At 63.6% G+C, this 57,671-nt stretch carries 54 protein-coding genes (1 of these 54 only partly in view); 29 read left to right on the plus strand and 25 right to left on the minus strand.

Annotation, left to right across the window (positions count from 1 at the left end):
* The 7 genes in view from AC56PL_RS23835 to AC56PL_RS23865 are tightly spaced (at most 10 nt apart) and all read right to left on the minus strand, a layout consistent with a single transcriptional unit that may run on beyond the window.
* Positions 1–641 carry the 5' portion of an MCE family protein gene (locus tag AC56PL_RS23835; protein ID WP_497155354.1) on the minus strand. Its footprint begins 481 nt before the window's first position, so 641 of the gene's 1,122 nt are visible here — the first part of the coding sequence; its start codon is at positions 639–641; its stop codon lies off the left edge, out of view.
* On the minus strand, positions 638–1,882 hold the full coding sequence (locus tag AC56PL_RS23840; protein ID WP_497155355.1) for an MCE family protein: 1,245 nt from the start codon (positions 1,880–1,882) through the stop codon (positions 638–640). The genes AC56PL_RS23835 and AC56PL_RS23840 overlap by 4 nt, the downstream gene beginning before the upstream one ends.
* Complete coding sequence (locus AC56PL_RS23845) at positions 1,879–2,949, minus strand: MCE family protein (protein ID WP_497155356.1); 1,071 nt, start codon at positions 2,947–2,949, stop codon at positions 1,879–1,881. Before AC56PL_RS23845 ends, AC56PL_RS23840 begins: the two co-directional genes overlap by 4 nt.
* A 1-nt stretch (position 2,950) precedes the next feature.
* Positions 2,951–3,976: an MCE family protein gene (locus tag AC56PL_RS23850; RefSeq protein WP_497155357.1), complete on the minus strand. Its 1,026-nt coding sequence runs from the start codon at positions 3,974–3,976 to the stop codon at positions 2,951–2,953.
* On the minus strand, positions 3,973–5,133 hold the full coding sequence (locus AC56PL_RS23855) for an MCE family protein (protein WP_495517605.1): 1,161 nt from the start codon (positions 5,131–5,133) through the stop codon (positions 3,973–3,975). The genes AC56PL_RS23850 and AC56PL_RS23855 overlap by 4 nt, the downstream gene beginning before the upstream one ends.
* A gap of 10 nt (positions 5,134–5,143) precedes the next feature.
* Positions 5,144–5,989 (minus strand): ABC transporter permease, encoded by an 846-nt coding sequence (locus AC56PL_RS23860; protein WP_495517604.1) that lies wholly within the window; start codon positions 5,987–5,989, stop codon positions 5,144–5,146.
* 10 nt (positions 5,990–5,999) lie between these two features.
* Complete coding sequence (locus AC56PL_RS23865; protein ID WP_482140059.1) at positions 6,000–6,809, minus strand: MlaE family ABC transporter permease; 810 nt, start codon at positions 6,807–6,809, stop codon at positions 6,000–6,002.
* 813 nt (positions 6,810–7,622) lie between these two features.
* Between AC56PL_RS23865 and AC56PL_RS23870 the strand changes: the two genes are divergently transcribed.
* The gene (locus tag AC56PL_RS23870; protein ID WP_495517693.1) at positions 7,623–8,993 is read left to right on the plus strand and encodes an ABC transporter substrate-binding protein; all 1,371 of its coding nucleotides are present in this window, start codon (positions 7,623–7,625) and stop codon (positions 8,991–8,993) included.
* A gap of 91 nt (positions 8,994–9,084) precedes the next feature.
* On the opposite strand, the gene AC56PL_RS23875 is transcribed toward AC56PL_RS23870, so the two are convergent.
* The 4 genes from AC56PL_RS23875 to AC56PL_RS23890 form a co-directional block, all read right to left on the minus strand.
* Positions 9,085–9,738 carry an NAD(P)H-binding protein gene (locus tag AC56PL_RS23875; RefSeq protein WP_495517602.1) on the minus strand — a complete coding sequence of 218 codons (654 nt, stop codon included), beginning with the start codon at positions 9,736–9,738 and terminating at the stop codon, positions 9,085–9,087.
* Between the two features lie 118 nt (positions 9,739–9,856).
* A complete protein-coding gene (locus AC56PL_RS23880; RefSeq protein ID WP_497155358.1) occupies positions 9,857–10,510 on the minus strand; it encodes a PadR family transcriptional regulator in 654 nt (217 codons plus the stop codon).
* 116 nt (positions 10,511–10,626) lie between these two features.
* Positions 10,627–11,988, minus strand: coding sequence for a serine hydrolase domain-containing protein (locus tag AC56PL_RS23885; protein ID WP_497155359.1), 1,362 nt, complete (start codon positions 11,986–11,988; stop codon positions 10,627–10,629).
* 65 nt (positions 11,989–12,053) lie between these two features.
* Positions 12,054–13,754, minus strand: coding sequence for a serine hydrolase (locus AC56PL_RS23890; protein WP_497155360.1), 1,701 nt, complete (start codon positions 13,752–13,754; stop codon positions 12,054–12,056).
* 211 nt (positions 13,755–13,965) lie between these two features.
* Here AC56PL_RS23890 and AC56PL_RS23895 point away from each other — a divergent pair, with 211 nt between their 5' ends.
* Positions 13,966–15,528 carry a D-alanyl-D-alanine carboxypeptidase/D-alanyl-D-alanine-endopeptidase gene (locus AC56PL_RS23895; protein ID WP_497155361.1) on the plus strand — a complete coding sequence of 521 codons (1,563 nt, stop codon included), beginning with the start codon at positions 13,966–13,968 and terminating at the stop codon, positions 15,526–15,528.
* A gap of 63 nt (positions 15,529–15,591) precedes the next feature.
* Here AC56PL_RS23895 and AC56PL_RS23900 read toward each other — a convergent pair whose 3' ends face one another.
* Complete coding sequence (locus AC56PL_RS23900) at positions 15,592–16,323, minus strand: enoyl-CoA hydratase (protein ID WP_495517596.1); 732 nt, start codon at positions 16,321–16,323, stop codon at positions 15,592–15,594.
* Positions 16,324–16,351: 28 nt separating this feature from the next.
* On the opposite strand from AC56PL_RS23900, the gene AC56PL_RS23905 reads away from it, so the two are divergent.
* From AC56PL_RS23905 to AC56PL_RS23930, 6 genes are all read left to right on the plus strand, one after another.
* Positions 16,352–17,470, plus strand: coding sequence for an NAD(P)-binding domain-containing protein (locus AC56PL_RS23905; protein WP_497155362.1), 1,119 nt, complete (start codon positions 16,352–16,354; stop codon positions 17,468–17,470).
* Positions 17,471–17,567: 97 nt separating this feature from the next.
* Positions 17,568–18,569: an esterase/lipase family protein gene (locus AC56PL_RS23910; RefSeq protein ID WP_497155363.1), complete on the plus strand. Its 1,002-nt coding sequence runs from the start codon at positions 17,568–17,570 to the stop codon at positions 18,567–18,569.
* A 112-nt stretch (positions 18,570–18,681) separates the two neighbouring features.
* Positions 18,682–18,960: a helix-turn-helix domain-containing protein gene (locus AC56PL_RS23915; RefSeq protein ID WP_495517593.1), complete on the plus strand. Its 279-nt coding sequence runs from the start codon at positions 18,682–18,684 to the stop codon at positions 18,958–18,960.
* The gene (locus tag AC56PL_RS23920) at positions 18,957–19,601 is read left to right on the plus strand and encodes a hypothetical protein (RefSeq protein ID WP_497155364.1); all 645 of its coding nucleotides are present in this window, start codon (positions 18,957–18,959) and stop codon (positions 19,599–19,601) included. Before AC56PL_RS23915 ends, AC56PL_RS23920 begins: the two co-directional genes overlap by 4 nt.
* Positions 19,598–20,494 carry an ATP-binding cassette domain-containing protein gene (locus AC56PL_RS23925; RefSeq protein WP_495517591.1) on the plus strand — a complete coding sequence of 299 codons (897 nt, stop codon included), beginning with the start codon at positions 19,598–19,600 and terminating at the stop codon, positions 20,492–20,494. The genes AC56PL_RS23920 and AC56PL_RS23925 overlap by 4 nt, the downstream gene beginning before the upstream one ends.
* Entirely contained in the window at positions 20,494–21,720 is a 1,227-nt protein-coding gene (locus AC56PL_RS23930; RefSeq protein WP_497155637.1) for an ABC transporter permease, read from the plus strand. Before AC56PL_RS23925 ends, AC56PL_RS23930 begins: the two co-directional genes overlap by 1 nt.
* Positions 21,721–21,753: 33 nt before the next feature.
* Here the strand turns inward: AC56PL_RS23930 and AC56PL_RS23935 are convergent, their stop codons facing one another.
* Complete coding sequence (locus tag AC56PL_RS23935; RefSeq protein ID WP_497155365.1) at positions 21,754–23,259, minus strand: flavin-containing monooxygenase; 1,506 nt, start codon at positions 23,257–23,259, stop codon at positions 21,754–21,756.
* Between the two features lie 110 nt (positions 23,260–23,369).
* Here AC56PL_RS23935 and AC56PL_RS23940 point away from each other — a divergent pair, with 110 nt between their 5' ends.
* The 6 genes from AC56PL_RS23940 (at position 23,370) to AC56PL_RS23965 (ending at position 28,388) form a co-directional block, all read left to right on the plus strand.
* A complete protein-coding gene (locus tag AC56PL_RS23940; protein WP_495517589.1) occupies positions 23,370–23,732 on the plus strand; it encodes a hypothetical protein in 363 nt (120 codons plus the stop codon).
* Between the two features lie 108 nt (positions 23,733–23,840).
* On the plus strand, positions 23,841–24,689 hold the full coding sequence (locus AC56PL_RS23945; RefSeq protein ID WP_495517691.1) for an ATP-binding cassette domain-containing protein: 849 nt from the start codon (positions 23,841–23,843) through the stop codon (positions 24,687–24,689).
* A 92-nt stretch (positions 24,690–24,781) separates the two neighbouring features.
* Positions 24,782–25,510 (plus strand): ABC transporter permease subunit, encoded by a 729-nt coding sequence (locus tag AC56PL_RS23950; protein ID WP_495517690.1) that lies wholly within the window; start codon positions 24,782–24,784, stop codon positions 25,508–25,510.
* The gene (locus AC56PL_RS23955) at positions 25,507–26,376 is read left to right on the plus strand and encodes an ABC transporter permease subunit (RefSeq protein ID WP_495517588.1); all 870 of its coding nucleotides are present in this window, start codon (positions 25,507–25,509) and stop codon (positions 26,374–26,376) included. The genes AC56PL_RS23950 and AC56PL_RS23955 overlap by 4 nt, the downstream gene beginning before the upstream one ends.
* Positions 26,377–26,487: 111 nt before the next feature.
* Positions 26,488–27,546, plus strand: coding sequence for an ABC transporter substrate-binding protein (locus tag AC56PL_RS23960; protein ID WP_497155366.1), 1,059 nt, complete (start codon positions 26,488–26,490; stop codon positions 27,544–27,546).
* A gap of 92 nt (positions 27,547–27,638) precedes the next feature.
* The gene (locus AC56PL_RS23965; RefSeq protein ID WP_497155367.1) at positions 27,639–28,388 is read left to right on the plus strand and encodes an enoyl-CoA hydratase-related protein; all 750 of its coding nucleotides are present in this window, start codon (positions 27,639–27,641) and stop codon (positions 28,386–28,388) included.
* A gap of 18 nt (positions 28,389–28,406) precedes the next feature.
* On the opposite strand, the gene AC56PL_RS23970 is transcribed toward AC56PL_RS23965, so the two are convergent.
* The 7 genes from AC56PL_RS23970 to AC56PL_RS24000 form a co-directional block, all read right to left on the minus strand.
* The gene (locus AC56PL_RS23970; RefSeq protein ID WP_497155368.1) at positions 28,407–29,756 is read right to left on the minus strand and encodes a cryptochrome/photolyase family protein; all 1,350 of its coding nucleotides are present in this window, start codon (positions 29,754–29,756) and stop codon (positions 28,407–28,409) included.
* 34 nt (positions 29,757–29,790) lie between these two features.
* Positions 29,791–32,463, minus strand: coding sequence for an MGH1-like glycoside hydrolase domain-containing protein (locus AC56PL_RS23975; protein ID WP_497155638.1), 2,673 nt, complete (start codon positions 32,461–32,463; stop codon positions 29,791–29,793).
* A complete protein-coding gene (locus AC56PL_RS23980; RefSeq protein WP_497155369.1) occupies positions 32,463–33,935 on the minus strand; it encodes an alpha-amylase family glycosyl hydrolase in 1,473 nt (490 codons plus the stop codon). The genes AC56PL_RS23975 and AC56PL_RS23980 overlap by 1 nt, the downstream gene beginning before the upstream one ends.
* 135 nt (positions 33,936–34,070) lie before the next feature.
* A complete protein-coding gene (locus tag AC56PL_RS23985) occupies positions 34,071–34,430 on the minus strand; it encodes an FKBP-type peptidyl-prolyl cis-trans isomerase (protein ID WP_495517583.1) in 360 nt (119 codons plus the stop codon).
* A 3-nt stretch (positions 34,431–34,433) separates the two neighbouring features.
* Positions 34,434–35,756, minus strand: coding sequence for a citrate synthase (locus AC56PL_RS23990; RefSeq protein WP_495517582.1), 1,323 nt, complete (start codon positions 35,754–35,756; stop codon positions 34,434–34,436).
* Positions 35,757–35,873: 117 nt separating this feature from the next.
* On the minus strand, positions 35,874–36,794 hold the full coding sequence (locus tag AC56PL_RS23995; protein ID WP_497155370.1) for a carbohydrate kinase family protein: 921 nt from the start codon (positions 36,792–36,794) through the stop codon (positions 35,874–35,876).
* Positions 36,791–37,732: an aldose 1-epimerase family protein gene (locus AC56PL_RS24000; RefSeq protein ID WP_497155371.1), complete on the minus strand. Its 942-nt coding sequence runs from the start codon at positions 37,730–37,732 to the stop codon at positions 36,791–36,793. Before AC56PL_RS24000 ends, AC56PL_RS23995 begins: the two co-directional genes overlap by 4 nt.
* Positions 37,733–37,867: 135 nt before the next feature.
* Here AC56PL_RS24000 and AC56PL_RS24005 point away from each other — a divergent pair, with 135 nt between their 5' ends.
* From AC56PL_RS24005 to AC56PL_RS24045, 9 genes are all read left to right on the plus strand, one after another.
* Positions 37,868–38,539 carry a 5-oxoprolinase subunit B family protein gene (locus tag AC56PL_RS24005; RefSeq protein WP_497155372.1) on the plus strand — a complete coding sequence of 224 codons (672 nt, stop codon included), beginning with the start codon at positions 37,868–37,870 and terminating at the stop codon, positions 38,537–38,539.
* Complete coding sequence (locus AC56PL_RS24010; RefSeq protein WP_497155373.1) at positions 38,536–39,396, plus strand: 5-oxoprolinase subunit C family protein; 861 nt, start codon at positions 38,536–38,538, stop codon at positions 39,394–39,396. The genes AC56PL_RS24005 and AC56PL_RS24010 overlap by 4 nt, the downstream gene beginning before the upstream one ends.
* A 195-nt stretch (positions 39,397–39,591) precedes the next feature.
* A complete protein-coding gene (locus AC56PL_RS24015) occupies positions 39,592–40,440 on the plus strand; it encodes an ABC transporter permease subunit (protein ID WP_495517577.1) in 849 nt (282 codons plus the stop codon).
* Positions 40,413–41,228 carry an ABC transporter ATP-binding protein gene (locus AC56PL_RS24020; protein ID WP_497155374.1) on the plus strand — a complete coding sequence of 272 codons (816 nt, stop codon included), beginning with the start codon at positions 40,413–40,415 and terminating at the stop codon, positions 41,226–41,228. Before AC56PL_RS24015 ends, AC56PL_RS24020 begins: the two co-directional genes overlap by 28 nt.
* Positions 41,225–42,343, plus strand: a complete 1,119-nt coding sequence (locus AC56PL_RS24025) for an LLM class flavin-dependent oxidoreductase (RefSeq protein ID WP_497155375.1) — start codon at positions 41,225–41,227, stop codon at positions 42,341–42,343. The genes AC56PL_RS24020 and AC56PL_RS24025 overlap by 4 nt, the downstream gene beginning before the upstream one ends.
* Positions 42,340–43,440 carry an Rrf2 family transcriptional regulator gene (locus tag AC56PL_RS24030; protein ID WP_497155376.1) on the plus strand — a complete coding sequence of 367 codons (1,101 nt, stop codon included), beginning with the start codon at positions 42,340–42,342 and terminating at the stop codon, positions 43,438–43,440. Before AC56PL_RS24025 ends, AC56PL_RS24030 begins: the two co-directional genes overlap by 4 nt.
* Entirely contained in the window at positions 43,437–43,916 is a 480-nt protein-coding gene (locus AC56PL_RS24035; RefSeq protein WP_482140115.1) for a cupin domain-containing protein, read from the plus strand. The genes AC56PL_RS24030 and AC56PL_RS24035 overlap by 4 nt, the downstream gene beginning before the upstream one ends.
* 16 nt (positions 43,917–43,932) lie before the next feature.
* The gene (locus tag AC56PL_RS24040; RefSeq protein WP_497155377.1) at positions 43,933–44,949 is read left to right on the plus strand and encodes an ABC transporter substrate-binding protein; all 1,017 of its coding nucleotides are present in this window, start codon (positions 43,933–43,935) and stop codon (positions 44,947–44,949) included.
* 229 nt (positions 44,950–45,178) lie between these two features.
* A complete protein-coding gene (locus tag AC56PL_RS24045; protein WP_497155378.1) occupies positions 45,179–46,207 on the plus strand; it encodes an oxygenase MpaB family protein in 1,029 nt (342 codons plus the stop codon).
* 43 nt (positions 46,208–46,250) lie between these two features.
* Here AC56PL_RS24045 and AC56PL_RS24050 read toward each other — a convergent pair whose 3' ends face one another.
* Complete coding sequence (locus tag AC56PL_RS24050; protein ID WP_495517571.1) at positions 46,251–46,676, minus strand: pyridoxamine 5'-phosphate oxidase family protein; 426 nt, start codon at positions 46,674–46,676, stop codon at positions 46,251–46,253.
* Positions 46,677–46,910: 234 nt separating this feature from the next.
* On the opposite strand from AC56PL_RS24050, the gene AC56PL_RS24055 reads away from it, so the two are divergent.
* Entirely contained in the window at positions 46,911–48,236 is a 1,326-nt protein-coding gene (locus tag AC56PL_RS24055; protein WP_495517570.1) for an AarF/UbiB family protein, read from the plus strand.
* 51 nt (positions 48,237–48,287) lie between these two features.
* On the opposite strand, the gene AC56PL_RS24060 is transcribed toward AC56PL_RS24055, so the two are convergent.
* Both AC56PL_RS24060 and pdxH read right to left on the minus strand, forming a co-directional pair.
* On the minus strand, positions 48,288–49,556 hold the full coding sequence (locus tag AC56PL_RS24060; RefSeq protein ID WP_497155379.1) for an MFS transporter: 1,269 nt from the start codon (positions 49,554–49,556) through the stop codon (positions 48,288–48,290).
* Between the two features lie 29 nt (positions 49,557–49,585).
* Positions 49,586–50,305, minus strand: coding sequence for a pyridoxamine 5'-phosphate oxidase (gene pdxH, locus AC56PL_RS24065; protein ID WP_497155380.1), 720 nt, complete (start codon positions 50,303–50,305; stop codon positions 49,586–49,588).
* Positions 50,306–50,399: 94 nt separating this feature from the next.
* On the opposite strand from pdxH, the gene AC56PL_RS24070 reads away from it, so the two are divergent.
* The 4 genes from AC56PL_RS24070 (at position 50,400) to AC56PL_RS24085 (ending at position 54,862) form a co-directional block, all read left to right on the plus strand.
* On the plus strand, positions 50,400–51,527 hold the full coding sequence (locus tag AC56PL_RS24070; RefSeq protein ID WP_495517567.1) for a citrate synthase: 1,128 nt from the start codon (positions 50,400–50,402) through the stop codon (positions 51,525–51,527).
* 98 nt (positions 51,528–51,625) lie between these two features.
* Positions 51,626–52,759: a phosphoserine transaminase gene (serC, locus tag AC56PL_RS24075; protein ID WP_497155381.1), complete on the plus strand. Its 1,134-nt coding sequence runs from the start codon at positions 51,626–51,628 to the stop codon at positions 52,757–52,759.
* A 145-nt stretch (positions 52,760–52,904) separates the two neighbouring features.
* Positions 52,905–54,002, plus strand: coding sequence for a septation protein SepH (gene sepH / locus AC56PL_RS24080; protein WP_497155382.1), 1,098 nt, complete (start codon positions 52,905–52,907; stop codon positions 54,000–54,002).
* Between the two features lie 56 nt (positions 54,003–54,058).
* Positions 54,059–54,862, plus strand: coding sequence for a DUF6928 family protein (locus AC56PL_RS24085; RefSeq protein ID WP_497155383.1), 804 nt, complete (start codon positions 54,059–54,061; stop codon positions 54,860–54,862).
* A 55-nt stretch (positions 54,863–54,917) separates the two neighbouring features.
* On the opposite strand, the gene AC56PL_RS24090 is transcribed toward AC56PL_RS24085, so the two are convergent.
* Entirely contained in the window at positions 54,918–55,754 is an 837-nt protein-coding gene (locus AC56PL_RS24090) for a TrmH family RNA methyltransferase (RefSeq protein ID WP_497155384.1), read from the minus strand.
* Between the two features lie 74 nt (positions 55,755–55,828).
* Between AC56PL_RS24090 and AC56PL_RS24095 the strand changes: the two genes are divergently transcribed.
* Positions 55,829–57,055: a GNAT family N-acetyltransferase gene (locus AC56PL_RS24095; protein ID WP_497155385.1), complete on the plus strand. Its 1,227-nt coding sequence runs from the start codon at positions 55,829–55,831 to the stop codon at positions 57,053–57,055.
* 62 nt (positions 57,056–57,117) lie between these two features.
* Here the strand turns inward: AC56PL_RS24095 and AC56PL_RS24100 are convergent, their stop codons facing one another.
* A complete protein-coding gene (locus AC56PL_RS24100; RefSeq protein ID WP_482141407.1) occupies positions 57,118–57,570 on the minus strand; it encodes an Rv0880 family HTH-type transcriptional regulator in 453 nt (150 codons plus the stop codon).
* Positions 57,571–57,671 lie beyond the last annotated feature (101 nt).

A 57,671-nucleotide genomic window follows, 5' to 3' on the forward strand; every position in this document is an offset into this window, starting at 1 on the left:
GCGAGCCGATTGGCGTTGTCGATGGTGGCCACGATGTTCGCGCGCTGTTGGTCGAGGGCACCGACAAACGTGTCGAGCCGCGTGATCAGGTCACGAACCGCGTCCTCCCGGCCGCTCAAAGCCGTGTTGAGGGAAGAGATGATGTTGTCGATCTCCCCGAGACCGCCTCCGTTGACAATCGTGGAGACCGACGCCAGGGTTTGCTCGGTGGTCGGGTAGGTGGCCGTCTCATCGATCGGAATCGTGGCGCCTGCGGGGAGTTGCCCGGTCGGTGGCGCACCCACCGGCGGATTGAGCTCCAGATGATTGGAGCCGAGCAGGCTCGTCTGACCGATGTGGGCCTGCGCGTTCCCGGGGACCACCACACCCTTCTTCACCCACACTTCGACATTCGCGTGCCAGCCGACGACAGTCATGTCCCCGATGCTGCCGACCACCACGTCATCGATCATCACCGGCGAATTCGACACGAGGGTACTGACATCGGCCATCTGGACGTGGAAGAGCTGAGAATCAGACCCACGGCCTTCGGTACCGGGCAACGGTAATGAGTTGACGCCCTGCCAGCTGCATCCGGCAACCGTCAACACCACACATACGACGATCATCGGCAGGCGTGGATCGATACGTCGGGGTGTCATGACGGGCGCCTTTCGATCGGCAAGAGCAACGCATCGAGTGGATTCGTCGCTGCTGCCGGCTTGGTGGGCATCGTCTTCGCCGGGACGAGGTCCGGCTCGGTGTAGATGATGTTGTTCGGATCAGCTGTGGGGCCGAGGAGCGGATTGAGCGGGAACGGCAGGTAGTTGAACGCCAGGAGCGGTAGGACCGGACCGAGGTACTCGCGACATTTCTTGGCGCCCTCCTCTGAGGTCAGGTTCTCCACCGCCGCAACGCCGGAACAGATGAACTGGATGGGATTCGAGAAGTTGTTCAACGTGAAAACCCCCGCTTCTGTGCCGGTGTCGGGGTTGTAGATGTTGTAGAAGTTGGCCATGCTCGTCGGGAACACGTGCAACAACTGCTCGATGTCGGCCCGGTGATCAACCAGGTTCTGCGTCACATTCACCAACCGCTGTACCTGTTCGGTTGCCTTGCTGCTGCTCGATGCCACGAACCGCTGGACCTCCACCACCGCGACCGAGAGATTTGTCAGTGCCGCATCAAGATCGGATCGGCTCTCGTCGAGCACACTCGACACCGTCGCGAGGCGGTTCTCGAATTGGACGATCTGTTCGTCGCTGTTGCGCAGGGTGGTGACAAAGGTCTGCAGGTTGGTGATGATGTCGACGATGTCGCCGCTGCCATCGGCCAGGATTCGTCCCACTCCCGACAGTTGCTTCACCGTCTCTCTGAGTTTGTCGCCGTTGCCGTCCATCGCGTCGGCCGTGCTGTCGATGAAGCGGCCCACCGAGCTCTCCGAGATGTCACCACTGGGACCCAGATCTGTTGCCAATCGTGTCAATTGGGTCTTGATCTCGTCCCATTCGATGGGCACACCGGTCCGCTCGAGTGGGATGACACCGTCGTCCGGCATGACCGGGCCCTCGCTCCGATAGGCCGGGGTGAGCGCGACCACCCGATCGGCGACCAGATTCTGGGCGATGATGATCGCCTGGGCGTCTGCCGGGATTTTCACACCACGATCGACCTTCATGTCGAGCCGGACCGAAGTCCCCTGTGGGTGTATTCCGGCGACCGACCCGACTTTCACCCCCGCGACCTGCACCTCGTCGCCTTTGTAGATTCCGGTCGCGGTGGTGAAGATCGCGCTGATCGATCTGGGCCCGAACGTCTTCTGGTAGGCGAACACCGTGCCGGCGAGCAATGTCGACAGCAACACCACCGCCACGAGAGCCACCACGATCCGCTTGCGCGTCATCGGCCCGGCCCCGCCGGTGTCTGAGCCGAGGCCCCAACCGGGATCTGGCCCCCTGGGATCGGGAACGGTACTCCCGGTTCGATTCCGAACGCTTTGTTGATGAACGGCTGGATCATGTGGCCGTCGATGAGGTTGGCGACAAAGGCGTTGTAGAACGGGCCGCTGGAGACCGCCTCACCCTGGGTGAGCGAGACTTTCGCCAGACCCGGTATCGCCTGCCCGATGTTGTCCCTGTTCTTCTCGAGCAGCGCTGCGACAGAGTTCAACCGGTCCAGGGTGGGCGCCAACTGCGCCTCGTTGTCGGCAACGAGACCCGACAGCTGCGCAGCGACAGCGGAGGTGTTGGCCAGCAGATCCACGATCTCCTGGCGCCGGTCCACCAGAACACCCAGCAACGAATTGGCATTGAGGATCAGTGAATTCAGTTCGTCACTGCGTTCGGCCAGTATCGAGGTGACCTCACTGGTACTGCTCAGCAGGTCACGCAGCGATTCGTTGCGGCCGTTGATCGACCGCGACAGTTCGCTCAATCCGTCGAACGTCGGGCCCAGTTGCGGCGCAACCTGATCGATGGTCGACGACAACGTGTCCAGGGACTGGTTCAAGGCGTCGGTGTCGATCGAGGTGACATTGGTGGTCAGGTCTCCCAGCGCATCGTTGAGCGAATACGGCGACGATGTCCGTGAGCGTGGAATGACATCCGAGGGGTGCAGGACGCCACCACCAACACTGTCCAGGGTCAGCATGCGCCTCCCCAACAAGGATCCGGTCTTGATCTGTGCGGTGCTCTCGGTCCCGAGGCGAACACCGTCGTCCACCCAGAACTCGACCCGGACGTCCCCTTCGTCCAGCGAGACCTTGGACACCGTCCCGACTTTCACACCCGAGAGCACCACGTCGGCCCCTGATCGGAGACCACCGGCCTCTTCGAACAGTGCCTGGTACGGCAAGGAGGTGAACCAGGTGATGTATTTCTGCCCCTGCAGACCCACGGCCACAAACAGGCAGATCAACACCACGCCGATGAACCCGTGTCGGGCAAGGCGACCACCGCGATATTTCAGCATGTCAGGGCGAGCACCTCCCGGTTGTCTGTTCGATCCAGGGCAGCACCACGACCGCGCCCGAGGAATCGGTCACGCGGACCGTGATCGCACAGATGAAGTACTGGATGAAGTTGCCGTATGTGCCGGTCCGCACCAGCTTTCGGAAGTTCTCCGGCGCCTTCTGCAGTGCCGTATCGAGACGACCTTTGTCGTCGTCGACCAGAGGGGCGAGCCTGGCGAGTTCGTCGACCGATTCGGCCAGCGGTGGCCGCGCCTGCGTGAGCAGGTCGGCCACCGCGGCGGTTCCGGCGTCCAGTGCCGTGATGGCAGAACCGATCGGATCACGGTGCTGCGCCAGTTCAGCCACCAGCTGGTCGAGTCGCTCAACCGTTGCCGAGAACTCGGGACCGTTGCGCGCCAACGTGCCCATCACCGTGTTCAGGTTGTCGATCAGATCCTCGATCACCACTCCGTCCTCGGCCAGTGTCGAGACAAACGAGGAAGTCTTGGCGAACAGTGATCCGACCGTTCCCTCCTGGCCCTGCATGATCTGCAGCAGCGACGACGTCAGACCGTTGACCTCCTGCGGCCGCAGACCATCGATCACCGGCTTCAATCCGCCCAGCAGAACATCGAGGTCGAGTGCAGGCGCCGTCTGCTCCTCGGGAATCTGGCCCCCCGGCGCCAACATCCGGGTCGATCCGGCCCCGTCTGAGAGGTCGAGGTACCGGTCCCCCACCAAATTGAGGTACTTGACCCTGGCGTGTGTGCCCGCGGTCAGATGTACATTCCGATCCGCATTGAAGGTGACCTTCACGTGATGGTCATCCTGCAGGGATACAGCTTCCACGGTCCCCACCCGCACCCCTGCCACCCGAACGGTGTCCCCGGGCCCTAGTTCTGAAACATCCTCGAAGCGTGCCGAATAGCTGTGGGTGGAGCCGGTCCGAAAGTCACCGAAGACCACCACCAGAAATGCCGACAACACGATCATCACAATTGCGAAGATCCCGAACTTCACCGCCTGCGGGCTCCGGAGGACACTCATCTCGCCCTGCCGTCCATGATCGGACCAAACAGTGCCCGCTGCAGGCTCTCCACGTTGACCTCGAGGCCACGTCGGTCGGCCGCAAAGGGATTCGCCCCGACGTCGGCGACCACAAACGGGGGCTTTTCCTGATAGCCGACCGGCAGCACCTGACACTGTGGTCCGCCCGACGCCGCGATTTTGGGCAAATTGTTCGGGTACCTGTACGGCTCGGTGCCCCACAGAAAGTTCGCAGAAAGTCCGAGCCCGGGAACGTCGACCGGCGATGAATCGGCCAGGTAGGCCATGCCGTCCAGCGAGCAGGTCAGGGACTCGTTGTATTCGTTGGTCAGTGCCAGGGTCGGAACGAGGACCGCCGATATCGAATCGAGCAGCGGGCCGTTGGTGCGCAACACCCGGTCCCCCACGTCCGCCAGCCCGATCACGCTGGCCAAGAACGCATCCAGGTTCTGTTGCTCCTCGACGATCGACTGACTCAGGCCGGTCGCATTGTCGACGGTGGTGACCAGAGCGGGCGCGGCATCAGCATAGGTCTCGAGGACCTCCGGAGCCATCTCGAGGTCGCGCTCGAGCGCCGGCAGCCCCGGTTCAACCGCGGCGAGGAACGTATCGAAGTCCACCAGCATCTGGCCGACCTGATCGCCACGTCCACTCAGGGCCGTGGAGATCGCACCCAGGGTCTCGTTCAGCTTGTCAGGTTCGATCTGGGACAGAACGGATGTCAGCTGTTCGAAGACAGTGTTGAGTTCCACTGTGACCCTGCGGGAATCGAGCACTTGGCCGGCGTACATCGGTTTCGATGATGGATTCTCCGGGGGCAGGAACTCGACGAACTTCGCCCCGAACACCGTCGATGACGCGATCTCGACACCAACGTTGTCCGGGATATCCTGCAGCTGGGACGGATTCATCGCGAGTTCGATCGAGGCCTGACCGTCGGGCAATGAATCGATCGAACTGACCCGGCCGACCGTGACGCCCCGCATCTGAACCTTCGCGTCCGGATACATGACCAGACCCGCACGTGGCGACAGGACAGTGACGCGGACGGTATCGGTGAAGCCACCCCGGAACATGGTCACGGCGACAATCAGGACCGCGACAACCAGGAGTATCGATCCCAGACCGACCAATGGTCGAAGTACATTAGGCGACATACTGTTTCGCCTATCCCGACAGGTTGAAGTTGCCGTTGGAACCGTAGACGGCCAACGAGACCAGCAAGGTAACCGAGACAACCGCGATCAGCGACATCCGCACCGCATTGCCGACCGCCACACCCACTCCGGCCGGACCCCCACTGGCAAAGAAGCCGAAGTAGGTGTGGATCAACATGATCATCAAGGCCATCAGGAATGCCTGCAGGAACGACCACAGGAGATCGATCGGGTTCAGAAAGGTCGAAAAGTAGTGCTGATACAGCCCTGAGGATTGGCCGAGGATCACCACGGTGGTGAACCAGCAGGCAACAAACGACGCCGTCAGCGCGATCGCGTACAGCGGCGCCAGCACGATCATCCCCGCGATGATCCGGGTACCGACCACGTACTTCATCGGGTCGATGCCCATGGACTCCAGGGCGTCGATCTCCTCGTTGATCCGCATCGCACCCAATTGTGCTGTGGCACCGGCACCGAAGGTGGCGGCGAGCCCGATTCCGACCACCACCGGCGCAGCGATGCGCACGTTGATGAATGCCGACAGGAAGCCGGTCAACGCCTCGATCCCGATGTCACCCAGCGAGCTATAGCCCTGGACGGCCAGCGTGCTGCCGGTGGCAAGTGTCAGGAACCCGACTATCACGACGGTCCCACCGATCACCGCGAGGTTGCCTGCCCCCATGCTGGTCTCGGCGATCAACCGGAGCGTCTCTCGTTTGTATTGCCACGCCGCGCGCGGAGACCCGATCAGCGCCTTCGCATAGAAGATCGTGTGATCTCCGATTCCGCCGAGCGTCTTCACCGGCCGGTTCAGTTCCCGGACCGTCCGGCCGTGCAACGTGCTCGGTGTCATGCCATCCCCCTCATCCGGCGGTCAGCTGGACGCCGACCGCGGTGACCACGACGTTGACCACGAACAACGCCATGAACGCGTACACAACCGTTTCGTTGACCGCATTGCCCACCGACTTCGCGCCACCAGAGACGGTGAGCCCCCGATAGCACGCCACCAGACCTGCGATGAGGCCGAACAGAAGCGCTTTGATCGACGAGATGACCACCTCGTTGATCCCGGTGAGCAATGTGATCCCGGAGGCGAAGGCACCTGGATTGACATTCTGGACAAACACGGAGAAGACATAGCCCCCGACCACCCCGATGATGCAGACAAGACTGTTGAGCAGCAGCGCAACCAGTCCCGACGCGACCATCCGCGGCGTCACCAGTCGCTGCACCGGATTGATCCCGAGGACTTCCATGGCGTCGATCTCTTCACGGATGGTCCGCGATCCGAGGTCCGCGCACATGGCGGTGGCCCCGGAGCCCGCCACGATCAGAACGGTGACCATCGGGCCGACCTGCGTGATCGCACCGAAGGCCGCGCCGGCACCGCTCAAATCGGCGGCGCCGAGTTCACGAAGAAGAATGTTGAGGGTGAAGCTGACCAGAACCGTGAACGGAATCGCGACAAGCAGTGTGGGAACCAGCGATATGCGCGCCACGAACCAGGACTGTTCGAGCGTCTCCTTACCCTGAAAGGGTCTGCGGAACAGGAACTTCACCGCATCCGCCGACATCATGAACAGGCCACCGACCGATTCGAACGGGCCGGACAGTTTGGGGCCGCGATATCCCCCGGACCGGCCGGTGCTACTGCGTTGCCATCCGGCCATCAGAATGCCTCACCATCGCCGACAGCCTCTGCATGCCAACCAATTCCCCACCCGATCGACATCCTTGGTGATTGCATCCGCTCACCTCGCTGTGCAAGAAACCTGATTCGGCCGCCACATCACCTCATGCTCGATGACATTGCCTGCCAGCCGATTTGGCAAAACCCGTAAGGCCACCCCCGCCCGGGCTGCGGGCCGTAACCCATCACACAAGTACGGTCGAGCGTTCGGCCACACAATTACTGTTGCAGCCCAGTCGATTTCGACCAGCAGTCAGCACTGACCACCAGAGGTATCAACCACCCCTTTCGCGTCCTGAAGACACTCATACCGGCGGGCGCAGCGAGGACGTGACACCCTCGACATCTGCCTGCGAGGCTGAACTTACACGCATAAGTAGACGGTGTGAGCAAAACCGGAGAGATTTCTCGAAACACCGGGGAGCCGCTCGCGCCCGTATCCGCCTGCCCCGTCCCCCGAATTGCCGATATCGGACCTCAATACGTGGATTACGCAGTGTCCCAACAAGAATGCAGCCGAATTCTGAATCCGGCATCAGTCGACAGCGGTCCGATATATGCTCCGCACATCTGCAAGAGCCCAACTCCCGCGTAGGAGAACAGCCCTGCTGGGCCGGTCCTTCCCCTGGAGTCGGCGACGTCCATCGGCGAGATCGGGAGTACCGGCGAACGTCACCCGAGAACGCGGCTCCCGCAGTACGGGTCATCTGGACCTGGCCACAACCAGACACCCGAGCCTCCCCAATCACATCGGGTGTCCGTCGGAGGAGGATGTCAGTTGAGAACACATCGCATGCTGGTCGTCGCGATGGCGGCCGTGCTGATGGTTGCCGGATGCAGTGATCGCGGCGGAGATGATGGTGAAGACGACGGTGGCGGCGGGGGTGGAACCGGATCGGCCGATACGGTTTCATCTACGTTCGGCGACCTGACAGACGTATGCCAATCCGGCTCGGCCGCAGGCTCACCCACGCAAGGAGTCACTGACACCGAGATCCAGGTCGGAGTCTTCACCGACCTGGGATTCACCCAGAACCCCGAGTTCGTCAACGCGGCGAAGGTCTTCACCTCCTGGTGTAACGCTCAGGGCGGCATCAATGGACGCAAGATCGTGGCCAACACACGTGACGCCAAGTTCATGGAGGCGCGCCAGCAGATGGTGACCGCCTGCAGCGAGGATTTCGTACTCGTCGGTGGCGGTAGCGGCCTGGACGGCCTCGGCGTCAAGGAACGTTTGAACTGCCTACTGCCGAGCTTCCCAGCCCAGGTTGCGCAGCTCACCTCTGCCGGTTCCGACCTCGAGATCAGTGCCGATCCCAGCCTCACCCAGGGATACGACCCGTATTACGGATTCCGGAGCTGGCTGATCAACGACGCCTACCCGGAATCGAAATCCGCGATCGGCTTCGTCAATGGCGACTCCCCCGTCACGAAGGTCCTCGGCGAACAGGCCGTCGAAGCCGTGGAGGCCGCGGGTGGCACATTTGTCTACAACGACCTGTACCCGGCGATGGGCGTGTCCGATTGGACGCCCTACGCACAGACGATCAAGAGCAAGGGCGTCAAGGGCCTGCTGTTCTATGGCGACTTCCGGCAGCTCGCGAAACTCGAAACCGTCTTGACCGGAATGGATTACAAACTCGACTGGATCGACACCAACAACAACGCCTATGGCCCGGAGTTCATCGAACTCGCCGGAACGTCGATTGATTTCCAGAACAACTATCTCGATCTCGGCGGCAACCTGCCGCTCAACAGCGACGAGCCGGCAATGCAGGATCTGCTGGCGCTCTACGACGAGTACGCGCCGGACGCCAACCTGACGTTGCCGTCCATCCGTGCGATGTCATCGTGGTTGCTGTTCGCCAAATCCGCGGCAAGTTGTGGCGACGACCTGACCCGGACCTGTGTGTACAACACGGCGAAGCAAGAGACCGCGTGGACCGGGGGTGGCCTGCACACGGCCCGGAATTTGGCGCAGCCCGTGCCACCGACGCCCTGCTTCAACGTTGCCGAAGCCGAACCCGATGGTTGGATAGCCCCCGATTTCGGAGCAGACCAGGGTCCATACCGCTGCAATATCCCGGTACACAAATACACCGGTGACTACCCGCAGCCGATGACGTTGGCAGATGTCGGGAAGAGCATGGACGACGTGCAGTAGCCCAGCCGAAAGATCTCCCCGGCACAAGAATCGGGGGTTGCGGTGGATCCGCAACCCCCGATTCTGACCGGTTTGGCTTGATTCGAGTCGGTCAGACGCCCTTGACCGCGTCCGCGATCGGGGTCTCACCGTTGACGAACTCGATGGTGGTACCGACACTCGACGGCGTTTCGAGGACGGCGGCAAGTACGGCTGCCACGTCGTCACGGCTCACTTCAGAGGCGTCTGCGCCACGTTCCTTGGTCGCGATACGTCCGGTACCGGGCTCGTCGGTGAGCGCACCGGGACCCACAATCGTCCACAGCAGCGTGGTGCCCCGGAGATACTGATCAGCCGCCGCCTTGGCCTCGGCGTAGGCGTAGAACGAATTGTCTTCGGGAACACCATGATCCGGGCCCGCGCCAAAGTACGACACCATGACGAATCGGGGTACGTCGACCTTCAGCGCGGCGTCGATACTTCGGATCGCAGCGTCCCGGTCGACGGCGTACGTGCGCTCCGGACTTCCACCACCGGCGCCTGCGGAGAACACCACGGCATCGTGGCCCTTGATGACCTCACCGATCTCATCGGTCGACAGGTTCTCGATGTCGGCGATCACCGGTATCGCACCGGTCGCCCTGATGTCGTCGGATTGGTCGGGGTTACGGATCAACGCGCTGACCTGGTGGCCTTCGCCGGCCAGCAGTTTCGCCAGCTTGCGCGCAATCTTGCCGTGACCTCCGATAATGGCGATCTTTGACATGTGAATCCCTCCGTCGTCGTTGACTCGCACTCTGTTGGGCACTTTGTAGTGCAACAAGGCCGACCCCGTCGGCATTCCAGTCATCCGCGCCGTGCGGGGGCGTTCAACGACCGCGACACTAGTCGCCGGCACCGTCCTGCGAGTAGTCGCGAATGATCTCTTCCAGAACTTCGCGGATGCGATCGGCATGCGTGGTGACGGGACTGGTGGTGTCGGGCCAGGTCTCGATCTCGGCCAGCATCCAATCGACCCAGGAGATGATGTGGGTGAAGTGGCCGACCATGTACTTGGCAGCGAACGCCAGCAGATGCTGACGGCTGGGAAACGATCCTGCGCCGGGAACGATGAGCAGCTTCGCGTTGCCGACGAAGATCTGCCGTTTCATCTCGGCCTGTGTACGGACGGTGCGAAGGGTGTTCCGCAAGTCGTCGATGGTGCCCTGCTCCGCCACGCACACCCGCAGCAGACCTTCGAATTCCATCGACGGAGCGCGGGTTTCAGTCGACATCCACTCAGCGAGGGCGGCGCGGCCTTCCGGGGTGATCGAGTACACGGTCCGGCTGCGCTGCGAGCCGGTGGATTCGGTGCGGGCTGCCACCAGACCACGCGCGACAAGCTTCTTGGGGGCGTTGTACCGCTGCCGATCGGCCCGCGGAACGATCTCCGACATGCCTCGGCCGATTTGTTCGGCCACTTCGTAGGCCGACCAGTCCCGAGGCGCCAGTATGCCGAGGATGGCATACGACATCGTGTTGAGGTCGCCTTGTGGCACAGCAACCCTCCCGGACTGGCAAATTAATAAAAGCAGCCGTTAGCGTAGCAACAGGAATATGAGGTGCCCGATCGCACCGTCGGGCACCTCATATCACCTGTTCAACCAGCGCGAACCTACCCGCCGCTGGTGTCGTCGGCCGTATCGTCGATGTCGTCGTCGGTGTCCGCGCCCGGCTTGGCATAGATGAACGGGACGAGTTCCCCGGCCACGCGCGCGGCGGCGGCCTGGCCGTCGATGGTCGGCGCGAGATTCGCCCACACCACCATGGTCACGTCGTTGACCGGGTCGTAGCCCATGAACGAGTTGTACCCCGGCATCTCACCGATGTGCCCGTACATGGGGCCCATTTGAGCGATTCCGTATCCGTACCCGGCCCCTTCCGGCTTATCCGGGTCACTGGGCTGCACACTGTCCATCCGAAGCTTCTGCGTCGCCTCGTCGAGCAGTTCGCCGTCGCCCATGGCCTTCACCCAGATGGCCAGGTCATTGGCGGTCGCGATGCCCTGTCCGGCCGACCAGGTCCACGACGGGTTGTCGTTGGTGGTCACCCGTGGCTTCACCGTCCCGGCCTCGATGGCCGCGATCCGCTCCGGCGACAGGGACTCTTTGCCTTCGCCGAGCGTCTCGATATTGCCGCTGTAGGAGTAGCCGCTGGAATAGGGCGCGGGGATTGCGGTGTCGGTGTTGGCGGGGAACGAGCTACCCGTCATTGCGAGCTTGCTGAAGAACCGATCCTGGAAGATCTGGGCGATCGGCTTGCCGTCGAGCTCTTCGGCGATGAGTCCGAGCAACACCGTGTTGGTGTTGGAGTAGTGATATCCGTCGCCCGGCGGGAAATAGGGGGGATTGGCGAACGCCAGCGCCAGCAATTGCTCTGGTGTCCACACCTTTTCGGGTTCGTTGTCGAGCGCTTGATTGAGTTCGACTGTCTCGGTGTAGTTGTACAGCCCGCTGCGCATGTTCAGCAGCTGACCGATGGTGATGTTGTCGCCGTTGGGGACATCGGGACGGTACTTGCTGACCGGGTCGTCGACGGAAATCTTGCCTTCCTGGACCAGCTGCATGATCGCGGTACCGGTCCAGGTCTTCGTGTTCGAGCCGATGCGTACCTTCGTGTCCAGGGTTGGCGCATCGGTCGAGTCACTGGCGGTTGTGCCGAACGACTTGACGTACTCACCGTCCGGCGTACGGATCAGCACCATCATGCCGATCTCGCGGTACTCCGTGGCGAGTTCGTCGATCGCTTTGTCCATGGCCGCGGTGTCGAACGGCACGAGTGCGCTGTTCGATGATCCGCTCGAGCTCGTGGATGTTCCCGTACTCGCCGCAGTGCTCGACGAGGACGAACTGTCCGAATCGTCCGAGCATGCGGTGGCGACCAGCGCCGCCGACAGCAGCACGGCCAGTGCCGCCGGCTTGGCGCGGCTCGGTCGACGCCGTCGTGTGGCCCGCGGACCTGCTTCTAGTGGGGACATAATCCTTCTCCTCGAGTGGTGATCTCACCGGACCTCGCTGCGGTGGTTTCCACAGCGTGGGGAACTCATTGTGGCGCTCGCGTGAAGGTGCCGAGGTCGTCTTTGTCGAGATACTCGATGGTCAACGAACTGGCCGGTCCGGCGACGGTGAACTCGGCACCCGTTGGGCCCGCGGCGTTTTCGCCTTCCGGCTCGAACCAGTAGGTGTCGCCGACGTAGTGGGTGAGCGGGTAGCTCTGTTGCAGATCTTTGCCGATCCGCAGGACCAGGTTGTTGCCCTGCGCGACCACCTCGGCAGGGCCGTAGAACGGGCTGGTGTACATCCCGGTGTAGTCGCTCGCCGGGCGGGCCGGCGCGGCATCGGCCGGTGGGGTGGCGTAGTCGACGTCTGAGCGCCCGGAGGCGATGACCATCTTGAACTGCTCGGCTACAAAGGGCGGCCAATCCACCGTCAGCTTGCCGTTGCTCACGTAGTCGAGGAACTGAGCCGTCAATGTCTCCGACACCCCGACCGGCGCCGTGTTGGCGAGTACGACGATCCCGAGTTGCTCACTGGGCAGCATCTTGACGTCGGTGCTGGCGCCGAGCGCAAAGGCGCCGGCGTGCCCGATCTGCACTCGACCGTGGTCGTCGGTGCTGACGTTGAACCCGATGCCGTAGAAGCTGTCTCGCGCACCAGGGGCGGTGGAGGGGTGGGAGAAAGAATGAGCCTGGTGGGTGAACTGCAACTCTTCAGGATCGACGATCTGCTGCCCGTTGAACATGCCGTCCGCAAGTTCCATCTGAACCCACTTGGCCATGTCATCGACCGACGACATGGCGCCACCGGCCGGCGCCTGCTCCGCGGGATTGCTGACGTACTTCGCCTCCCAGGTCTTGGCGTCGGGGTCGATGAGCTGATGGTTGAACGCGCGGTTGGGGGAGTTCAGCCACTCGTCGTACCGGGAGGTCGTGTTCTCCATCCCAAGTGGTTCGTAGATCTTCTGCTCCGACAGGTCCGCCCACGTCATGCCCTCGGCGTTGGCCGCAGCGTTCCCGGCGATCGAGAATCCGTAGTTGGTGTAGTCGTAGTGGTCGCGGAAGCGGTACAGCGGAACCTGGTTGAGTCGGCTGATCGTCTCGGGATACGTGTAGCCGAGGTCCTCGAGCAGGTCGCCGGCGTGGTCGGGCAGGCCCGATCGGTGCGACATCAGATCGGTGTACGTTGCGTTGGCGGTGACATACGGATCGGCCACGGCGAAGCCCGGCTCATGGGTTATCACCGGGTCGTCCCAAGCGATCTTCCCGTCGCCGACGACGGTCGCCACGACACTCGACGCCAGGGGCTTCGACACCGACGCCAGCTGGAACATGGTGCTCGTGTCGACCTTGCCTGGTTCACCGACCTTCCGGACGCCAAACCCCTTGGCGTACAGCACTTCGCCCTTGTAGACGACTGCCACGGCCACACCCGGAGCGCCGGTATCGGCCATGATGTTCTCGACGTAACCGTCGAGCCGGCCGATCGCCGCGTCGACGTCGGCCCGGTCGAGCTGGGCGTCCGGCACACTCGGTGGGACCTCGGCCATCGAGCTGGTGGACGAATCATTCGACGATGAACTGCATCCTGCCAGCGCGAGTACGACCACTGTGCCGAAAGCTATTGCCGTGCAGGCATATATCCGGGCACGTTGACGTCGATGCGACGGTGGGTTGGGTGTGGTTCGGGTGACCATGTTGCTCCATCCGGCGGCTCCGGCGTCACGGACGGCGCGCGGACTACTCATCCAGCGAGGGCTGTCCTGGGCACGCCGGTGCACCGACAGTACCTCAGTTTGGTGCAAAGTGCAGTATGCAATTTGCACCAAATGGAGTAGGTTGCGCTGAGATGGAACGTTCGCTGAGCGTGCTGCGCGGCGTCGACCCGACACGGAAAGTTGGTGCCTCATGCCAGGACGACGTCGCCGAACGCGCACAGCTCGAACGTTTCTGGCGATCGTGACTGCCGCCGGCATGCTGCTGGCAGCCGCCTGCTCCGGCGACTCGTCGGGCACGTCCGCGCCGAACAGAACCCAGGGCCAGGCGATACCGGCCGACGCCACCGCGATCATGGAAACCGATCCGTACACCGCGGCGCGGTGGTCATATCTGGTGATCGACCCCGAGACCGACGAGGTCATCTACAGCAATCAAGCCGACACCTTCATGTTCCTTGCGTCGCAGACCAAACACTTCACAGTCGGAACGGTTTTCAACGACCTCGGTGTCGACCGCACCATCACGACCCCCGTCTACGCGACGGCGGCACCGGTGGGCGGCACCCTGACCGGTGACCTGGTACTCGTCGGATCCGGCGACCTGGCACTCGGCGGGCGCAATGCCGACCAGGATCAATTCGACTTCGCCACAGAGGGAATCGATCACGTCTACGCCGACGCACTCCCCGGTGCGGTCCTGGCGCCGGGCAATCCGCTCGCCGGACTCGATGCGATGGCGCAGCAGGTTGCCGCATCAGGAGTCACGCGCATCGACGGCGACGTGCTGATCGATCCGCGCCTCTGGGAAACCTACGACACCGTCGAAGGCAAGGTGCCGTCGATCTTTGTCAACGACAACCTCGTCGATATCCAGGCACAGCCCGGCGAACCCGGGCAGCCTGCCACGATCGAGATGCTTCCGGGCAATGGCCTGTTCACCGTCGACGCACAGGTGACCACCGGCGCCGCCGACAGCGACTCCACCCTGAAGGTCGCCGCGGATGAGGTCGATCCGACGTTGCTCCGGGTGACCGGATCGGTTCCGGCGGGCAAGACCTCGCTGACCGTCTACCGCATCACCGACGCGTCGAGCTGGGCGCGCCAGCTGTTCATAGAGGCGTTGCAGCGCAACGGTATTACGATTGACACAACGTCGAAGGTCAACAATGCGGCTGTCCTTCCGCCGCAGGGCAGTTATCAGGACGACCTGCGGCTTGCGACGCTCGACTCGGCCCCGCTCGGCGAAGCGGGCGGCATGATCCTGGCAACGAGTTACAACACCGGGGCCAATACCTTTGTCTGCCTGCTGGCCGTCGAGGCGGGCTCCGACAAGTGCGCGGACGGATTGCCTGCGATCCGCGATCTGGCGACCGACGCCGGTGTCCCCGCATCAGACTTCGTGATCATGGACGGGCAGGGCGGTGACCCGTCGTCCGCGACCCCCGCCGCCGTCGCCACCTGGTTGAAGTGGGTGAACGGTCAATCCTGGGCGGATACATTCTGGAGTGGGCAACCCATCCTGGGTGAGCGCGGGTCGCTGTCCGGGGTCGGTGTGGACAGCCCGGCCAAAGGAAAGGTGATCGGCAAGACGTCCACCTCTGCCGATGTCGAACCGGGCACCGAACGTCTGGTGATCACCACGCAAGGCCTGTCCGGCTACCTTGACGTCGGTGATGGCCGCCGGCTGCTCTTCGTGACCGCTGTGAGCAACGCCGTCTTCCCCGACCTACCGCGCGGGGTGTTCCAGGTCGGCGACGACGTCGGTATGGTGGCGGCAGCTTTTCAACAGGCGCAAGAGAATTGAGTGTGCTGTTGCAGCGCCGGGTCGCCGTGCACCGGGGGCGATCTCACCGAACCGGTGCAGTGCTCAGCTGCCGGTGAAGATGGGCGGGCGTTTCTCGGAGCGGGCCGCCCGACCTTCGGCCATGTCGTTGCTCTGCCACGCAAGCACCATTGCGGCGACGTGCTCTGCGGGGGGTTCGTCGCGCGCGCCATCGTCGCCCAGGACCAACTTGTAGTGCCGCAGCGTCAGCGGAGCAAGGGTCGCGATCATCGCAGCCCACCGCTGGGCCTCCCCGAGATCACCGATCCGGTTGGCGAACCCGACCACGTGCGCCCTCTCGGCACTCATCGATTCGCAGCCGAGCAGGATCCCCGCCGCATCTCCGGCACCGGCCAGGGAGACAAGACGCTTGATCGTCCATTCATCCACCGTGACACCGATTTTCGCCGCCGGAATGGCACAGAAGGACGACGGAGACATGACCCGTAGGTCGGCGGCGAGCGCCAACTGCAAACCGGCCCCGAGCGCAGGGCCGTTGAGGGCTGCGATCACCGGCATCGGAATGTCCTCGATCAATCGCAACGTCGCCAGCAATTTGTCGAGGAATGACTGCTCGTAGACAGGACCCGAGAGATCGGCCCCAGCGCAGAAAACACTGCCGGCCCCGGTCAGAATCACGGCTCGCGCACCAGAATCGGCAGCGTCGCCCAATGCATCCGCCAACGCCTCGACCATTTCGTGGTTCAACGCATTCCGCTGCTGCTCGCGCTGCAATTCGATGGTCAGCACGTCGCCGTCTCGGCTGGTCCCAATCATCAGGTCAGCGTACCGCTACTGTTCGATTGTGAACGCGAACCCTTTCGGCGATTCCACCGAGACCGATGTCCTGGTCATCGGCGGCGGACAGGCGGGGCTGTCCGCCGGCTATTACCTGGGCAAGTTCGGCCTGCGGTCTCGGACGCTGATGGTCGATCACTCGCCCGGCCCCGGCGGAGCATGGCAATTTCGCTGGCCGACATTGACTTTGGCCGGCGCCAACGGCGTTCACGACCTGCCCGGGTTGGGCCTGCCAGAGGCTTTGGGCATGGAGTGCGATCAGTGGCCTGCCGCCACCGCGGTGCGGGACTACTTCGCTCACTACGAGCAGAAGTTCGACCTCGACGTACATCGGCCGGTCGACGTCCGATCGGTGACACATCACGGCGAGGAATTCCAGGTCGCCACCGCCGACGGACACGAGATCTCCGCACGCACCATCATCAATGCCACCGGCACCTGGGACCGCCCGTTCGTTCCCTACGTCGCAGGCATCGAGACCTTCACCGGCACCCAGCTGCACACACACGATTACCGAAGCCCCACCGACTTCGCAGGCAAGCGGGTTCTCGTGGTCGGAGCCGGTATATCCGCAGTTCAGCTCCTCATCGAGATCGCCGGCAACGCCGAGGGAGTCCAGACGTTCTGGTGCAGCCGCACCGAACCGAAGTTCACTGATGCACCGTTCTCCCCCGACCTCGGACGCGCTGCGGTGGCACGGGTCGAGGAACGGGTCCGAGCAGGGTTGCCCCCGGGGTCGGTGGTGTCGGTGACCGGACTACCGGTGACCGATTCGATCCGGGCCGCACAGGCAGACGGGATCCTGGATTGGCGGCCGATGTTCACCCGCATCACGCCCGGCGGAGTCTGCTGGGACTGCGCGAACGAAGGCGAGCCGCTGCAGCATCTGGACGTCGACATCATCCTCTGGTGCACCGGTTTTCGCAGTGCACTCGATCATCTGGCACCCCTGCGGTTACGGGCGCCCGGGGGTGGGATCGTCATGACGGGGCGTCTGGCCACAGTGGTCGAGGCATTGCCACAGCTACAGCTACTCGGTTACGGACCCTCTGCATCGACGATCGGCGCCAACCGGGCCGGACGCGAAGCAGCGCGGGTGGTGCAAGAACTTCTCACGACCCGATGAGCGTCGCCGGCACCGGGTTCTGCTGCACAGACCCGAACAGAGTGCTGCAATTGGCATTGAAACAAAGCTGGAGCAACAAGATGCCGGATGGTGACACATGCACATGTTTCGTCTCACGCTGGTTGCTGCTGCTGTCCTCGCCGTCGGTGTCGCCTCGCCCACCCTCGCCAATGCTGAACCCGACGGCGCCGCGACCACCTCGACCTCGCAGGTCCCGCGCCTGACCGGCCCGGCGCAGGTCACCCATGCAGACGCCTCGCGGTACGTTCGCCAGAATCCCGGTTCGGTCCCAGCGGGAGTGAACGACTTCACCTGCGTTCCTTCGAAGGAGCATCCGCGCCCGGTGGTGTTGCTGCACGGCACCGACTCGACCGCATATTCCGATTACGCCGCCATCGGCCCGCGACTGGTCGTTGCCGGCTACTGCGTGTTCGCGCTCAACTACGGCGGGCAACCCGGTACGGCCAACTTCGGAACCGAGGACATCACGGCGAGCTCCACACAGGTCGCGGTATTTGTCGACGACGTCTTGTCCGCCACCGGATCCGCCGACGTCGACATCGTCGGGTACTCGCAGGGCGCCACAGTCGGCCGATATTTCATCAACAAGCTCGGCGGGGCTCAGGTAGTCGGTCGGTGGGTGGGTCTGGCGTCACCTTCCTACGGGAGTTCGCTGTACGGTCTCGTTCCCCTGGCCGCACTGATCCCTGGTGCGATGGAGGTCGCTGCCAAGATCCCTCCAAGAGAGTTGGTGTCCACGGCGTTGTGGCAGCAGGCCCAGGGTTCGCCGTTCCTCAACGATCTGAACTCTCCCGCTGACACTGTGCCCGGAGTCGAATACACCACGATCGCATCGCGAGTCGATGAGGTCATCCAACCGGCGACCAATGTGGCGCTTCGGGACCGGGCCGCGACCAACGTCATCGTGCAGGATCTGTGCCCCGCCGATCAGAGCGGTCACTTCCGGATGCCCTACGACGAGTTCACCATCGCCCTCGTGTTGGCCGCCCTCGATCCAGCGGCTGGGTTCACCGACCAATGCGTCCCGGTGGCACTGGGTGACGGAATCCCGAACATGATCATCGCCGAGAATTCCTGAGGTCCTCCAGCTGACCTGTTCGGCCATCGATTTGCGAGTATCACCAACTGTTCCAGCAACGAATTAGTGCGATTCTTTGACATATTGTTGTGTTTTCACAACACTGTCACAGGTGAGCCCCGTGAAAAAGGCAGGACATCTGCCGATCCACAATCGCATCGGCGTACTGCGCGCCGAGCGGCGGATGTCTCGGGCACAGCTCGCTGAACTGGTGGGGGTCAACGTTCAATCCATCGGATCACTCGAACGGGGCGACAACTACCCGAGCCTCGATCTGGCATTTCGGATCTGCGATGTCTTCCACCTTCCGGTGGAGGCGGTCTTCAGCAGGCACGAGTTCGGCGCCATGTCAGAACAGCTGTACCGCAACGACTATGGAGGGGCACGATGAACCATCCGAACTCCCCGATCCCGGAATCGGCGAAGCCCGGCTGGTGGCGTGGTTACGAGTCGTGGCAGGCCAGGAGTCATGAGAAGTTCCTGCGCCGCTGGGGAACCCGCTTTCCCCGCCTGCGCAATCGTCGCTCCGCCAGACGATTGGTCGTCACGCTGGTCATCACCTGGATACTCGTCTTCGCGTGCAGCATCGCCGCCTTTTTCACCAGTTGGTTCGGGCTTCCGTACATAGTGCTGATCTGCCTTGTCTTCCTGCCGGTCCTGTACATCTTGCGAGCGATCACCCTGAACGTCAGCGATGCACCTGCAGGAGCGCTCGACGAAATCCAGCTGGCCACCCGCAACGCGGCGCGTTCGCTCGCATACACGGCGCTCTGGGTGACCATGTTCATCCCCTACCTGGTGCTGATCGTGGTCTCCTTCGGCGACAGCGTCAGTGGCCAGGTGGTCTACGGCGCAGGCACCTTGCTGATCGTCCTGCTGGTGGCTGGCACCTGCCTGCCCACGTGCTTGCTCGCCTGGTGGCTCAACGATCCCGACCCGGAGGACTACGCCGTCTACGACCTGCCCGACGACATGCAAGCACACCTATCCGAAACCCGGAATGTCACCACCACAGAAGGATTGGATACATGACAGACCCGTTGATCGTCGACAGATTGACCAAGCGATACGGATCCCTCGTCGCCCTGGACAACATGAGCTTTTCCGTCGCCCCCGGCGAGATCTTCGGCTTCGTCGGATCCAACGGTGCCGGCAAGTCGACCACGATGCGCATCATCCTCGGTGTCCTGTCCGCGGACTCGGGGCGCGTCCTGCTCGGCGACTCCCCCATCGACCTCGACACCCGCCGCCGTATCGGATACATGCCCGAAGAGCGAGGTCTCTACCCGAAAATGAAGGTGGGCAAACAGCTTTCCTTCTTCGCCCAGCTGCACGGGCTCTCTCGCCGCGAGGCCGACAGCCAGGTCGAACGTTGGGTCGAGCGACTGGGTATCGCCGAGCGCATCAACGATGACGTCAACAACCTGAGTCTGGGCAACCAGCAGCGCGTGCAATTGGCTGCGGCGCTGGTCCACGACCCAGACGTGCTCGTTCTCGACGAACCCTTCTCGGGACTCGACCCGGTCGCCGTCGACGTGATGAGTGAGGTTCTCGAAGAAAAGGCGGCGCAGGGTGTTCCGGTCATCTTCTCGAGCCACCAGCTCGATCTCGTGCAACGACTCTGCGACCGGGTCGGCATCATCACCAAAGGCACGATGCGCGCACTGGGGACCGTGAACGAACTGCGTTCCACCGGCGACATCCGGCTCGATGTTGTTGCGCCGCAAGCACCTCCCGGGTGGGCCGACCGGATCCCGGGTGTTCAGAGCAGCAACCACAACGGCACCACAACCACTGTCACGATGACGCCTGAGGGCGACGAGCAGGCAGTGCTCGCGACCGCGTTGAGCACCGGCCCGGTGACACACTTCGCCATCTCCAAACCCGACCTGACCGAACTGTTCCGTGAGGTGGTAAGCGCGTGATCACCGATAGTCCTTTCAAAATCGACAATTCAACGTCAACGAACACTCAGCGACTCGGCGCCTGGCGCGCGATCCGGCTTGTCGCCGGCCGTGAGATCACCACGCGCGCCGCAACCAAATCGTTTGTCATCACCAACGTTCTGCTGCTCGTGGTGATCGTGGCCGGCATCATCGTGCTGTCGATGTTCACCGGCAACAGCAAACCCACGAAGGTGGGTCTGGTCGGCGACGACCCACAGATCTCACAGACCATCGTTGCGATCGGAGACGCCTCCGGCGAGAAGATCGAGATCGTTCCGATCGGCAACCCTGACGACGCCCGGCAGCAGGCCGAAGACGGTGACGTGAAGGTCGCGCTGGTCCCTGGTTCGGGGAACAACTACGAGGCCATCACCAAAGACGATCTCGACGGAACCCTCGAAGGCGTCCTACGGACCGCCGTCAGCCAAGACGGGCTGAGTAAGGCTCTGGCACAGCAGGATGTCGACCTCTCCACCATCAGTGCCGACTCATCCCTGACGATCACCGAGACCAAACCGGCCAAACCCGATGAGGGACAACGTATCGCCGTAGCACTGACCGGCATGTCACTACTGATGTTCGCAGTGCTGCAGGGCGGCGGCATGGTCGCAGGCGGAGTCGTCGAGGAAAAGACATCACGGGTCGTCGAGATCCTCCTGGCCACGATCAAGCCCCTACATCTGCTGTGGGGCAAGATCATCGGCATCGGGGCGATGGCGTTTGCGCAGGTGATCGTCCTCGGCGGAGCCGCGTTGATCACCGCTCTGGCAACGGGACTGCTCGACGTGCCCTCAGCTGCCGGGTCCATGTTTGTCGCGGTGCTCGTCTGGTTTGTCCTCGGATTCCTGTTCTTCGCCACGCTGTACGCCGCCACCGGTGCGGTGGTCTCGCGGCAGGAAGAACTCGGGTCGAGTTCGGCACCTCTGACGATTCTCGCGATGGCGGTCATCTACGCGGCGATCTTCGGCATCAATGCCCTCGACAGCACACTCATGCAGACCCTGGCCTGGATCCCACCCTTCTCGGCGTCCATCATGCCGATCCGCATTGCCACCGGGGATGCGTCGATGTTCCAGATCATCGGTAGCGCGGTGTTGATGATCCTCGCCTGCGCGCTGGCCACCTGGTTCGCGGCCCGGATCTACCAGCGCAACGTCTTGCGCACCGGTGCGCGGGTCAAGTGGATCGAAGCGATCAAAGGCTGATCCCGACCCGAAAGCGGGGGGTTCTGGTTGGCGTCACCTGGGTGAATGCTCGCCGGAACCCACCACTTTCGGGGGTCGGCGGATGAAGTAGTCACCCTCGTCCGGAGCAGTGAGCATCCGTGTCAATGTGGCGCGGTCGAAGGGCCACAGATCGATGGTCTCGTTGTCCGTGAAGTACCAGGAATTGCATCCGGTGTTCCAGACCGTGGGGCCCATCGCGTCCGCGACCTCCCTGTTGAACCGATCGGTGGCCGGCTCCGTGACTTCCACCGCGGTGATCTTGTTGTCCCTGAACTGCTCCAGCCATCGAACGATGTAACGAGCGGTGAGTTCGGCCGTGTACTGCAGGGATATCGAGCCCGTGGGTGAGTTGGGGCCGAGCACGGTGAACAGATTGGGAAACCCCGGTATGGCGGTCATCCGGTACGCACGCGGGCCGTCGGCCCACGCTTCGTCCAAGGTGATGCCATCGCGGCCCTCGATGCGCATGGGCCGCATATAGTTGTGCGCCTTGAATCCCGTGGCGAGAACGATCACGTCCACATCGTGGTGGGTCCCGGATTCCATGAGGATTCCATCCGGCGTGATCTCGGCGATGGCGCCCGAGGCCAATTCCGTGTTGGCGGCGGCGATCGCCCTGTAGTAGCTGCCCGACAGGACCTGCCGTTTGCAGAGTGGTTGATAATCCGGGGTCAGGTCCTCGCGTAGCGGCCGGTTGCGTACCTGCGCTCGCAGCGACCACCGAGCATAGGCCTGAACCAATCGGCGTCGCCACGACGGTTTGGTGACGATATCGGCCAGAATCCCTGAAGCCCAGAGCAATTGACGATGGACGGAATCGTGCAACCTGGGGTATTTCGCCAGGACTGTCCCCAACGCCGCCGGCTGCGGCAACCGCATCGGCGCCCACAGGATCCACTGGGGTGAGCGGACGAAGTGGATCAGCCGGGCAGCAGAAGGCTGCAGGGCGGACACGATCTGCACGCCAGTGGATCCGGTACCGATCACCGCTATCGACTTGCCTGCGGTGACGAGGTCGTCATCCCACCGGGCAGTATGTACGGTCGTACCCGAAAAAGACTGCAGCCCAGTAATATCCGGAATCGCGGGATGATGCAGGACCCCGGTGGCACAGATGACGAAGTCGGCGATCTCTGTCGCGCCATCGCCGGTCGTGACGTGCCACCGTCCCCCGGACGCGTCGTAGCGGGCACTGACCACCTCGGTGCTCAACCGCAGGTACTTGTCCAGCCCGAAACGGTCGACGACGTCGCGGTGATAGCGCTGGATCTCGTCCCCATCGGCCCATATCTGTGACCAGTCCGGATTGGGGGCGAACGAAAACTGGTAGATCTGCGACGGCACGTCGCAGGTCAGCCCCGGGTAGCGATTCCAATGCCAGACACCACCGACGTCAGTGCCCTTCTCCAGGATCGTGAAATTGGCGAACCCGGCCTTTTGCAGGGTGTAGGCGGTCGCGATCCCTGCGACCCCGGCACCGATGATCACCACGCGGGGGTCTCGCCTCGGGGCCGTCATGGGCGTGTCTCCGCGTCGGCCAGGGCATGCCGCACGGCGACGGCCGCGCTGGCGTCGTCGACCGGCTGCGTTCTGTTCCTGGTCCCCATCAGTTCCCCCAATGTACGAACGTGGTGAACTCTGCCGCACACCACTTCGAGTACCGAAGGTACGTCTACTCGAACTTTCAGGACAAGCGTCACCTCTGCCGCGCGGTTCTCGATGCCATCCATCATGAGAAACTCGGAGAGATCGCGGTCATCGCCGTATTGAGGTCATTTCTTTCCGGTATCGGAATCGGCGATACCGGCCTCGAACACCTCCCGGTCCCGCCGGCCAGCATCGCGAACCTCTTGCTCAGCACCGGAATCGGACTCGGTATTCAGCGCGCTGTCGACCCTTCGGTGTCCGCGGAACCCGCTTCCGAAGCCATCCGCGGTGTGTTCTCCATCTTGACGAGCCTGGCTCCGATCCTCGAATCAGAACAGAAGTGACACGCGTTTCTCGAAGGCGCTGAACGAGGTACGAGCGCAGTAACGCCGACGTAATCCAGAAGAAACCATCGCCGCCTAACGTCCCCGAATATGAGCCCTGCCGACTCCATGGGAGCAACACAGACGGACGTACAACCCGCCGTCGCCGCCACCAAAAGCCGCCCCTTGGGCACCGGAATCGACATTTCGGGGCTGACCAAAGAGTTCAAGTCCAGTGGCCTACGCGGCGGGTCTTCGGTGACCGCCCTTCACGATGTGGACCTGCAAACCTCCGAGGGCGCGTTCCTCTCGTTGCTGGGCCCGTCGGGTTGCGGCAAGTCGACGGTTCTGCGAATCCTTGCCGGGCTCGAGGAGTCCACCGCAGGCACTGCCCTGATGAACGGACTCTCGCCCAAAGAGCTCCAATCCCAGCACGAACTCGGTATCGCATTTCAGGATTCGGCGCTGCTGCCGTGGCGCAGCGTGGAAGCGAACATCAAACTCCCCTTGCAGGTCGCAGGAATGCCTGTCGACAAAGGAGCCATCAACGACCTCATCGAACTCGTCGGCCTCAAGGGCTTCGAGAAGGCGAAACCGGCCACGCTGTCCGGCGGCATGCGTCAGCGTGTGTCGATCGCCCGCGCGCTGGTCGTGAAACCGACCGCATTGCTCCTCGACGAACCGTTCGGCGCGCTCGATGACATGACCCGGCAACGGCTCAACATCGAACTCCTCCGCATCTGGACCGAGAAGCCGGCAACCACGCTGATGGTGACCCACGGGATCGGCGAAGCGGTCTTTCTCTCCGACGTGGTGGCCGTGATGAGTCCACGTCCGGGCACCATCCTCGAAACCGTCACGATCGACCTGCCACGTCCGCGGGTTCCGGACATGATGCGAACACCCGAGTTCCATGCCCTGCATGATCACCTCAGTGGTCTCCTGTTCGGCAGCAAGGGATCGGCGGGGGTGGCGTGAGCACCCTGACCGCGCAAAACCGTTCCGCGGGGGCACAGTTCGCCGACCGCGCGCAGCTTGCCGGAAAACGTTGGGGTGCAGGTGTGATCGGCATGGTTGCGGTGCTGATCATCTGGTCGATGGCCGGGCACTTCGAGTGGTTCAAAGGCACCATCCCCACTCCCTGGGCGGTGATCGAAAAGATCAACGACAAGGGTTTGGACTATTACGTCAACAACTTCGGCCCGACCATAGAGCTGTCGCTACGAGGCTTCATGTGGGGCAATGTGCTGGCCATCGGTCTGGCTTTGCTGGTGGTGGTCATTCCGCTGATCGAGGGTGTGTCAACCCAATTGGCGATCATCAGCTACTGCACACCGATCATCGCGGTGGCACCCATCGTCCAGGTGGCGTTTGCCGAGGTGCAGACGATGATCGTCTTCCTTGCCGCCATCTCGGTGTTCTTCACGACGATGATCGGCACGTTGTCCGGACTGCGATCACCACATCAGGCCAGTCTCGATCTGGTCAAGGTGTACGGCGGCGGCTCCATCGCCCAGCTCGTCCGGGTCCGGATCGTCTCCGCGCTTCCATCGACTTTTGCCGCATTGAAGATCGCCGCTCCCGCCGCCGTACTCGGCGCCGTGCTCGGCGAGTTCCTGGCCATGCCCGAAAAGGGTGCAGGCCCATCGCTGATCATCTCCCAGCAGGCCGGTGACATACCTGCGGTATGGGCGATCGCACTGCTCACCGGTGCGGTGGCCGGCATCGGCTACGCAATCGTCGCCGTCATCTCGGTATACGTCACCCGCTACAGCACCGGAATGGCAGGGACCAAATGACCGCCACCACAACAGCTCCCCCGTCGGCACCGGTCCCCGCCGACGCCGCGGCACGGGCGAACTCGGGCAACGCCAAGGCGATCACGTGGGAGATCGGGAAGTTCATCGGCTCGCTGGTGATCTCGTTCATCCTGATCCTGGTGATCTGGTGGCTGTTCTTGCTGGCCTTCCCCGACATCGGGCCGATCATCGGCAAAACTCCCGTCGATGTCTTCCACTACCTGTTCACCGAACCGACCTCGGCGACCGACCGCGCCGAGATCATGGACAACCTTCAGATCACGTTGAAAGACGCGGGAATCGGCTTCGTCTGCGGCATGAGCGCGGCGATCGTCGCGGCCGCCCTGTTCGTGATGTTCCGGCCCGTCGCCCAGACATTCATGCCCATCGCCATGCTCTTGCGTTCGGTACCCCTGGTGGCGATGACCCCGCTGATCACACTGGTGGTCGGGCGCGGAGTGGCAGTGGTGGCGGTGATGGGCGGCATCGTTGTCTTCTTCCCCGCGCTGGTGATGATCATGACCGGCCTGGCCAACGCACCGCGCCAGATCAACGACGTGATCATCGCTTATGGCGGAACACGTTTGACCGCGATGCGGATGGCGTCGCTGCCCTCGGCGGTACCGGCACTGTTCGCCGCCGCGAAGGTCTCGGTGCCCGGCGCCATGATCGGCGCCACCGTTGCCGAGTGGCTGGGCACCAACAAGGGCCTGGGCGCGACGCTGCAGCAAGCGCTACCCGCGGCGGCCTACAACGAGCTATGGGCATCGGTTCTGGTCATCACCGTCGCGTCGATTGTGCTGTACGCGCTGGTCGGTGTCGCCGAAAAACTCGTCCTGGCGCAGATGGGCACCAAGACAACCTGACATCAGTTCGGGCAAAGCTCTTTTGTAACAATCTAATTCGCACCGGAAATACGGCGGAAACCGAACCGCCCTAACGTCAGCGTCGAGCAATCACAACCAAGGAGTCAACACATGGCCTACACGTTCGACCGCCGATCGTTTCTTCGGTACTCCATGATCGCCGGCGGCGCCGTGGGTAGCGCCAGCGTGCTGGCCGCCTGCAGCTCCGGCGGCAGTGACAGCAGCGGAAGCAGCACCACCAACCCGAAGGTCCAGCTGTCGTGGCAGAAGAACATCGAGTTCGCCGGTGAGTACTTCGCAATCGAGAACGGCTACTACGAGGCAGTCGGACTCGGGACACCTGAACTGATCACCGGCGGCGGCCCGGGTACCGGCGTCGAGACCGGTCTGACAGCCAACAAGGTGTGGATCGGTATGTCCTCACCGCAGTTGACCGCACCGGTGGTGCTGCAGGGTGCCAAGCTCAAGTCCATCGCCGCAACGTTCCAGAAGAACCCCTTCTGCATCGTGTCCAGTGAGAAAACGCCCATTCTGTCGCCGGAAGACATGAAGGGCAAGAAGATCGGCGTGCAGGCCTCCAACGAGAACGTCTTCAAAGCACTGCTCACCGCTAACGGGATGACCGAGTCCGATGTCCAGAAGATCACAGTCCAGTACGACCCCACGCCACTGACCACCGGCGAGGTGGACGGCTGGGTCTCGTATGTGACCAACGAACCGATCACCCTGGCCGCGGGCGGCTTCCCGAACACCAACTTCCTGTTCGCGGACTTCAACCTGCCACTCGTCGCGGAAACGCTTGTGGTGCGCCAGGAAACAATCGACAACGAGCGTGACAAGCTCAAGGCCTTCCTCAAAGCCGATATCCAGGGCTGGTACGACGCGGTTGCCGACCCGGCAAAGTCTGCCGAGCTCGCGGTGACCAAGTACGGCAAGGACCTCGGACTCGAGGTCGCTGAGCAGACCCTGGAAGCGCAGGCCCAGAACCTGCTGATCGTCTCCGAGGAGACCAAGGTCAACGGCCTGCTCACCATTTCCCCGGCAATGATCGATCTCAACATCGAGGCACTGGCCAAGGCCGGGTACGACGTCAGCGCCGAGCAGATGTTCGACATGTCGCTCATCACCGAGGTCTACGCGGAGAACCCGGACCTCAACAAGCGGGTCTGACAAACACATCACCGATATCGCCGGTGCACCCAGATACTCGGGTGCACCGGCGATCTCGTGTTCAGCCCTGCTGCGATTGATAGGTTCTGAGCATGCCCATTCGCGAAGAAGTCCATGGACGAACGCTGATCGTCCACCTCGAGCGCGAAGAGAAGCGCAACGCGATCGATGTCGAGATGGCGCTCGGAATCAGTGCGGCCCTCGACCGTCTCGACGATGACGACGACTTGTGGACCGGGATCATCACCGGCACCCCCAAGGTCTTCTGTGCGGGCACCGATCTGCGCGCGGGCGTCGGCGCCCACACCGACCGTGGCGGCGAGTACGGCGTGATCAGACGCAAACGGATCAAGCCACTGATCGCGGCCGTCGAGGGGCCGTGCATGGGCGGCGGTCTGGAGATCGCGCTGGCGTGTGACCTCATCGTCGCTGCGACCACCGCGATGATGGCACTGCCAGAAAGCCGCCGAGGACTGGTCGCGACATCGGGTGCCCTGTTCCGGGTCACCCGGGCGCTGCCACCGAACATCGCCAAGCAGTTGTTGATCACCGGCACCGGATTGACTGCGCAGCGGGCCTTCGATCTGGGTCTGGTCAACATCGTCAGCGAACCCGGGCAGGCTCTGGCCGACGCGCTGACCCTGGCCGACGACATCAACCAATCCGGACCGGTCGCGGTGCGGGCGACCCTTGCTGCATTGGCCGAACTGAACACCGACGCCGATGTCGCGGGGTGGCAGGCCACCGAGCGTGCCAAAGAAACCGTCGTCGCATCCGACGACATGCGCGAAGGCATAGAGGCGTTCTTCAGCAGGCGTCCACCCGAGTGGAAAGCCCGCTAGCCGACATCCCCGTCGGGTTCAGGGGAGGTTCTTGTAGCGGTCGAGAGCCACCTGGCGCTGCACTTTGTGGTCGACGATCGGCTCGGGATAGTCGTCGGGACGTAGCGCGCCGGGCTCATGCACCGCGGCTCCGCCGATGCCCCGCAGTTCTGGAATCCAGCGCCGCACGTAGTCCCCCGACGGGTCGAACTTCTTGCCCTGCGTGGTCGGATTGAACACACGGAAGTACGGGGCGGCATCCGTGCCACAACCGGCGACCCACTGCCAGCCATGCTGATTGCTGGCCATGTCACCGTCGACGAGCTGGTCGAGGAACCAGGCGGCGCCGCGTTGCCAGGGCAGATGGAGGTCCTTGACCAGAAACGATCCGACGATCATCCGGACCCGGTTGTGCATGAATCCGCTACCCAGCAGCTGCCGCATTCCGGCATCGACGATGGGGAATCCGGTCTTGCCCTCGCACCACGCGGCGAAATCCGCGTCGGCGTCGGCGCCCGAATCATGTTCCATCGCATCGAATTTTTGGTTCAGGTTCCACCAGCTGCTGTCCGGACGCTGATGCAGCACGTCGGCATAGAAATCACGGAAGGCCAGTTCGCGGATGTACGCGGCGCGGCCTTCGCCTTCGCGTGCGTCGAGGTCGGCGAGCATCGCGCGTGGATGGATGTTGCCGAACTTCAGATACGCCGACATCCGACTGGTCGAGTCCAGATCTGGCCGGTCGCGCTGGGTTCCGTATTCCACGATGTCGTCGGCCATGAACTCCGCAAAGCGCTCGTATGCCGCTCGTTCACCGGCGGGAAAGTCCAACTCGGCGTTGGCGTTCGGTATCGTGATCCCACGAACCCCGGACACGTCGTCCGGGTTGACCCACGTTGCACTGCCGACGCCGCTATCTGCCGGTGCCCGCCAGCCGTGATCGCGCCACCGCCGAAAGTACGGCGTGAACACTCGATAAGGTTCTCCATCGTCTTTCAGGACTCGCCCGGGGGCCACCGCATACGGTGAGCCGTCGGCCCGCAAGGGTATGTCACCCAATGCTTTTCGGACCTTGTCGTCCCGCCGGATACCGTACGGCGCGAAATCGGCACTGACATGCACGGCCTCCGCGTCGAGCGACCGGGCAACCTTCGGAATCATCGACTCCGGGGCGCCGCGCACGACCAGCAGCGAACCGTCGAGCTGATCGTGGATGTCGCGCAACGAATCGTAGAGAAACGACAGCCGGCGAGCGCCCGACGAGGCCTCGAGCACCGGGTCGAGCACGAAGCAGGCCAGCACCTCGCGCCCCTGCGCGGCCAGCAGCGGCGGAAGGTCACTCAGTCGCAGGTCCCGACGCAGCCACAGCACAATCGGTTGCTCACTCATGCCTCCATCGTGCACGGTGAGCGCGCCCGGCGGGTCAGTGGTGGGAATGACCTGGCGGACGCAGCAGTAGATCGATCACCAACGCCGTCCATCCGGTCTGGTGGGTGGCTCCGAGGCCGGCACCGTTGTCGCCGTGGAAGTACTCGCTGAACTGCAGGTTGTCTTTCCAGGCCGGATCGCTCTGGAAGATCTCCGTCCCGCCGTAGACCGGGCGCCTGCCGTTCGCGTCCGGCAACCAGATGGCGATGAGACGTTCGGCCATCTCGTGGGCGATCTCGAAGAACGTCTGTTCGGTATCGCTGCCGGTGGGAAACGGGATCTTGGTTTCTTCCCCGAAGAACCGTCCGTATTGCACCAACGCGCGGATCGCCAGATAGTTGACCGGGAACCAGACCGGTCCACGCCAGTTCGAATTGCCGCCATACATCGCGGTCCGCGACTCCGCCGGCTCGTAATCGATGATCGCCCCGTCCGCATTCGGTAGTTCGTAGGGCACGGAGTACGCCTTCGACAACGACCGCAGCCCATACGGTGAGAGCAATGCGTCCTCGTCGAAGACCGTGCCCAGAAGTCGGCGCAGCTGATCGGCGTCGAGCACGGAGAGCAGAACCTTGGTGTGTCCCTTCCCGTCCGACCGAATCCGCCAGGATCGACGGTTCTGCGCCTCCACATCACTGAACCGACGACGAAAACGTTTACGGAGCCGTTGGGCACGGCTGGCGTCGTCGATCGAGACCGTTGCCGCTGCCAGGGCCGGTATCACCCCGACCAGCGACTTCACCTTGATGGCCGAACAATTTCCGGCGGCGTCCGTGAGGCGGTCGTAGAAGAAGCCGTCCTCCCGGTCGTACAGTCCCGATCGGTCGAGCGCCTCGCCGATCAATGCGAACTGTTCGAGAAACTTGGTGACCATGTCCTCGTAGACCGGATCGAAGTCGGCGAGGTGCTGGGCGATGGCCAGCATCGCACTCGAGTAGTACGCCATCCAGCCGGTGCCATCGGATTGTTCCAGAGTGCTGCCCGGCGGTAGGTGGGACCGGTCAACCGGACTGATGTTGTCCAGGCCGAGGAATCCGCCGCCGAAGATGTTGTTGCCCTCGGGATCTTCCCGGTTGAGCCACCAGGTGAAGTTGAGCAACAACTTCTGGAAGACGCGTTCGAGGAACTGAACATCTTTGGCACCATCGATGATGAAGACCCGGAGCGCGGCCAACGCATGAACCGGCGGGTTCACATCGTCGAAGCTCCACTCATACGCTGGCAGCGCACCGTTGGGGTGCTGGAACCATTCGCGTAGTAGTACAACCAGCTGATACTTCGCGAAAGCCGGGTCGAGGTGCGCCCAGGGAATCGCGTGGAATGCCAAGTCCCAGGCGGCAAACCAGGGGTATTCCCAGGGGTCGGGCATGGCCAGGATGTCGTTGGCGTCGAGATGACGCCACCCGGTGTTGCGGCCGGTCCGGTGCCCTGGCGGCGGAGACGGCTGCGCGGAATCTCCGTCGAGCCACCGACCGACATCGTAGGAGTACATCTGCTTACTCCAGATCAGGCCGGCACTGGCCTGGGTGAGGATGCGCATGCGTTCGGTGTCGATGTCGGCGGGCGCCAGCGCGGTGTAGAACTCATCGGCTTCCCGCTGTCGATCGGCAAAAGTGTCATCGAAGAATGTGTCGGACCAATCAGCCTTGCTCACAGCCGATTCGGCATCTGCGAGCCGAAGGCGCAACTGGACGCTCTGCCCCGCCGGTACCGACAACCGATACCGCCACGACACCTTCGTCCCACGCTGATCCGGATTCACGGTGTCAGCGCCGGCGACAACATGGTCGTTGATCCCGTCTTTGGGATAGGCCGTGATCGGCTCCCCTCCAAAGATCTTCGGGATATTGGTTTCGTTGTTGCAGAACAACACCTGCGGTTCGGTACCGTCGTCGGCGACCGCCGCCTGCAGCCGATAGCCACCGAGCCGATGATGTTCGAGCACCACCGCACCGTCCTGCATCGCCAGATCCGGCAGGTCACCGTTGCCGTCCGGATTCCAGGTGTTGCGAAACCAGCCGGTGGGCAATACGTCGATGGTCTGTTCGTCGGGCCCGTTGTTGGTGATGTCAATCCGCATCATCAGGTCCGTGGGACTGGCCTTGGCATAGGTGACATCGACGATCCAGAAACGGTTGTCGTCGAAGACACCGGTGTCGAGCAGTTCGTATTCGAACTCCTCCCGCCCACGCCGGGCGTTCTCGTCGATCAGGTCCTGATACGGGAACGCGGCCTGCGGATAGTGGTAACGCCATTGCAGCAGTGCGTGACTCGGCAATCCCTGCAGATACCACCAGCATTCTTTGACATCTTCACCGTGGTTGCCCTGCGGTCCGGTGAGACCGAACATCCGCTCCTTGAGGATCGGGTCGGCCCCATTCCACAGCGCGAGCGCGAGGGCAAACTCGTGGCCGACGTCCGAGACGCCTGCCATGCCGTCCTCATTCCACCGATAGGCACGCGAACGGGCATGCTCATGCGGAAAATACGACCAGGCGTCGCCGTTGTCGCTGTAGTCCTCCCGGACCGTGCCCCAAGCTCTCTCCGAGAGATACGGACCCCACTCGTACCACGGGTTCGCCTCGTGCAAGCCGTCTTCGAGCCGACCTGTCGCCTCTGCGAGTCGATCGTGTTCACGCGTACCGCCGGGCGGCTGACGATGCTCCATCACGAACGCTCCTCGGTCACAGGTTCGGCAGGTTCGATCCGAAAAAGGTGCCACAGCCACGGGTCGAGCTCGACGAACAATCCGGCACTCAGGTCGTCACCGCTGCGCAGATACTCGATGTCCCGGGTGTTGTCGACCAGCCGGAACTGACTGCCGCTCAGATCATCCCAGCCGGTAGCGACCTTGCCGGAGGCCGGCTTGTCGCCGATGTTGACCACCACCAGCCATCGACTCCGGCCACTGCGGGTCCACGCCAACAGATCCCCGAAGGAATCGTTGCCCTCCCACCCGGTCACGGCGCACGGCACCAGATCGCCGGTGCGCCAAACGTTCTCGCGCAGCGACCTGAGCAAGGCGTGATAGAACTCGGCCAAATCCTTGTTCGGCTCCACGACCGGACCTCGTCCGAGTTGCACCGGCAACCGCGTGGCCGCCCCGGAGAGTTGACCGTCGTAGATCAGCTTGGCGCCGAGCGCAGTGAATGTCGCAACAGCCGCCGCCTTTTCTTCGTCCGCACCAAAGGTTGCCGCGGCGCGCGGTTCGTCATGATTCTCCAGGAATCTGAGTAGCCCGCGCTGATAGCCGGCGTCGGAGAGGAGGTGTTGCCGAACAGCTTCGGCGCCTGTGTGTCCGGCGAAAGCGTCGTAGAGACGCTTGTCGTAACAGTAGTCGAATCCCTGTTCCTGAAGCTGTGATTCGAGGTCCCAGTAGGCCTCCGCGATGAACGTGAAGTCCGGATGGACCCGGCGCACCGCGGCGATCGTCGTCGTCCAGTATTCGTCGCCAGGCGGGTCACCCGCACGCTCACCCCAGGTTCGGGTCACCACATCGTGAAGCGGCAGCATCGCCATGTCGCAGCGGACCCCATCGCACTGCTCGGCGATCGATATCAGGGTCGAAACGATCTGAGCCCGCAGTTCCGGCGAGAAAGTGTTGAGTTGCAACACATCACGCCAGGCCGGAAAGTACGGATCCCGCCCGTTCGCGAAAATCGTTCCACTGACCTCCACGAACGACTCCGGGTCCTCACGCAGGTCGTCATCGGTGCCGGTGATGAAATAGTCGGGATTGCTGTGGGCCCAGGGATGATCGGATGCGACGTGATTCGGGACGAAGTCGAGAATCAGGGACAGGCCCCGCCGGGCCAGCGCGCGCCGGGCGACGGCCAGACCTTCCGGTCCGCCCAGGCGGTCATCAACCCGATAGTCACGGATGCAGTAGGCGGATCCGACTACGTCATCGGCGGTGAAGTCCGGGAGGACATCCTCGAAGGACTGCATGAGCGCTGCGTCCGCCAGTGCGATCGACCGGCCGGCCGGGCTGCGCTGCCACACCCCCATCAGCCACACCGCATCGAAGCCCAGATCGGCGATCGTGTCCCACACGTGGTCGGGAACGCCGGCCAGGTCGGTGCCGAGATCCTTCAGCCACGGCCACGTATTGATCTCATAGATGAACGGCTGTGCGATCACGGTGCCAACCTATCCGCGGCGACGAGGCACCGTGCCGGGGTTCGATCGAAATTCAGGTGCAGTACGTGCTGCAGACAAGAGAAAACCCTGCACGGTTCACGTGCAGGGTTTTCATTAGAACGCTTGGGTAACGGGTTAGCCGACACCCAGCAAGTCGATCACGAAAATCAAGGTCTTGCCCGACAACCGGTGTCCGGCACCTTCGGGGCCGTACGCCAGCAGCGGCGGGACGATGAGCTGACGGCGTCCGCCGACCTTCATGCCCGGAATGCCTTCTTGCCAGCCCGGGATCAACCGGTCGAGCGGGAAGTTCGCGGACTGACCGCGGTTCCAGGATGAGTCGAACTCTTCGCCCGTCTCGTATTCGACACCGACATAGTGCACGTCGACAACGCCACCGGCGACAGCCTCCGGGCCGTCTCCGATCACCAGGTCGGTGGTCACCAGTTCGGCGGGTGCGGGGCCTTGCGGCATTTCAATCTCAGGTTTACTCATGGCTCAGCGCTGATCCATCTTCAAGTAGTCACGTTCGGTGTATCCGGTGTAGATCTGCCGCGGACGGCCGATCTTTCCGGTCGGGTCGGCGTTCATCTCACGCCAGTGTGCGATCCATCCGGGCAAGCGACCCAGAGCGAACAGCACGGTGAACATCCGGGTCGGGAACCCCATCGCACGGTAAATCAAGCCCGTGTAGAAGTCCACGTTCGGGTACAGCTTGCGAGAGATGAAGTAGTCGTCCGAGAGGGCGACCTCTTCCAGACCCTTCGCGATGTCGAGCAGGTCGTCGTTGACGCCGAGGAGCTGCAGGATCTGGTCCGCGGTCTCTTTGACGATCGCCGCACGCGGGTCGTAGTTCTTGTAGACGCGGTGCCCGAAGCCCATGAGCTTGACGCCGTCTTCTTTGTTCTTGACCTTGTTCATGAACGCCTTGGTGTCGCCACCGGACGCCTTGATCTCGTCGAGCATCTCCAGGACCGCCTGGTTGGCGCCACCGTGGAGCGGGCCCCACAGCGCGTTGATGCCGCCCGAGATCGACGTGAACAGGTTGGCCTGCGACGACCCGACCAGACGCACGGTCGACGTCGAACAGTTCTGTTCGTGATCGGCATGCAGGATGAAGAGCATGTCGAGGGCTTTGACGATGTCCGGGTTGACCACGTAGGGCTCGGCGGGCAGGCCGAAGGTCATCCGCAGGAAGTTCTCGACCAGGCTCAGCGAGTTGTCCGGGTACAGGAACGGCTGGCCGACCGACTTCTTGTAGGCATAGGCCGCGATGGTCGGCAGCTTGGCCAGCAGACGAACGGTCGAGAGCTCGACCTGCTCGGGATCCTTCGGGTCCAGCGAATCCTGGTAGTACGCGCTCAAGGCGTTGACGGCGCTCGACAGGACGGGCATCGGGTGCGCGTTGCGCGGGAAGCCGTCGAAGAAGCGCTTGAGGTCTTCGTGCAGCAGGGTGTGCCGGCTGATCTTGTTGGTGAAACCGTCGAGCTCGGTCGGCGTCGGGAGCTCACCGTTGATCAGCAGGTAGCTGACCTCCAGGAAACTCGAACCCTTTGCGAGCTGCTCGATCGGATATCCCCGGTAACGCAGGATTCCGGCATCGCCATCGATATAGGTGATCGCGGACTTTGTCGAAGCGGTGTTGACAAACCCGCCGTCGAAGGTGGTGAGCCCGGTGTCGGAAAGGAACTTGCCCAACCCGACCCCGTCACTGCCTTCGGTGGCCTTGACGATAGGAAGCTTGATCTCTCCGCCCGGATAGCTGAACGTGGCGTTTGCCTCCGCTGCGGCTCCATTGGCGGACACTGTTTCGGCGGACACTGGGTCTTCCCCTTTTCGACGGGCTGACCGGTCTTGTGGACCGGATACAGATGTTTTGAATCCAGAGTCGTCGAACCGGTCGAACCGGCCGTGCAACCCGTTAATAACTTAGTCGGTTTACAGCTCGCCCGCCCATGGAGGGTCCGCCCCAGACCGTGAGATGGTCACCGAGGCTGCTTTCGCGGCAAACTCCAGCGCCTCTGACCAGTCATTACGGCTCATCCTACGCATCAGCACCGGGTCGAGCATGCGCCGGACCCCCAGTCGGTGGAGCACCGCACCGCAAATCGTGTCGCCCGCTCCGATCGTGTCGATGACGGCGACCGGCGGGGCCTTCACGTCGACGGTGAAATCGGTCGTCATGGCGGTCAGTCCGTCGCCGCCGCGGGTGATCAGCACCGCGCCAACGCCGGCCTGCAGCCACTGCTCCGGGCCGGTTCCGGCCGGACCGCGGGCCAACCAGGCCGCATCGTCGTCGGAGACCTTCACGATGTCGAGGTCGGGCAGCCAACTGGCGAAACGGCGGCGATAGCCGTCCGGGTCGTCGATGACACCGGACCGGATATTGGGGTCGAGGAGTGTCAGCCGTCCCTCCGCATGGCTGCGACGCAACAGTTGTTCGTAGACGCTCGCACCCGGCTCCAGCACCATCGACAGGGTCCCGAAGGCCAGTGCGCCGACGGTTCCGGGCAGTGGACCCGGATCGGTCACCAGCCGATCGGCGGTGCCCTCGAGGTAGAAGGAATACTGCGCCGATCCGTCGGCGCCGACGCTCGCCAGCGCCAGCGTTGTCGGTTCCGGACCGCGTTGCAGCAGCGACAGGTTCACCCCCGCGCCGCGCAATGCCTCCGTCAGCGCCTGCCCGTATCCGTCGGTCGACAATCGCGAACACAGCGACACCGCCGAACCCAGGCGCCCGAGTGTGATGGCCACGTTGAACGGACCACCGCCGAGCGCCGGTGTCAGTGGATCGAGCGGATCGCCGCCTGCCGGAACAAGATCAACCAACCCCTCACCGCATACGACGATCTCTCTCACGCCTGCTCCACTCCCCGATGTCGACCCGGCGCCTGAAATCTCAGGCCCCAGCGTCCGGTCCAGACCTGCCCCGGTTCCAGAACGATGAGGTCGATTCCCGACGCCAGCGTATTGGGAGGTGCGGTCATCGGTTCGATCGCGACGGCGCGCCCGCGTCCGGGATAGGCCTGATCGTGCGAGGGATCGGCGGTGAACGCCTGAACCCAGCCGAAATTGAGGTCGGTCCACAACTCTGTTGCGCCGGTCGGACCGATCAGCCGGTGCGTGATGATGCCCTCATCGGCGACCATTGCGGTGAACGGAGTGTCCAGCCATTGCCCGGCAAGCGGTCGCGGGGTTCGGTAGTCGTAGTCGGTACCGGCGACATCGACCGGATCTCCGCTCGGGAGCTGCCGCTCCGGGTCGAGCGGCTGGTGCTGCTGAGCTGCGAGTTGCAGCGAACAGTCATCGGCCGGGTCGTCCCCCACTCGGACAAACGTGTGCTGCCCCAAGGCATATGGAGCGGACTCGGCGCCGTTGTTGGTGGCGGTGTGGGTGACGGTCAATCCGTCGGCGCCGACGACATAGTCGGCGGTCAGCTGAAGGTCGTACGGCCATCCCGGATGCTGCCCCACCGAAACACCCAGCTTCACCGATGACGCGGTCTGGTCGAGGACGTTCCAGTCCACCATGCGGACGAAGCCGTGGTTTGCGTTGTTGCGGCCGGCCTCGGTGATCGGCAGGTGATGGGTCGTCCCGTCAAAGGTGTACGTACCGTCACCGGTCCGGTTGGGCCACGGAGAGAGGACCAAACCGGCGGACATCGGCGGTTTGACCCCCGGTTCGATCTCCCAGGTCTCGGTGAGGAGCCGATCACCACAACGCACCGCGCGCAGTCCGGCACCCGCTGTTGCGATCTCGGCGCTGTATCCGTTCGATTCAATGCTGTATCCACCCACGCCTGAAGTCTGCCATCACCGCCACCGCCAGTCTCGATTTCACCGGGCGCCCAAAGGAGCCGTTGCTGCTTTACTCGGTGTGAAACGAAGGAACGAAGGGTCGGGAGATGAGCGGCAGGAAGGTGCGGCGGCCAGATGCGTGAACTACCCGCCGGGCGCGATGCCATGTTGCTCGACTTCAGCGGTGAGCCGCACCCGTCGATCGCGACACTCAAGGCGCATTCGGTCCTGAAAGCCGCGATGTCCTCAGGGCTGCTGCCCGGCGTCCTCGATGTGATCCCGGCTGCCGAGACCGTCCTGGTGCAGGCCGAGCCCGGAGCAGGCCTGGACGAACTATCGATCCGGCGCGCGCTGCGTCATGTCGACTTCGCCGAAGGCTCCACCGACCCCACAGAGGACGTCGAACCGATCGCGATTCCGGTGCGCTACAACGGCATCGATCTGGGTGAGGCAGCCGAGCGGTCCGAACTGTCGGTCGCCGACGCCATCGCCGCACACTCCCAGACCCTGTGGCGAGTCCAATTCATGGGATTCGCACCCGGATTCGGTTATCTGGTGCCACAACACAATTCGACCGCAATGGCCCTGACATCCCTGCCCCGACGGGAGCAGTCCCGACCGCGCGTCCCGTCCGGTTCGGTTGCGGTCGCGGCCGGTTACAGCGCCGCCTATCCCCGCGAGAGTCCCGGCGGGTGGTGGCTTCTCGGTAGCACAGATATCACGTTGTGGGACACCAACTCCGAACGTCCGGCACTACTGAGCCCGGGCGCAGTGGTCCGGTTCACCGATGTGGGCGTGGGCTCATGACCGACCTCGTGGTGGTCGCGCCGGGACCACTGACCACAGTCCAGGATCTGGGTCGCGCAGGCTACGGCGACCTCGGCGTCCCGCTGTCCGGTGCTGCCGACCGACGGGCACTCAAGCTGGCAAACCGGCTGGTGGGCAACACCGCAGGCGCGGCCGGCCTCGAGGTGACCCTGGGCGGCTTGCGGCTTTCAGCCCGACGTCAACTTCTGATCGCGCTGACCGGGGCACCCGCCGACGCCCAGATCGACGGCGTCGACCGTGGACACCACAACGCGACAGTGCTTCTCGCAGGCGCGGAGTTGTTCGTGCCGGCCCCTCGCAGTGGCCTGCGGACGTACGTGGCGGTACGAGGCGGCATCGACGTCGAACCGGTGCTGGGGTCGAGGTCGACCGATCTGTTGTCGGGTTTGGGCCCGGCCCCGCTACGCGCCGGCGACGAACTCGCCGTCGGAGACCTGGCAGGGCCCTGGCCGTCGGCAACCGAAGCACCGTGGGATGTGCTCGACCCCCACCGGCCCGTGCCGCTGTACGCATCTGCAGGCCCACGGCTCACCCACTTGGAAGACCCGGCCGGCCTCTACACCGGCATCTGGACGGTCAACGCCAACTCCGACCGTGTCGGTGTACGTCTCGACGGGAATCAGGAGTTGCGATTGCGCGGCGACGCCGGCGAACTGCGGTCGGAACCGGTCGCGCTCGGCTCGGTGCAGATACCGCCTGGTGGACAACCGGTCATCTTCCTGGCCGATCACCCCACCACCGGCGGCTACCCGGTGGTCGCAGTCCTGGTGGCGGAATCGATCGACGCTGCAGCGCAGCTGGTACCGGGCAGACAGGTTCGGTTCGTCGCGGATTAGCGCCCATCACATCGGTTTTCGCGGTCTGGATCTCTCCTGACGTGAGAGTGCGTGTTCAATTAGCACATCTAATAACCTTGCTCAAAATCCGGCGCGGGCCTTTTGCTCACCGTGAATCTTTGTCTTTCCCAACCTTCAAGGCCAGGATTACCGTTCCCCCATGCCTTGCACCACGACAGCGCGGACGGAGACATCATGACCGTAGATGCGCCACCCGTCTCACCGACCCGGAAGGTCGCAACAACGCGCCTCACACCCGAAGGTGGATCGAAGCGCAGGCGCAAGGTTCCGCGCTGGGCGATCAAGACGCTGAGCCCCGTCGCCATCGTGGTGTTGTGGCAGATCCTCGGAGACACCGGCGTTCTGGACGAGGACACACTGGCCACCCCGTGGCAGGTGTTCCAGACCGCGCGTGACATGTGGGAAGACGGAAGCCTGCAGGACGCAGTGACCACATCACTGCAACGCGTCCTGTTCGGCCTGGCCATCGGTTTGGCCGTCGCCACCGTGCTGGCAACCATCGCCGGCCTGTTCCGCCTCGGCGAAGACATCATCGATGCGCCCATCCAGATGCTCCGGACTGTTCCGGTCATCGGACTCATCCCACTGCTGATCGTCTGGTTCGGCATCGGCGAAGAGCCCAAGATCCTGCTCATCGCACTCGCAGTGACCTTCCCGCTGTACCTGAACATCTACGCCGGTATCCGCGGTGTCGACTCCAACCTCATCGAGGCCGCCCGAACCCTCGGCCTGAGCTGGTTCGGTCAGGTGCGCAACGTCGTGTTGCCCGCGGCCCTGCCCAATGCACTGACCGGCCTTCGCTACTCGCTCGGATCGGCCTGGTTGGCGCTGGTGTTCGGCGAGACCATCAACGCCACCGCGGGCATCGGCTACGAGATGAACACGGCCCGCGAGTTCTTCCGCACCGACGCCATCATCGTCTGTCTGGTGCTCTACGCACTCTTGGGCCTGGTGGCCGACTTCATCGTTCGATTCCTCGAAAGGACCCTCCTGTCATGGCGACCGGCGTTCAGCGGAGCGTGACCCCGGACCGGACCGACGACCTACCGGTCACGGTCCGCCGGTTGACCCGAACATTCGGTGACAAGGACGTCATCGACAACCTCGATCTCGACATCGAGCCCGGTCAGTTCGTTGCCCTCCTCGGTGCCAGCGGCTGCGGAAAGAGCACACTGCTGCGTATTCTCGCCGGACTCGACGCCGATATCTCCGGCGATGTGACCGTGGCGCAAGCGCGGGCAGTTGCGTTCCAGGCTCCACGGTTGATGCCGTGGAAGAAGGTCTGGCGCAACATCATTCTCGGTCTCAAAGGCGCGAACAAGGCGACCGCACTCGCCGCACTCGACGAGGTCGGACTGAGCCACCGGGCAACGGTGTGGCCGAAGGTTCTCTCCGGTGGCGAAGCACAGCGTGCCTCACTGGCCCGGGCCCTGGTCCGCTCGCCTGATCTGCTGCTGCTCGACGAACCCTTCTCGGCGCTCGACGCCCTGACCCGGCTGAAGATGCAGGATCTCGTCGAACAACTGTGGCGCAAACACGATTGCGCGATCCTGCTGGTCACCCACGATGTCGAAGAAGCCCTGATCCTGGCCGATCGGGTACTGGTGATGAAAGACGGTCAGATCGCCCACGACCTGACCCTCGACACCGCACGCCCCCGCGACATCGCCGCACCCGACCTCGCCGCGCTTCGCATCCAGCTCCTCGGCTGGCTGGGCGTTCACACAACCCTATTCGGCACAGATGACCCCGGTGCCAACACACTCCGCGCCAACACACCCGACACCAACAAACAGGGAGCCAACTCGTGAGCAACGACGCCGACGTCGAGATCATCGGCATGATCGGAACTCAACACGTCTCGGAGATCCACGCGCCGACGACAGATGCCGTCGATCCGGGCTTTGTCGCCCGGTTCGCCAAAGTCCACGAAGAAGCCGGATTCGATCGTGTACTCATCGGGCACAGTTCGAGCACTCCCGACGGCCTGCAGGTGGCCGCATACGCTGCGGCACACACCGAGCGGCTCAAGTTCCTGATCGCACATCGTCCCGGCTTTGTCGCGCCCACGGTCGCGGCTCGAGCCCTGGCCACCCTCGACCAGTTCAGCGGTGGGCGCACCTCCGTGCACATCATCTCGGGTGGCAGTGACGCCGATCAGCAACGCGACGGCGACTTCCTCTCCAAGACAGAGCGTTACGCACGCAGCGCCGAATTCATCGAGCTGCTCAAACTGGTCTGGACCAGCACCGAATCGTTCGACTACAGCGGAGATCACTACCAGGTCAACGATGTTCGTTCGGAAGTCTTCCCCGTCCAAACGCCCCGGATCCCGATCTATTTCGGCGGGTCGTCGGCCGATGCCTACCGGGTCGGCGGAACCCACGCCGACGTCTTCGCCCTGTGGGGCGAACCGCTGGCGCAGACCAAAGAACAGATCGACTCGGTCCGCGAAGCCGCGGCAGCGGCAGGCCGCACCGACGACATCAAGTTCAGCGTCTCCTTCCGTCCGATCATCGGGCGCACAGAAGAAGAGGCCTGGGCGCGCGCCCACCGCATCCTCGAGACCATCAAATCCACGAACGGTCACTCCTTCACCGGCGCCCGCTACGACAAGAACGCCACCACCAACGTCGGTTCGCAACGCCTGCTCGAGGCAGCCGCTGCCGGCGAGCGCCACGATCGCGCCCTGTGGACGGCCACGGCGGCGGCTTCCGGCGCGAAGGGCAACTCCACCGCCTTGGTCGGCACGCCCGAAACCGTTGCGGCCGCACTACTCGACTACGTGGACATCGGTGTGCACGCACTGCTGATCCGCGGTTACGACCCCTACGACGACGTGATCGAGTGGGGCAAAGAACTGATCCCACTGGTACGCCGCGGTGTTGCCGCGCGCCAGGAATCGGCATTGGCAGGAGCACATTGAGCAACAACGACCCCCTCGTCTACGAGCCCACCGCCGCGGTCCGCGGCACCGTTGTGGTGCTGCACGGCCGGGGTGAGCATCCGGGCGTGTACGAACGCTTCAGCACGCGGATCGCTTTCGACGGCTACCGGGTGGTGGTACCGCCCGTCACCGATGCGCTGGATGTGGCAGCGCTGTTCGCCCCGTACACCGAAGGTGGGCGCATCCTCGTCGGCCACGACAACGGCGCAGCCCTCGCATGGAACCTTGCTGATTCGCTGAGTGCGGACGCCGTGGTGATCAGCGGCGCAGGCCCCGAATCCCAGTCCGCGCCAACACCTTCCGATCACACCGAAGAGCTCGACCTGCGGTCGGCCTGCCCCGTGCACCGGGCCCGGCTCGATTCCGATGAGGCTTTCGGTTGGGGCCACCTGGGCGCCACCCCGGTCGCGTACAACACCGACGGACCGTCGGCACCGGTGCTGTTCGTCCATGGCGAAAATGACCTCGTCGCAGACGTGGCTCGTGCCGCGTCGCTGGCAACCCAGTCGGATTCGTACCGCATCTCGGTATTCGAAGACGGTCGTCACGACGTCCTCAACGACAAGATGCATCGCAGTGTCGCCGCCACGATCATGTTGTTCCTCGAGGACGTCTGCAAGGGCATCCGGACCACGGCCGCGGCTGCCGCGGAGGCGCCGCTGAGATCGAGACGAACTGCGCCGGTCCATATTTCGGCCCGCCTGAACTACACCCTCAAGGCCCTGGCCACGCTGGCGTCCGATGATGACGGACCCGTCAAATGCGAAACCCTCGCCCGCACCTGGGATCTGCCGCTGAACTCCTTGGTCAACATCATGGGCCAACTGCGACGCGCCGGAATCGTGACCAGTCAGCGCGGCTGTGACGGCGGTTATCAGCTGGCACGTCCGGCCACAGAGATCTCGGTCGCCGAGGTGGTCCGGGCGATCGAAGGGGCGGTGGTGACTCAAAGCGTCGCCGACACGGGGCAGGTTGTCTGGTCGACCCTCGAGACCCACGTCACCGATCTTCTCCAACAGTGGAACCTGGGCCAACTGCCCGGAGTACAAGCACCAAAGGAAACAATTCATTCATGAGTACGCACGACGGTTTTCATCCGGATCTCCACACCACGAGCAGCGACTACGGGAAGCAATCGTTGCGTGCCCGCCTGCACCATGTGAAGGCCTCGGACGTCAACGACAACACGACGCAAACCGAAGGCATGCAGCGCTTTGCCGCGATCAGTGGCACCACGGTCGGCTCCGAGAAGATCTGGATGGGCGAAACCCACGTCGCTCCCGACACGGCGTCGGACAATCACCACCACGGTGAATCCGAGACCGCCATCTTCATCCGGAGTGGCAACCCCGAGTTCGTCTTCCACGATGGCGTCGAAGAAGTCCGGATCGCAACGACCGCAGGCGACTACATCTTCGTCCCGCCGTTCGTACCCCATCGCGAAGAGAATCCAGACCCGAAGAACCCCGCAGTGGTGGTGATCGCCCGGAGCACCCAGGAGGCGATCGTCGTCAACCTGCCCGGCTTGTACCCCCTCGAAGACGAGAAGTGAAGGCAACAGCCACACCATGAAGAACATCACCAGAAAACTGCGACTCTCGGCCACCGCGGCAGGTGTCGCCGCAGCGCTGACCCTGTCCATGGCCGCATGCTCAGATGACGAGTCGACCACCAATTCCGATGGAAGCGTCAATCTCTCGGCCGTAACGCTCAAGGTCGGTGATCAAGCCGGAATCCAGCAGGCCATCCTCGAGGCCTCCGGCGCACTCGATGGAGCCGAGTACCAGGTGGAATGGGCACAGTTCCCGGCCGCCGCACCGCTGCTCGAAGCCGAGAAGGCCGGGGCGATCGACATCGGTTACACCGGCGACGCTCCCCTGATCAACGCACTCGCGGCAGGCGCCGACGTCTCGGTCGTCTCCGCCAGTGTCAACGAAGGCGCCAACGGCCTGGCGCTCATCGTCCCCGAGGATTCGTCCATTCAGTCGGTTGCCGACCTGAAGGGCAAGACCGTTTCGCCCACGACCCAGGGCAGCATCGGACACTACGAACTCCTGTCGGCGCTCAAGGAAGCGGGATTGACCGCGGACGACGTGACGGTCAGCTTCCTCGATCCGGTCAACGCGGCGGCCGCACTCAAGTCCGGCTCCATCGACGCCTGGGCCACCTGGGACCCCTACACCGCTGCGGTCGAAATCGACGACAACGCGCGCGTCATCCGCGACGCCGAAGGGATTTCATCCAAACTCGGCCTCCTCAGTGCGAACAACGAGTCGCTCGCCGACCCCGCCACCAAGGCCGCGATGGAAGACTTCGTCGGCCGCTTCAACACGGCGTTGCTGTGGGCGAACGACAACGAAGACGAGTACGTGCAGATCTACAGCAAGCTGACCAAACGGCCGGAGAACATCGCTGCGCTCGTCGCAAAGCGGTCGCAGCGTGTGCCAACGGCACTCGACGCCGAGCAGGTCGCGAAGTTGCAGACCGTCGCCGACAACTACCTGCAGTTCGGCGTCCTCAAGAACCAGGTCGTCATCGCCGACAACGTTCAGGATCTTGCTGCAGCGCCCGTCGCCACCGGCTAGAGCCTGTCCACACCCCGAGCAGCTGTCCCCGCGCCGACATTCGGCGCGGGGACAGCTGCGTTCGGGTGCGCCAGAAACCGCCCGATCGAGCGCACCACCGAATTGATGGTCCGAATGCCCCGGCCGAGCGGTCCCCCACCGCCGGAGGGACGTTGACACCCCAATGAGACGGATCTAAACTTTCGTCTCAAGAGGTGTGGTGTTCTGCACCGTCGACGAAAGGCCGTCAATGACCGACGTGCACGAGCCCGAGTTGGCTGCCGAGAAGTTCGCCAAGGCCACGCCCGAGGTGAACCCACTCGGCCCCGACTCCGTGACCTGGAAATTCTTCGGCGGTTGGCACGGCATGCTCATCGGCCTGTGGTCCGGGTCGATGCAGAACATGCATCCGAAACTCGGCGCCGCGGTCTGGGAGCACTCCGACTTCTTCGGCGAGCGTTGGCAACGCCTGAACCGGTCGCTGTATCCGATCATCGGCGTCGTGTTCGACGGCACCACCGACACCGGACACGAGGTCCGCGACTACCACCGTGAGATCAAGGGCACGATGCCCGATGGCAGCCGGTATCACGCACTCGATCCCGACGTCTTCTATTGGGCGCATGCCACGTTCTGGTACGGCAACATCAGGTGCGCGGAAGTGTTCGGCCCGCCGATCACCGAAGCCGAGAAACGAGCGTTGTTCGACGAATCACGCACCTGGTACGCGATGTACGGCGTGAGCACCCGCCCCTGCCCCGACACCTACGAAGAGTTCCTCGAGTATTGGGATCACATGTGCCGCAACGTCCTCGAGGACCATCCCGCGGTGCGCACAGTCCTCGACATCTCCCAGCTCCCGCCGCCACCGTGGATGTCTGCGATGCCACTGCCGATCTGGAAGCTGATGGTCCGGCCGACGGAACGCTTCTTCACCTGGCTGACCACCGGGCTCTACCACCCGGCGGTGCGCGAGATGATGGGTTTCACGTGGTCCGACAAGGATGAGAAACGGTTCCGGCTTTTCGGCAAGGGTGTCAACGCCTTCATGCACGCCCTGCCGGAGCGCTACCGTCGGCATCCGCGTTGTCGAGACGCGTGGGATCGGTTGTCGGGCAGGGTCCCGGCCGCCGCCCCTCTGCTCGAAACACCGCTACGCAACCTGCCACCGGAGGCCGTACGCGACAAGCCGATGCATTACTGCCCGGTGACCGCCGCCCGTCGGGCCCAACTCCCCTGGCAATCCGACGACACCGGAGAATGTCCGGTCGCGCACTGAGACCTGTTGGCATCAAAGTCTTTGATGCCAACAGGTTTGGGGATCAGTACCGCTCGGGCTCCGGGCCCAGAGCGAAGCTGCGACCAGTGACCTGTCCGGGGGTGATCTCGACGTACTCGTACTTCAACGTCGCGATCCACGGCGTCAGCGGTAGCTTGTCGGCTTCGAGGATCTCACCCGACGACACCAGGTTCCGGGCGGTTCCCCGGATGATCACACTCCATGCCCAACCGTCGGCGGGCGAGGACGCGTCGACCTCGAACAGAACCGACGAATTGATGGTCAATTTCAGGAGTTTGCTTCCCGGTGCGGTGCGAAAGTAGATCCGACCTTCGCTCGCAACATAGTTGACGGGAAAGATGTCGATCTCGTCGTCGACAGAGACGACAACCCGTCCCAGTTCGATCTCTGCCAACTTCTCCCAGCACTCGTCGACGGCCATCTCTTGGACCGGACCACCCAACAACATCGACTCATCTCCTCGCCTACCACCCGACCGGTCGGCACTGTGCCAACCGCTTCGATCTCGCCGCCGGGCCGATCGTCCGCCCGGCCACCGAACGTGGTCACCTCTGTAGCGTCGCATGTCGAGGCCTCTACCACTAGGGGAGAAATGCCCTACCATGGCCCGAAGCATCCTGACCACCTGAAGTCTGGGGAGGGCGCAGAGAGCCACGCACCCCTCCTCACCTGCGGAGGACATATGACAGTCACCACCACGGAAGCACCCCTGACGCTGCAGAAGGTGTCACTGACCAGTGAGGCAGCACGAATCGGAGCGACCGCCTGGCAGGCGGTCTGCGGCGGGGCCCGGTTCGCCGCGCGCGCCGTCGGATCCGAAGATCTGGCCGCGGCCGGAGCCGGGGAGACGCGCAACACATTCGCCGCGCTCGGACCCACGTACGTCAAGCTCGGGCAGCTGATCGCATCGAGCCCCGGGGTGTTTCCGCGGGTGTTGTCCGATGAGTTCCGCACGCTGCTCGACCGGGTTCCACCGGCCGACCCGGATCAGGTTCGCCGGCTGCTCACCGACCAGCTCGGCCGGGATCCGGATGAGGTGTTTGCGCAATTCGATCCCGAACCGATCGCGTCGGCGTCAATCTCGCAGGTACACAACGCGGTTCTGGCCACCGGCGAGCACGTGGTGGTGAAGATCCAGCGGCCCGGGATCAAAGCGCGATTGGCAGCCGATCTGCAGATCCTGCAGCGGGCCGCGGCTGTGGTCGAGTTCTCGCCGTACGGCCGCATGCTCAGTGCCAAGGCCGTGATCGAGGACTTCACCGCAAACCTCAACTCCGAACTCGACTTCCGGACCGAGGCCGCCGCGATGGAGGAATGGACCGACGCCATCTCCGGGTCGCGTTTCGCCGATCAGGTCCGGGTGCCGAAGGTCTTCTGGGACTACACCACGGAACGTGTGATCACGCTCGAGTTCGTCGACGCCATCCGTATCGACAACGCCAAGGCGATCCGTGAAGCGGGCCACGACGGCACCAAGATCGTCAAGACGTTGTTGCTCTCCCTGCTCGAATCCGCCTTCACCGATGGCATTTTTCACGGCGATCTGCACGCCGGGAACGTGTTGGTGGATCCCCAGGGACGAATTGTCCTCTTGGACTGGGGAATCGTCGGCCGCTTCGACGACCGGTCCCGGCTGATCGTGCGAGAACTGCTCGGCAATCTGATGCGCAGCAACTACGAAGCGGCCGGGCAGGCACTGGCCGCGCTCGGAACGTTCGGCAAACCGGGTTCGGTGCGCGAGACCGCAAAAGATCTGCGGCGGGTCACCGCACCCATCGGTGGCACCAATCTCGGTGACATGTCGTATGCCGACCTGGGCAGGCAACTCGCCAACCTCGCCAAGACCTACGACGCCCGATTGCCTCGCGAGCTGGTCCTCGTCGGCAAGCAACTGCTCTACGTCGAGCGGTATATGAAGCTGTTGGCGCCCAGCTGGAAAGCCATGTCCGACCCCCAGGTCGTCGGCTACACCGCCGGGCTCCTCAAAGACTCTGCCCGCACCCGATGATGGTGGCTTTTGGCGGGCTTCACCTGGGGGTTTGCTCTCCAAAAGCCACCACTATCGGGTGATGCGGTAGCGGACGAAAGCCGGAATCGCCAGCGCGGCAATCCCTGTTCCGACAACAACGAGGACACCGCCGCCTGCGGTGGCGGCCGCGGTTCCCACCGAGACGGCCGCAGCACCGTGCAGGACATCGGCGATCCGGGGGCCTCCGGCGACCACCACGGTGAACACGCCCTGCAAACGACCACGCATCTCATCGCTCGCGGCTGCCAACAGGATCGCCTGCCGAAACGCCGACGACGCCATGTCGGCCGCACCACCGATCATGAGCAACCCGACCACGATCGGCAGCATCGGTAGCGCGGTGTGGTTGGCGAATCCGACACAGACCCCGACCCCGATGATGGCCACACCCCAGATGATCACGCAGACGATGACGGCAAGGCCCTGCCTGCGGACCCGCGACACCCATCCGGAAAAGATGCCGCCTGCCAGCGCGCCGAGCGCAATTGCGGAGAACAGCAGGGCAAATGCGACGCCGCCGCCTTCAGGTCCACCGAAACTCTCGTGTGCCATCTGCGGGAACAGCGCCCGGGGCATCCCGAAGATCATGGCGATCAGGTCGACCACGAACGACGCCATCAGGACCGGTTGGCCACGCAGGAACACAAATCCCTCGATGATCGAGCGCACGCCGGCCGACGTCGGTTTCCGATCACCTCCACCCGGCCGCAACGGCGGCAACTTGATGACGGCCCACAGCGTGGCGAACAGGAATACGGCGTCGACCAAATACAGCAGCGAGTAGCCGAGCACCGGTATCAGCGCGCCACCGACCAGTGGTCCGGCAATAGCACCGGCCTGCATCACCGTCATGTTCAGCGAAGCCGCCGCCGGCAGTTCGGCATTCGACACCAGCTTCGGGAGAATCGCTGTGCGAGTTGGCTGATTGACGGCGAAGAACGCTTGCTGCAATGCGAAGAGCGTGAGGATGACCCACACGTTGCCGAACCCCATGGCGGACTGCACGTAGAAGAACGCACTGGTACCGATCAACCCACAGGTGGTGATGATCAACAGAATTCGACGATCTATGGCGTCTGCCAGCGCGCCGCCCCACAACCCGAAGATCACCAGCGGTACCAACCCGAAAACGCCGGTCAACCCGACGTACGCCGAGTTGCCGGTGAGTTGGTAGATCTGGGCCGGAACCGCCACCACCGTCAGTTGCGCACCGATGACGGTGACGATGTTCGCCCACCACAGGCGACGAAAGTGTGGGTGCTTGAGCGGGGTGGTGTCGGCCAGGAACCGGCGGGTCACCTGCGGTGAACCGGAAGGTGGTCAAACATCTACGGCTGCAACCTCGTGACGTTCCACCGGCCGTCGACCAGCGACGCGCGTACCCGGTTGTGCAACCGGTTCGCGCGGCCTTGCCAGAACTCGACCTCAACGGGGGCGATCACGTAGCCGCCCCAATGCGGCGGCACCGGAACCGGCTGCTCGGCGCCGAACCTTGCCTCGATGGCGGCAGCCTTGTCCTCCAACGCTTCCCGCGACTCGATCGGCGCCGACTGCTGCGACGCAAAGGCGGACAGCTGCGAACCACGCGGCCGTTTGGACCAGTAGTCCGCTGTGTGGTCGGCCGGAACCTTCGCCACCGGTCCACGGAAGTGGACCTGGCGTTCCATCGCGATCCAGGGAAACGTCACGGCGCCATACGGCACGCCGTCGAGGTGCCGCCCCTTGTCGGATTCGTAACTGGTGAAGAACGTGACCCCGTCGGCGTCCACCCCTTTGCAGAGCACCGTGCGGGTCGACGGGTGACCGGCGGCATCAACCGTCCCGAGCACCATGGCGTTCGGTTCCGGGATCCTCGCATCGACGGCCTCGCGCAACCATTTCCCGAACAGCTCCAGCCACGGCGGATCGCCTGCGAGCCAGAGCGGATCGAGGTTGTCCTTGACCCCGTCGGCACCGGCAGCGTCATCCCCGGATCCGGGCCGCCCGACACCTCCGGAAGCCGCATAGGCCATCCGCATGTTGGCCAAGTCGATCGGTTTGCGTTCCACGGCCGATAACGCTACTCCCGGGTCGTCCGGAATGCCTCGGGCACTACAGTCCTAATCAGTACGCATACAGGGCAATGGCAAGGGAGCTCGAGCGATGGCAGTCAACGTTGAAATACCCGAAGGATTCGTCGAAGGTCTCGAGGGTGTCACCGCATTCACCACCGAGATCGCTGAACCCGACAAGAACGGCGGCAACCTCCGGTACCGCGGTGTCGACATCGAAGACCTCGTAGAGAACAACGTCACGTTCTCCGACGTCTGGGCACTGCTCGTAGACGGACGTTTCGGTGACGGACTGCCGCCTGCCGAGCCGTTCCCACTGCCCATCCACACCGGTGACGTCCGCGTGGACGTGCAGGCAGGCCTGGCTATGCTCGCACCGATCTGGGGCTATCAACCACTCCTCGACATCGATGACCAGACCGCCCGCGACAACCTGGCCCGCGCTTCGGTGATGGCCCTGTCCTACGTTGCGCAGTCGGCCCGCGGCATCCACCAACCCGCCGTCCCGCAGAAAATCATCGACGAATGTGACACCGTCACTGCACGATTCATGACCCGCTGGAAGGGCGATCCCGACCCCGCGCACATCCGTGCGATCGATGCCTACTGGGTCAGCGCCGCCGAACACGGCATGAACGCCTCCACCTTCACCGCCCGTGTCATCGCCTCCACCGGCGCCGACGTCGCGGCCGCCCTCTCCGGCGCCATCGGCGCGATGTCGGGGCCGCTCCACGGCGGCGCACCTGCCCGCGTGCTGCCGATGATCGAAGAAGTCGACCGGACCGGCGACGCCCGCGGCCTGGTCAAGGGCATCCTCGACCGCAAAGAAAAGCTGATGGGATTCGGTCACCGGGTGTACCGCGCCGAAGACCCCCGGGCCCGGGTGTTGCGCCGCACCGCAAAAGAACTCAACGCCCCGCGATACGAGGTCGCCGCGGCACTGGAACAGGCTGCGCTCACCGAACTCCGCGAACGACGCCCAGACCGGGCGATCGAGACCAACGTCGAGTTCTGGGCGGCGGTCATCCTCGACTTCGCCGAAGTCCCGACCCACATGATGCCTGCGATGTTCACCTGTGGGCGGACCGCCGGCTGGTGCGCGCACATCATGGAGCAGAAGCGTCTTGGCAAGCTGGTCCGGCCTGCCGCGCTCTACGTGGGCGCCGCCCCACGTCGTCCCGAGGATGTCGACGGCTGGGACGCCATCGCACCGAAGTAGTTTTTTCGATGATGGTGGCTTTCGGTGAGCAAACCCGCAGGTCGCGCTCACCAAACCCACCATCATCTCCGCTTGGGGCGGGACTCTAGACTGATCGCATGAGCGAAACGATCTCCATTCCGGCCAACCTCTTGCCCAGCGACGGCCGTTTTGGTTGTGGCCCGTCCAAGGTTCGCCCCGAGCAGCTGCAGTCGCTGGTCGACACCGGCGCATCGGTATTCGGTACCAGCCACCGCCAGGCCCCGGTCAAGAACGTCGTCGGTTCGATCCGCAGCGGACTGTCCGATCTGTTCTCGCTCCCCGACGGCTACGAGGTCGTGCTCTCCAATGGCGGCACCACCGCCTTCTGGGACGCCGCCGCATTCGGTCTGATCTCGAAGCGTGCACTCAACCTGACCTACGGCGAATTCTCCAGCAAGTTCGCCACCGTCTCCAAAAAGGCCCCGTTCCTGGAAGACCCGGTGGTCATCTCGACCGAACCGGGCACCGCACCGAGTGTCAGCACCATCGGCGCCGACAAGTTCGACGGCGTCGACCTCGTCGGCTGGGCGCACAACGAGACCTCGACCGGTGTGGCAGTGCCCGTCAGCCGCCCCGTGCTCGCCGGTGACGCCCTGATCGCCATCGACGCCACCTCCGGCGCAGGCGGTCTGCCCGTCAACGTCGCCGACACCGACGTGTACTACTTCGCACCGCAGAAGTCCTTCGCGTCAGATGGCGGACTGTGGATCGCCCTGATGAGCCCCGCCGCGCTCGACCGGATCGCCACCATCGGCGCTTCCGATCGCTGGTGCCCCGAGTTCCTGTCCCTGCCGACCGCCGTCGAGAACAGCAGCAAGAACCAGACCTACAACACCCCGGCCATCGCGTCGCTGCTGTTGCTCGCCAACCAGATCGAGTGGATGAACTCGAACGGCGGCCTCGACTGGTGCACCGCCCGGACTGCGGACAGCAGCTCACGGCTCTACGACTGGGCGGAGGCCAGCGAGTTCGCCACCCCGTTCGTGAAAGACACCGCGCACCGCAGCCAGGTCGTCGGAACCATCGATTTCAACGATGACGTCGACGCTGCAGCGGTCGCTAAGGTGTTGCGCGCCAACGGAGTGGTCGACACCGAGCCCTACCGCAAGCTCGGTCGCAACCAGCTTCGGATCGGCATGTTCCCGGCCGTCGAACCCGACGACGTGAGCCGCCTGACCCAGTGCATCGACTACGTCGTCGGCGCACTGTAGCGGTTAGCCTCACTGGGCCCACCCCTGCTGAGCTGGCATTTTTATGCGTGTCATGCCCACCGTTTGGGTCTGACTGCATTACGCTGACGCCAATGCACACCGACACAGATGTTGAGGCTGGCTCCGAGTCGTGAAGGAGAAGCAGATGCGTGAGCTTCGAGTCATCGGCCTTGAGCCGGACGGCAAGAAGGTGATCTGTCAGGACACCGAGTCGGGCGAGAAGTTCCGTATCCCTGCTGATGACACCCTGCGTGCGGCTGCCCGTGGCGATCTGACCCGGCTGGGACAGATCGAGATCGAGATGGAAAGCACCCTTCGGCCCCGCGAGATCCAGGCCCGGATCCGCGCGGGCGCCACGGTCGCCCAGGTGGCTGCGGCTGCCGGGGTGTCGATGAGTCGTGTCGAACGTTTTGCTCATCCGGTGCTGCTCGAGCGCTCCCGCGCGGCCGAACTGGCGGCGGCGGCGCACCCGTTGCGCTACGACGGGCCGGCACTGTCCACGCTCGGCGAGATTGTTGCCGCTGCCCTCGGCGCCCGCGGGCACAATCCCGAGAACACCGAATGGGACGCCTGGAAGGCCGAGGACAACCGCTGGGTCGTCCAGGTCAGCTGGCACGTCGGACGCTCTGTCAATCGCGCTCATTGGCGTTATCTGCCCGGCTCGAATTCGGGCACGGTGGAGGCAATCGACGAGGTCGCCGACGAGTTGATCGATCCGGATCTGAGCCGGCCGTTGCGTAGCGTGACAGCGCTCTCGCCCACCGTCGACGACACCGGCTCCGAAGAGACCGAACTCGCCTTCGACTACACACCGCCGAAAGCTGCTCGGGTGTCGCCGATTTCGCGTTCGGCTCGCCTGACCGTGAAGTCCGACGGATCCGGTGAGGTCACCGTGGACGCCGATTCGGTCACCGGTGAGCAAACGGCCCGCCGAGCACCTCGTCCGGCCACGGTCGAGTCCCGTCCCCAGCCGACCGCCGCCCGGATCGATCCGGTTGACGAAGCCGACGATCTACCCGAGGCGATCACCGACGAGCCGACGTCGGAGGAGCAGACCGAGGTGGCGGTAGCCACCGAAAAGCCCGAAGCGCAACAGGGTCCGGTCACACCGACCGGTCCCAAAAACCCTGAGACCGGGGACAAGTCGGAACCCAACCGTAAGCGCGGGCGCGGGAATCGCAAGCCTTCGGTACCTGCCTGGGAGGATGTACTTCTCGGGGTCCGCAGCAGCGGCAACCCGTGAAGGGCGTTTAATTGTTCCGTACGTAAGACAGGTCGGCACCGACGAAAGGACTTGAGTTGGCAGCGAAAGCGTCGATGCTCTGGTTCATCAACTCAAGCGATCCGGTAGCCGAGATCAGGCAGGGCCTGCGACACGATCCCGCCGCGGCGGCCAGCCTTGCCGGCGCATTGTGCCCTGACCTCGCCGTTTTGCCCATTGGTGAGACAAACCTTTCGTCCGCCGCGACTCCGGCCGATGATCAGCTCTTCGTGGGCGTCTATGGCTCGCTTGTGGTGGTCACGAGCCCGGTACTCTCGACGACCACTCCGTCCACACTGCCCGAGGCCTGGATCACTGCGGTCCCGTCCGACGAAGTGGTTGTCCTGCACACCGAACCGGAATCGTCCCTGGGAGCCTTCGCCCGCTGGGAGGACGGCACACTACGCCGCTCGTTCTCGGCAAACCCGGTCACCATCTACGAAAACATCGGGCTGCCTTTCATATTCGAGGGCCCGTTCTGGGCCGGCGAGCATCCCCTGATGTATGCCGATGGCGCCCAACCAGATCCACAGGCTCTGCCATTCCATCCGCAGGAGTTCGCCGAACAGGCAATCCGCGAATGGCTCGGTTTTCGGTTCACCACGCCACTGGGCCCCGAGGATTCCGATCCGTCGAACATCGTCGTCTCGGGCTTCGCGATTCGACCCAAGGGGTATGTGCCGACAGAGGCCGATGTCGAGTTGGGGGTGTCCACCGACAACGGGTCCACCAGCACCGGGTCCACCAATAACGCAATGACCGACCGCGGTGACAACGACGAGTCGGGCGAGCACAAGCCGGGCCGGGTGGCCCGGTGGTTCGGGTTCGGCCCCAAGCCCTGACCCGGGCGCGAAGCAACTGACTCCCGGCGCCCCCGGGATCAGATCACGCGAGGGCTCAGCGTGCCCGCTCGTAAAAGGCGAGCGCCGCTGCCGTCGCCACGTTGAGTGAGTCGGTCCCCCTCGCCATCGGAATACGTGCTCGCACATCGCCGGAGAGCATCGCCGTCTCCGACAGACCCGGACCCTCGGCCCCGACCATGAAGGCAACCCGCTCGGCGTCCACCGCTTCCGACAGCGGGAGGGCAGCACCGTCAGGCGTGAGCGAGATGATCCGGAAGTTGTTGTCGCGGAGCATATCCAGATCCGATGGCCAGCTTTCGACGTGGGCAAAGGGAACCAGCAGCACATGTCCCATCGACACCCGAACCGACCTCCGATAGAGCGGATCGGCGCAGGCGCCGCCGAAGATCACCGCGTCGACCCCCAGTCCCGCGGCGTTCCGGAAGATGCTGCCGATGTTCTCGTGATCGTTGACACCCTCGAGGACCGCCACTGTCCGGGCACCGACGAGCACATCGGTGAGCGTGAGCGGCTCGGGACGGCGGGCGACGGCGAGGACGCCACGGTTCAGATGAAATCCGACCACCTCCGCCATCACGGCGGCACTGACCCGATAGAAGGGCACCCCGGCCACCGTGTCGGTACCGAGGGTGGGGGCCAACTCCCGTAGGCGCTTGTCGACGCCCAGGAACGCATGCGGCGCGAACCGGGAGGCAACCATTCGCTGGGCGACCAGCACTCCCTCGGCGATCACGAACCCTTTACCCGGCAGGCCACCGGGAAGAACGGGCAGGTCAGGACGTCGGTCTGCGGCGTTCAAATCTCGAAAATCATCGACCCGTGGATCGATCGGGTCGTCGATGTCGATCACGTCGACTGTGAGATCCGACATGATGCCGCCTGGGTGGGTATGCGATCCGACCATCCGGCTAGTCTGCCCGACCGTCGATGTGACAGGTTGGAAGGGTGAGCAACGGTAATTTGACGCTTCGTCGAGCAATCGAATCCGACTGGCCCGACATCGCCATCGCCGATGCGCGGGCGTTCGCATTTGTCGAACCGCTCGACGACGAAGCCCTGGCGGACATCCGATCCAAGGTCACCGAAGGCGACGCCATCGTGGTCCACGACACCTCCGATCCGGAGCGTCCCGTCCTCGTGGGTGTGGCGATGTTCTTCCGGATGAAGATGTCGATCCCCGGCGGACTCCGGGTCGACCTGCCCGGATTGTCCTGGGTATCGGTGGCAGCGACGCACCGTCGACGCGGAATCCTCCGGATGATGATCACCGAGATGTTCGAACAGTGGGAACGCGAGCAGTCGACATTCTCGATCCTGACGGCCTCCGAAGGAACGATCTACGAACGATTCGGTTACGGGCCCGCGGCTTTCGACCACACTTTGCGTCTGGATCTGCGAAAGGCCTCACTGCGGGCTCCGGCGCCGGCGGACTCCCGGGTCCGGTTTGCCGATGCCGACCAGGTCCGCGAATGTGTTCCCGAGATCCACAACCGTTGGGTTTCGACCCGGCCCGGCGCGATCGTCCGAACGCCGGTGTGGTGGAACATGATCTTCGCCGATCGCCCTATCCTCCGTAACGGGCGCAGTGGACTCCACTACCTGGTGCACCCCGATGGTTACGCCAGCTACCGGATCCACCACGAGTCCGAAACCGTTTCCATCGCAGAGGTTTCCGAGCTCTTCACCGTCACCGACGAGGCCCACACCGAGCTGTGGCGGGTCTTGTCAGGGCTCGATCTGATCCCGGCGCTCACCGCAACGACCCCGGTGGACGATCCTCTCCCCCTCAAGCTCACCGATCTGCGTGCACCGACGGTCACCGGTATCCACGACAGCATGTGGCTCCGCATACTCGATGTCGAGCAAGCTCTTTCGCTGCGCGAGTACGGTCACGACATCGACTTCGTGCTCGAGGTGGCCGATTCGTTCCGCGAATCCGGTGGGCGCTGGAATGTGTCGATCACCGACAACAAAGCCACGGTCAGTGCCACCGACGCCGAACCCACTGTCCGAATGGACATCTCGGTGCTGGGCAGTCTCTATCTCGGCGCATACCGCGCAGTCGACTTCGCTGCCGCGGAAAGACTCTGGACCGTCGACGGCGTCACCCTGCATGCGATCGATCAGGCGTTCAGCACGGACCGCAGGCCGGTTGCGGGCACGTCCTTCTGAGAACCACGTCCTTCTGAGAACCACGTCCTTCTGAGAACGAGCGCCACCGCCGGTTGCGGCGCTCAGTCGCTTTCGGTGACGATCGACTCGATGATGCCGACCGCACCGCGCAGGGTGGCCAGCTGCTGGTCGTCGAGCCGCTTGAGCTGAGCCCGCAACCATTCCTCACGTGCGTTCGCCTCGTCGACCACCAGCGCGTCCCCGGCCGATGTCAGGGTCACGATCACCTGCCGACCGTCCGTCGGATGCGGCTCACGCTTGACCATCCCCAGGTCTGCCAGGGAGGCGATCACGCGCGTCATCGACGGCGGTTGGACGCGTTCACGTGCGGCGATGGCACCCGGGGTCATAGAACCCTCGCGCTTGAGTGTGGACAGAGCCGACAGCTGCGTGAGCGACACCACGGACGATGCCCGGCGCCCACGTAAATGCCTGGTCAGCCGCACTACAGCTATCGCCAGATCACTTGGCAACTTCTCGTCATTCTGCTCCACGGTTCGAGGATAGGTGAGCATGACCGAAATGCGCGCTGAACTGCCAAGGTTCATTTGTTCACCTCACAATTGAGCGACTGTCGAAAATAATTGCAAAAACTGCACTTCGCCCATTGGGTGAG

Source organism: Williamsia sp. Y721 (genome assembly GCF_059683565.1).

Excerpts from the sequence above, each read along its gene's own strand:
- AC56PL_RS23900 (WP_495517596.1), bottom strand. The coding sequence starts at position 16,323 with ATGATTGGGACCAGCCGAGACGGCGACGTGCTGACCATCGAATTGCAG.
- AC56PL_RS24005 (WP_497155372.1), top strand. The coding sequence starts at position 37,868 with ATGCGTGAACTACCCGCCGGGCGCGATGCCATGTTGCTCGACTTCAGC.
- AC56PL_RS23950 (WP_495517690.1), top strand. The coding sequence starts at position 24,782 with ATGGTTGCGGTGCTGATCATCTGGTCGATGGCCGGGCACTTCGAGTGG.
- AC56PL_RS23845 (WP_497155356.1), bottom strand. The coding sequence starts at position 2,949 with ATGCTGAAATATCGCGGTGGTCGCCTTGCCCGACACGGGTTCATCGGC.
- sepH (WP_497155382.1), top strand. The coding sequence starts at position 52,905 with ATGCGTGAGCTTCGAGTCATCGGCCTTGAGCCGGACGGCAAGAAGGTG.
- AC56PL_RS23925 (WP_495517591.1), top strand. The coding sequence starts at position 19,598 with ATGACAGACCCGTTGATCGTCGACAGATTGACCAAGCGATACGGATCC.
- AC56PL_RS23970 (WP_497155368.1), bottom strand. The coding sequence starts at position 29,756 with ATGAGTGAGCAACCGATTGTGCTGTGGCTGCGTCGGGACCTGCGACTG.
- AC56PL_RS24020 (WP_497155374.1), top strand. The coding sequence starts at position 40,413 with ATGGCGACCGGCGTTCAGCGGAGCGTGACCCCGGACCGGACCGACGAC.
- serC (WP_497155381.1), top strand. The coding sequence starts at position 51,626 with ATGAGCGAAACGATCTCCATTCCGGCCAACCTCTTGCCCAGCGACGGC.
- AC56PL_RS23870 (WP_495517693.1), top strand. The coding sequence starts at position 7,623 with ATGCTGGTCGTCGCGATGGCGGCCGTGCTGATGGTTGCCGGATGCAGT.
- AC56PL_RS23955 (WP_495517588.1), top strand. The coding sequence starts at position 25,507 with ATGACCGCCACCACAACAGCTCCCCCGTCGGCACCGGTCCCCGCCGAC.
- AC56PL_RS24015 (WP_495517577.1), top strand. The coding sequence starts at position 39,592 with ATGACCGTAGATGCGCCACCCGTCTCACCGACCCGGAAGGTCGCAACA.
- AC56PL_RS23840 (WP_497155355.1), bottom strand. The coding sequence starts at position 1,882 with ATGACGCGCAAGCGGATCGTGGTGGCTCTCGTGGCGGTGGTGTTGCTG.
- AC56PL_RS24040 (WP_497155377.1), top strand. The coding sequence starts at position 43,933 with ATGAAGAACATCACCAGAAAACTGCGACTCTCGGCCACCGCGGCAGGT.
- AC56PL_RS23945 (WP_495517691.1), top strand. The coding sequence starts at position 23,841 with ATGGGAGCAACACAGACGGACGTACAACCCGCCGTCGCCGCCACCAAA.
- AC56PL_RS23975 (WP_497155638.1), bottom strand. The coding sequence starts at position 32,463 with ATGGAGCATCGTCAGCCGCCCGGCGGTACGCGTGAACACGATCGACTC.
- AC56PL_RS24070 (WP_495517567.1), top strand. The coding sequence starts at position 50,400 with ATGGCAGTCAACGTTGAAATACCCGAAGGATTCGTCGAAGGTCTCGAG.
- AC56PL_RS23960 (WP_497155366.1), top strand. The coding sequence starts at position 26,488 with ATGGCCTACACGTTCGACCGCCGATCGTTTCTTCGGTACTCCATGATC.
- AC56PL_RS23965 (WP_497155367.1), top strand. The coding sequence starts at position 27,639 with ATGCCCATTCGCGAAGAAGTCCATGGACGAACGCTGATCGTCCACCTC.
- AC56PL_RS23885 (WP_497155359.1), bottom strand. The coding sequence starts at position 11,988 with ATGTCCCCACTAGAAGCAGGTCCGCGGGCCACACGACGGCGTCGACCG.
- AC56PL_RS24045 (WP_497155378.1), top strand. The coding sequence starts at position 45,179 with ATGACCGACGTGCACGAGCCCGAGTTGGCTGCCGAGAAGTTCGCCAAG.
- AC56PL_RS23855 (WP_495517605.1), bottom strand. The coding sequence starts at position 5,133 with ATGTCGCCTAATGTACTTCGACCATTGGTCGGTCTGGGATCGATACTC.
- AC56PL_RS23860 (WP_495517604.1), bottom strand. The coding sequence starts at position 5,989 with ATGACACCGAGCACGTTGCACGGCCGGACGGTCCGGGAACTGAACCGG.
- AC56PL_RS23850 (WP_497155357.1), bottom strand. The coding sequence starts at position 3,976 with ATGAGTGTCCTCCGGAGCCCGCAGGCGGTGAAGTTCGGGATCTTCGCA.
- AC56PL_RS23890 (WP_497155360.1), bottom strand. The coding sequence starts at position 13,754 with ATGAGTAGTCCGCGCGCCGTCCGTGACGCCGGAGCCGCCGGATGGAGC.
- AC56PL_RS23935 (WP_497155365.1), bottom strand. The coding sequence starts at position 23,259 with ATGACGGCCCCGAGGCGAGACCCCCGCGTGGTGATCATCGGTGCCGGG.
- AC56PL_RS23875 (WP_495517602.1), bottom strand. The coding sequence starts at position 9,738 with ATGTCAAAGATCGCCATTATCGGAGGTCACGGCAAGATTGCGCGCAAG.
- AC56PL_RS23910 (WP_497155363.1), top strand. The coding sequence starts at position 17,568 with ATGCACATGTTTCGTCTCACGCTGGTTGCTGCTGCTGTCCTCGCCGTC.
- AC56PL_RS24090 (WP_497155384.1), bottom strand. The coding sequence starts at position 55,754 with ATGTCGGATCTCACAGTCGACGTGATCGACATCGACGACCCGATCGAT.
- AC56PL_RS24100 (WP_482141407.1), bottom strand. The coding sequence starts at position 57,570 with ATGCTCACCTATCCTCGAACCGTGGAGCAGAATGACGAGAAGTTGCCA.
- AC56PL_RS23920 (WP_497155364.1), top strand. The coding sequence starts at position 18,957 with ATGAACCATCCGAACTCCCCGATCCCGGAATCGGCGAAGCCCGGCTGG.
- AC56PL_RS24010 (WP_497155373.1), top strand. The coding sequence starts at position 38,536 with ATGACCGACCTCGTGGTGGTCGCGCCGGGACCACTGACCACAGTCCAG.
- AC56PL_RS24035 (WP_482140115.1), top strand. The coding sequence starts at position 43,437 with ATGAGTACGCACGACGGTTTTCATCCGGATCTCCACACCACGAGCAGC.
- AC56PL_RS24050 (WP_495517571.1), bottom strand. The coding sequence starts at position 46,676 with ATGTTGTTGGGTGGTCCGGTCCAAGAGATGGCCGTCGACGAGTGCTGG.
- AC56PL_RS24055 (WP_495517570.1), top strand. The coding sequence starts at position 46,911 with ATGACAGTCACCACCACGGAAGCACCCCTGACGCTGCAGAAGGTGTCA.
- AC56PL_RS23985 (WP_495517583.1), bottom strand. The coding sequence starts at position 34,430 with ATGAGTAAACCTGAGATTGAAATGCCGCAAGGCCCCGCACCCGCCGAA.
- AC56PL_RS23865 (WP_482140059.1), bottom strand. The coding sequence starts at position 6,809 with ATGGCCGGATGGCAACGCAGTAGCACCGGCCGGTCCGGGGGATATCGC.